The sequence below is a fragment of the Pseudomonas sp. 31 R 17 genome (assembly GCF_900004915.1).
Taxonomy (GTDB): domain Bacteria; phylum Pseudomonadota; class Gammaproteobacteria; order Pseudomonadales; family Pseudomonadaceae; genus Aquipseudomonas; species Aquipseudomonas orientalis_A.
In genome coordinates this window covers 17,732-74,856 of sequence record NZ_CVTN01000068.1, presented here as the reverse complement: position 1 = coordinate 74,856, position 57,125 = coordinate 17,732, and the positions used below count along the sequence as shown (strand labels likewise).

At 61.3% G+C, this 57,125-nt stretch carries 49 protein-coding genes and 1 riboswitch (1 of these 50 cut by a window edge); of the genes, 33 read left to right on the top strand and 16 right to left on the bottom strand.

The genetic code is table 11. The annotated features are described in order from the left end of the window. The 8 genes in view from glnE to BFP89_RS16775 are tightly spaced (at most 54 nt apart) and all read left to right on the top strand, a layout consistent with a single transcriptional unit that may run on beyond the window. On the top strand, positions 1-189 hold the end of the coding sequence (gene glnE, locus BFP89_RS16810; RefSeq protein WP_065886575.1) for a bifunctional [glutamate--ammonia ligase]-adenylyl-L-tyrosine phosphorylase/[glutamate--ammonia-ligase] adenylyltransferase. The gene continues 2,751 nt to the left of window position 1, outside the view; 189 of the gene's 2,940 nt are visible here — the last part of the coding sequence; the start codon falls outside the window, past its left edge; the stop codon is at positions 187-189. Positions 190-243: 54 nt separating this feature from the next. After that, on the top strand, positions 244-1,278 hold the full coding sequence (gene waaF, locus BFP89_RS16805) for a lipopolysaccharide heptosyltransferase II (RefSeq protein WP_065886574.1): 1,035 nt from the start codon (positions 244-246) through the stop codon (positions 1,276-1,278). A 1-nt stretch (position 1,279) separates the two neighbouring features. After that, positions 1,280-2,341, top strand: coding sequence for a lipopolysaccharide heptosyltransferase I (gene waaC / locus BFP89_RS16800; RefSeq protein WP_065886573.1), 1,062 nt, complete (start codon positions 1,280-1,282; stop codon positions 2,339-2,341). Continuing rightward, entirely contained in the window at positions 2,341-3,465 is a 1,125-nt protein-coding gene (locus BFP89_RS16795; RefSeq protein ID WP_065886572.1) for a glycosyltransferase family 4 protein, read from the top strand. Before waaC ends, BFP89_RS16795 begins: the two co-directional genes overlap by 1 nt. Further along, positions 3,462-4,268, top strand: a complete 807-nt coding sequence (gene rfaP / locus BFP89_RS16790; protein WP_065886571.1) for a lipopolysaccharide core heptose(I) kinase RfaP — start codon at positions 3,462-3,464, stop codon at positions 4,266-4,268. The genes BFP89_RS16795 and rfaP overlap by 4 nt, the downstream gene beginning before the upstream one ends. Beyond that, positions 4,268-5,002, top strand: a complete 735-nt coding sequence (locus tag BFP89_RS16785) for a lipopolysaccharide kinase InaA family protein (protein WP_065886570.1) — start codon at positions 4,268-4,270, stop codon at positions 5,000-5,002. The genes rfaP and BFP89_RS16785 overlap by 1 nt, the downstream gene beginning before the upstream one ends. Beyond that, a complete protein-coding gene (locus tag BFP89_RS16780) occupies positions 4,999-5,751 on the top strand; it encodes a lipopolysaccharide kinase InaA family protein (RefSeq protein ID WP_065886569.1) in 753 nt (250 codons plus the stop codon). Before BFP89_RS16785 ends, BFP89_RS16780 begins: the two co-directional genes overlap by 4 nt. Next, positions 5,751-7,202: a lipopolysaccharide kinase InaA family protein gene (locus BFP89_RS16775; protein WP_065886568.1), complete on the top strand. Its 1,452-nt coding sequence runs from the start codon at positions 5,751-5,753 to the stop codon at positions 7,200-7,202. Before BFP89_RS16780 ends, BFP89_RS16775 begins: the two co-directional genes overlap by 1 nt. Positions 7,203-7,372: 170 nt before the next feature. Here the strand turns inward: BFP89_RS16775 and BFP89_RS16770 are convergent, their stop codons facing one another. After that, positions 7,373-9,454, bottom strand: a complete 2,082-nt coding sequence (locus tag BFP89_RS16770; RefSeq protein ID WP_065886567.1) for a TonB-dependent receptor family protein — start codon at positions 9,452-9,454, stop codon at positions 7,373-7,375. Between the two features lie 205 nt (positions 9,455-9,659). Here BFP89_RS16770 and BFP89_RS16765 point away from each other — a divergent pair, with 205 nt between their 5' ends. The 6 genes from BFP89_RS16765 (at position 9,660) to BFP89_RS16740 (ending at position 16,261) form a co-directional block, all read left to right on the top strand. Then, on the top strand, positions 9,660-9,995 hold the full coding sequence (locus BFP89_RS16765) for a YceK/YidQ family lipoprotein (RefSeq protein ID WP_083208087.1): 336 nt from the start codon (positions 9,660-9,662) through the stop codon (positions 9,993-9,995). A gap of 133 nt (positions 9,996-10,128) precedes the next feature. After that, positions 10,129-11,886 carry a carbamoyltransferase family protein gene (locus tag BFP89_RS16760; protein ID WP_065886565.1) on the top strand — a complete coding sequence of 586 codons (1,758 nt, stop codon included), beginning with the start codon at positions 10,129-10,131 and terminating at the stop codon, positions 11,884-11,886. Beyond that, a complete protein-coding gene (locus BFP89_RS16755; protein ID WP_065886564.1) occupies positions 11,887-12,783 on the top strand; it encodes an antimicrobial resistance protein Mig-14 in 897 nt (298 codons plus the stop codon). Next, entirely contained in the window at positions 12,780-14,180 is a 1,401-nt protein-coding gene (locus tag BFP89_RS16750; protein WP_065886563.1) for a PIG-L deacetylase family protein, read from the top strand. The genes BFP89_RS16755 and BFP89_RS16750 overlap by 4 nt, the downstream gene beginning before the upstream one ends. 54 nt (positions 14,181-14,234) lie before the next feature. Beyond that, positions 14,235-15,383: a glycosyltransferase family 4 protein gene (locus tag BFP89_RS16745; RefSeq protein ID WP_065886562.1), complete on the top strand. Its 1,149-nt coding sequence runs from the start codon at positions 14,235-14,237 to the stop codon at positions 15,381-15,383. Next, on the top strand, positions 15,380-16,261 hold the full coding sequence (locus BFP89_RS16740) for a glycosyltransferase (RefSeq protein WP_065886561.1): 882 nt from the start codon (positions 15,380-15,382) through the stop codon (positions 16,259-16,261). Before BFP89_RS16745 ends, BFP89_RS16740 begins: the two co-directional genes overlap by 4 nt. A 54-nt stretch (positions 16,262-16,315) precedes the next feature. Here the strand turns inward: BFP89_RS16740 and BFP89_RS16735 are convergent, their stop codons facing one another. Continuing rightward, positions 16,316-18,172 carry a bifunctional O-antigen ligase/aminoglycoside phosphotransferase family protein gene (locus tag BFP89_RS16735; protein ID WP_065886560.1) on the bottom strand — a complete coding sequence of 619 codons (1,857 nt, stop codon included), beginning with the start codon at positions 18,170-18,172 and terminating at the stop codon, positions 16,316-16,318. A 158-nt stretch (positions 18,173-18,330) separates the two neighbouring features. Between BFP89_RS16735 and msbA the strand changes: the two genes are divergently transcribed. The 3 genes from msbA to BFP89_RS16720 all read left to right on the top strand — a co-directional run bounded on the left by msbA (position 18,331) and on the right by BFP89_RS16720 (position 23,218). Continuing rightward, complete coding sequence (gene msbA / locus BFP89_RS16730; protein ID WP_065886559.1) at positions 18,331-20,136, top strand: lipid A export permease/ATP-binding protein MsbA; 1,806 nt, start codon at positions 18,331-18,333, stop codon at positions 20,134-20,136. A gap of 729 nt (positions 20,137-20,865) precedes the next feature. Continuing rightward, the gene (hldE, locus tag BFP89_RS16725; RefSeq protein ID WP_065886558.1) at positions 20,866-22,290 is read left to right on the top strand and encodes a bifunctional D-glycero-beta-D-manno-heptose-7-phosphate kinase/D-glycero-beta-D-manno-heptose 1-phosphate adenylyltransferase HldE; all 1,425 of its coding nucleotides are present in this window, start codon (positions 20,866-20,868) and stop codon (positions 22,288-22,290) included. Next, positions 22,283-23,218, top strand: a complete 936-nt coding sequence (locus tag BFP89_RS16720) for an NAD-dependent epimerase/dehydratase family protein (RefSeq protein WP_065886557.1) — start codon at positions 22,283-22,285, stop codon at positions 23,216-23,218. The genes hldE and BFP89_RS16720 overlap by 8 nt, the downstream gene beginning before the upstream one ends. A gap of 31 nt (positions 23,219-23,249) precedes the next feature. On the opposite strand, the gene BFP89_RS16715 is transcribed toward BFP89_RS16720, so the two are convergent. Genes BFP89_RS16715 through BFP89_RS16700 form a run of 4 tightly spaced genes read right to left on the bottom strand, consistent with a single transcriptional unit; the run spans position 23,250 to position 26,635 of the window. Then, the gene (locus BFP89_RS16715; RefSeq protein ID WP_065886556.1) at positions 23,250-24,218 is read right to left on the bottom strand and encodes a metal ABC transporter ATPase; all 969 of its coding nucleotides are present in this window, start codon (positions 24,216-24,218) and stop codon (positions 23,250-23,252) included. 41 nt (positions 24,219-24,259) lie between these two features. Next, on the bottom strand, positions 24,260-25,072 hold the full coding sequence (locus tag BFP89_RS16710; RefSeq protein ID WP_065886555.1) for an aldo/keto reductase: 813 nt from the start codon (positions 25,070-25,072) through the stop codon (positions 24,260-24,262). Next, positions 25,069-26,244, bottom strand: a complete 1,176-nt coding sequence (locus BFP89_RS16705) for an NAD(P)/FAD-dependent oxidoreductase (protein WP_065886554.1) — start codon at positions 26,242-26,244, stop codon at positions 25,069-25,071. Before BFP89_RS16705 ends, BFP89_RS16710 begins: the two co-directional genes overlap by 4 nt. A gap of 55 nt (positions 26,245-26,299) precedes the next feature. Continuing rightward, a complete protein-coding gene (locus BFP89_RS16700; protein ID WP_057724331.1) occupies positions 26,300-26,635 on the bottom strand; it encodes a DMT family transporter in 336 nt (111 codons plus the stop codon). Positions 26,636-26,738: 103 nt separating this feature from the next. On the opposite strand from BFP89_RS16700, the gene BFP89_RS16695 reads away from it, so the two are divergent. Together BFP89_RS16695 and waaA are read left to right on the top strand one after the other, a co-directional pair. Next, positions 26,739-27,629, top strand: coding sequence for a LysR family transcriptional regulator (locus BFP89_RS16695; RefSeq protein ID WP_065886553.1), 891 nt, complete (start codon positions 26,739-26,741; stop codon positions 27,627-27,629). Between the two features lie 23 nt (positions 27,630-27,652). Further along, positions 27,653-28,930 (top strand): lipid IV(A) 3-deoxy-D-manno-octulosonic acid transferase, encoded by a 1,278-nt coding sequence (waaA, locus tag BFP89_RS16690; RefSeq protein WP_065886552.1) that lies wholly within the window; start codon positions 27,653-27,655, stop codon positions 28,928-28,930. 115 nt (positions 28,931-29,045) lie between these two features. Here waaA and BFP89_RS16685 read toward each other — a convergent pair whose 3' ends face one another. Continuing rightward, the gene (locus BFP89_RS16685) at positions 29,046-30,485 is read right to left on the bottom strand and encodes a TolC family outer membrane protein (protein ID WP_065886551.1); all 1,440 of its coding nucleotides are present in this window, start codon (positions 30,483-30,485) and stop codon (positions 29,046-29,048) included. A 195-nt stretch (positions 30,486-30,680) separates the two neighbouring features. After that, positions 30,681-30,786: riboswitch (TPP riboswitch) on the top strand. A gap of 147 nt (positions 30,787-30,933) precedes the next feature. Between BFP89_RS16685 and thiC the strand changes: the two genes are divergently transcribed. Beyond that, the gene (gene thiC / locus BFP89_RS16680; RefSeq protein WP_065886550.1) at positions 30,934-32,838 is read left to right on the top strand and encodes a phosphomethylpyrimidine synthase ThiC; all 1,905 of its coding nucleotides are present in this window, start codon (positions 30,934-30,936) and stop codon (positions 32,836-32,838) included. A gap of 164 nt (positions 32,839-33,002) precedes the next feature. Then, the gene (gene cytX / locus BFP89_RS16675) at positions 33,003-34,292 is read left to right on the top strand and encodes a putative hydroxymethylpyrimidine transporter CytX (RefSeq protein WP_065886549.1); all 1,290 of its coding nucleotides are present in this window, start codon (positions 33,003-33,005) and stop codon (positions 34,290-34,292) included. On the opposite strand, the gene BFP89_RS16670 is transcribed toward cytX, so the two are convergent. Then, entirely contained in the window at positions 34,261-35,007 is a 747-nt protein-coding gene (locus BFP89_RS16670) for an RsiV family protein (protein WP_065886548.1), read from the bottom strand. The two genes, cytX and BFP89_RS16670, sit on opposite strands and share 32 nt — an antisense overlap. 194 nt (positions 35,008-35,201) lie before the next feature. Between BFP89_RS16670 and BFP89_RS16665 the strand changes: the two genes are divergently transcribed. The 8 genes from BFP89_RS16665 (at position 35,202) to BFP89_RS16630 (ending at position 44,122) form a co-directional block, all read left to right on the top strand. Next, complete coding sequence (locus tag BFP89_RS16665) at positions 35,202-35,819, top strand: NUDIX domain-containing protein (protein WP_065886547.1); 618 nt, start codon at positions 35,202-35,204, stop codon at positions 35,817-35,819. Continuing rightward, positions 35,810-36,259, top strand: coding sequence for a DUF1249 domain-containing protein (locus tag BFP89_RS16660; protein WP_065886546.1), 450 nt, complete (start codon positions 35,810-35,812; stop codon positions 36,257-36,259). Before BFP89_RS16665 ends, BFP89_RS16660 begins: the two co-directional genes overlap by 10 nt. A 97-nt stretch (positions 36,260-36,356) precedes the next feature. Then, positions 36,357-37,169 carry a 3',5'-cyclic-AMP phosphodiesterase gene (gene cpdA / locus BFP89_RS16655; protein WP_065886545.1) on the top strand — a complete coding sequence of 271 codons (813 nt, stop codon included), beginning with the start codon at positions 36,357-36,359 and terminating at the stop codon, positions 37,167-37,169. Positions 37,170-37,349: 180 nt separating this feature from the next. After that, on the top strand, positions 37,350-37,958 hold the full coding sequence (locus BFP89_RS16650) for a YqiA/YcfP family alpha/beta fold hydrolase (protein WP_065886544.1): 609 nt from the start codon (positions 37,350-37,352) through the stop codon (positions 37,956-37,958). Positions 37,959-38,003: 45 nt separating this feature from the next. Then, positions 38,004-39,908 (top strand): DNA topoisomerase IV subunit B, encoded by a 1,905-nt coding sequence (gene parE / locus BFP89_RS16645; RefSeq protein WP_065886543.1) that lies wholly within the window; start codon positions 38,004-38,006, stop codon positions 39,906-39,908. Continuing rightward, on the top strand, positions 39,908-40,903 hold the full coding sequence (locus BFP89_RS16640; protein WP_065886542.1) for an esterase-like activity of phytase family protein: 996 nt from the start codon (positions 39,908-39,910) through the stop codon (positions 40,901-40,903). The genes parE and BFP89_RS16640 overlap by 1 nt, the downstream gene beginning before the upstream one ends. Before the next feature lie 70 nt (positions 40,904-40,973). Then, complete coding sequence (parC, locus tag BFP89_RS16635) at positions 40,974-43,238, top strand: DNA topoisomerase IV subunit A (protein WP_065886541.1); 2,265 nt, start codon at positions 40,974-40,976, stop codon at positions 43,236-43,238. Between the two features lie 173 nt (positions 43,239-43,411). Then, positions 43,412-44,122 (top strand): PqiC family protein, encoded by a 711-nt coding sequence (locus BFP89_RS16630; protein WP_065886540.1) that lies wholly within the window; start codon positions 43,412-43,414, stop codon positions 44,120-44,122. 58 nt (positions 44,123-44,180) lie between these two features. Here BFP89_RS16630 and BFP89_RS28620 read toward each other — a convergent pair whose 3' ends face one another. From BFP89_RS28620 to BFP89_RS16620, 3 genes are all read right to left on the bottom strand, one after another. Further along, positions 44,181-44,663, bottom strand: coding sequence for a hypothetical protein (locus BFP89_RS28620; protein ID WP_141689098.1), 483 nt, complete (start codon positions 44,661-44,663; stop codon positions 44,181-44,183). After that, positions 44,660-45,817: an AAA family ATPase gene (locus BFP89_RS16625; protein WP_065886539.1), complete on the bottom strand. Its 1,158-nt coding sequence runs from the start codon at positions 45,815-45,817 to the stop codon at positions 44,660-44,662. The genes BFP89_RS28620 and BFP89_RS16625 overlap by 4 nt, the downstream gene beginning before the upstream one ends. Positions 45,818-46,073: 256 nt before the next feature. Continuing rightward, positions 46,074-47,609 (bottom strand): AhpA/YtjB family protein, encoded by a 1,536-nt coding sequence (locus BFP89_RS16620; protein ID WP_065886538.1) that lies wholly within the window; start codon positions 47,607-47,609, stop codon positions 46,074-46,076. Positions 47,610-47,742: 133 nt separating this feature from the next. On the opposite strand from BFP89_RS16620, the gene serB reads away from it, so the two are divergent. Beyond that, on the top strand, positions 47,743-48,957 hold the full coding sequence (gene serB / locus BFP89_RS16615) for a phosphoserine phosphatase SerB (protein WP_065886537.1): 1,215 nt from the start codon (positions 47,743-47,745) through the stop codon (positions 48,955-48,957). A 122-nt stretch (positions 48,958-49,079) separates the two neighbouring features. On the opposite strand, the gene asd is transcribed toward serB, so the two are convergent. Genes asd through BFP89_RS16600 form a run of 3 tightly spaced genes read right to left on the bottom strand, consistent with a single transcriptional unit; the run spans position 49,080 to position 52,364 of the window. Next, positions 49,080-49,940, bottom strand: coding sequence for an archaetidylserine decarboxylase (asd, locus tag BFP89_RS16610; protein WP_065886536.1), 861 nt, complete (start codon positions 49,938-49,940; stop codon positions 49,080-49,082). Positions 49,941-49,955: 15 nt separating this feature from the next. Then, the gene (rhdA, locus tag BFP89_RS16605; protein ID WP_065886535.1) at positions 49,956-50,771 is read right to left on the bottom strand and encodes a thiosulfate sulfurtransferase; all 816 of its coding nucleotides are present in this window, start codon (positions 50,769-50,771) and stop codon (positions 49,956-49,958) included. A 57-nt stretch (positions 50,772-50,828) separates the two neighbouring features. Then, positions 50,829-52,364 carry an HDOD domain-containing protein gene (locus tag BFP89_RS16600; protein WP_065886534.1) on the bottom strand — a complete coding sequence of 512 codons (1,536 nt, stop codon included), beginning with the start codon at positions 52,362-52,364 and terminating at the stop codon, positions 50,829-50,831. A 167-nt stretch (positions 52,365-52,531) separates the two neighbouring features. Between BFP89_RS16600 and motA the strand changes: the two genes are divergently transcribed. Then, complete coding sequence (motA, locus tag BFP89_RS16595) at positions 52,532-53,383, top strand: flagellar motor stator protein MotA (protein ID WP_065886533.1); 852 nt, start codon at positions 52,532-52,534, stop codon at positions 53,381-53,383. Positions 53,384-53,386: 3 nt separating this feature from the next. Next, positions 53,387-54,409: a flagellar motor protein MotB gene (gene motB, locus BFP89_RS16590; RefSeq protein ID WP_065886532.1), complete on the top strand. Its 1,023-nt coding sequence runs from the start codon at positions 53,387-53,389 to the stop codon at positions 54,407-54,409. 60 nt (positions 54,410-54,469) lie between these two features. Here the strand turns inward: motB and BFP89_RS27620 are convergent, their stop codons facing one another. Next, entirely contained in the window at positions 54,470-54,865 is a 396-nt protein-coding gene (locus tag BFP89_RS27620; protein ID WP_083203225.1) for a type II toxin-antitoxin system PemK/MazF family toxin, read from the bottom strand. A gap of 286 nt (positions 54,866-55,151) precedes the next feature. Beyond that, the gene (gene rsgA, locus BFP89_RS16580; protein WP_065886530.1) at positions 55,152-56,183 is read right to left on the bottom strand and encodes a small ribosomal subunit biogenesis GTPase RsgA; all 1,032 of its coding nucleotides are present in this window, start codon (positions 56,181-56,183) and stop codon (positions 55,152-55,154) included. 108 nt (positions 56,184-56,291) lie between these two features. Between rsgA and orn the strand changes: the two genes are divergently transcribed. Continuing rightward, a complete protein-coding gene (orn, locus tag BFP89_RS16575) occupies positions 56,292-56,834 on the top strand; it encodes an oligoribonuclease (RefSeq protein ID WP_065886529.1) in 543 nt (180 codons plus the stop codon). Positions 56,835-57,125 lie beyond the last annotated feature (291 nt).

Below are 57,125 nucleotides of genomic sequence, written 5' to 3'. Positions count from 1 at the left end.
GAGGGCCTGGAGCAGGTCGGGCTGATGCCCGCCGCCGATGCTCACTTGCTGCGTGAAGTGTATAAGGCCTACCGCTCAGCCGCGCACCGCCAAGCCTTGCAGAACGAGGCCGGTACGGTGGCCGGCGACCAGTTCGCCGACGAACGGCGACAGGTGATGCGAATCTGGCAAACGCTGGGCTTGAGCTGAAACACTATTAGGGCGGGGAGGCATAAGCCTCCCCGCATCGTTTGTGGAAATGACATGAATATTCTGATCGTTGGGCCCAGCTGGGTCGGAGACATGGTGATGGCGCAGACACTGTTCCAGTGCCTGCGGCTGCGCTATCCGGACTGCCAGATCGACGTGCTCGCCCCTGAGTGGAGCCGGCCGATCCTTGAGCGCATGCCGCAAGTGCGCAAGGCCTTGAGCTTTCCGCTCGGCCATGGCGCGCTGGAATTGGCGACCCGCCGTCGCATCGGCAAAGCCATGGCCGGCCAGTACGACCAGGCCATCCTGTTGCCCAACTCGCTGAAGTCGGCGCTGGTGCCGTTTTTTGCCGGCATCCCCAAGCGTACCGGCTGGCGCGGCGAGTTTCGCTACGTGCTGCTCAATGACGTACGCACCCTGGACAAAGTCCGCTACCCGCTGATGATCGAACGTTTCATGGCCCTGGCCTACGAACCGGGCGCTGAACTGCCCAAGCCGTACCCGCGCCCCAGCTTGCAGATTGACCCGCTGACCCGCGCTGCGGCGCTGGCCAAGTTCGGCCTGACGCTGGATCGCCCGGTATTGGCGCTGTGCCCGGGCGCCGAGTTCGGCGAGTCCAAGCGCTGGCCGTCGGAGCATTACGCCAAAGTCGCCGAGACCAGGATTCGCGAAGGCTGGCAGGTGTGGCTGTTTGGCTCGAAGAACGATCATTCGGTGGGTGAGGATATTCGCCAGCGCCTGATTCCGGGCCTGCGCGAAGAGGCGGTGAACCTCAGTGGCGAAACGTCCCTGGCCGAGGCCATCGACTTGCTGTCATGCGCCGACGCGGTGGTGTCCAATGATTCGGGCCTGATGCACGTTGCCGCCGCGCTGAACCGTCCCTTGGTGGCGGTGTACGGCTCGACGTCACCCGGTTTCACGCCACCGTTGGCTGACAAGGTCGAAGTGGTGCGCCTGGGCCTGGATTGCAGCCCCTGTTTTGAGCGCACCTGCCGTTTCGGCCACTACAATTGCCTGCGCCAATTGCTGCCGCAGCCGGTGACCGACGCGTTGCAGCGGTTGCAGGGCGACGTGGTCGAGGTTCACTGAGTTGCGGGTACTGGTAATCAAGACCTCATCCCTGGGCGACGTAATCCACGCCTTGCCGGCACTGACCGACGCGGCGCGGGCGATCCCCGGCATCCGTTTCGACTGGGTAGTGGAAGAAGGCTTCGCTGAAATCCCGACCTGGCACCCGGCGGTAGACAAGGTGATCCCGGTGGCGATTCGTCGCTGGCGCAAGAACCTCTGGCAAACCCTCAAGAGCGGCGAATGGCGGCGGTTCAAACAGGCGCTGCAGTCGACCCGGTATGACCTGGTGATCGACGCCCAGGGCCTGTTGAAAAGTGCCTGGCTGACCCGCTACGTGCGGGCGCCGGTAGCCGGGTTCGATAAAAGCTCGGCACGCGAACCCCTGGCGGCGCGCTTTTATTCCCGCCGCCTGGCCGTGGCCCGAGGGCAACATGCCGTGGAGCGTCTGCGCCAACTGTTTGCCGTGGCGTTGGGTTACGACCTGCCCAAGGGCCTGGGCGACTATGGCCTGAGCGTCGAGAAACTGCTGGGCCTGCCGCCGAAGAAACCCTTCGTGCTGCTGCTGCACGGCACGACCTGGGACACCAAGCACTGGCCCGAGGCCTACTGGCGCGAACTGGCCGAACGCATGGGCCGCATGGGCGTGGACGTGAAATTGCCGTGGGGCAGCGCCGTCGAAAAGGCCCGCGCCGAGCGCCTGGCTCAAGGCCTGGCCAACGCCGAAGTGCTGCCAAAACTGAACCTGGCGGGCGTGGCCCGTGTGTTGGCCGGTGCCCGTGCCTGTGTGGCGGTGGATACCGGTCTGGGCCATCTGGCGGCTGCGCTGGATGTGCCGACCATTTCTCTGTTCGGGCCTACCAACCCGGGCCTTACCGGCGCCTACGGCAAAGGCCAGATCCACCTGGCCAGCGACTGGCCGTGTGCGCCGTGCCTGCAAAAGCAATGCACTTATCAACCCACCGCCGATGACCTGCGGCGGTTCGACATCAAGCGCGAGTCGCCCCTGTGCTTCACGCGCCTCAATCCTGAGCGTGTAGCGAGCCGGCTGAGCACGTTGTTACTGGCTGAGGAGCTGCACTGATGCAATTGGCTTTCGTACTGTACAAATATTTTCCCTTCGGTGGCCTGCAGCGCGACTTCATGCGCATCGCCCTGGAGTGTCAGCAACGCGGGCATAAAATCCGCGTGTACACCTTGATCTGGGAGGGCGATATCCCGCCGGGCTTTGAAGTGCTGGTGGCGCCGGTCAAGGCATTCTTCAACCATCGGCGCAACGAGAAGCTCAGCGCGTGGATGAAAGCCGACCTTGCCAAACGCCCGGTGGATCGCCTGATCGGCTTCAACAAGATGCCTGACCTTGACGTGTACTACGCCGCCGACGGCTGCTTTGAAGACAAGGCGCAAAACCTGCGCCATTCGCTGTACCGTTATTTTGGTCGTTACAAGCACTTTGCCGACTACGAGCGCGCCGTGTTTGCCAAGGACGCCAAGACCGAAATCCTGATGATTTCCGAGGTGCAGCAGCCGCTGTTCATCAAGCATTACGCCACACCGCTGGAACGCTTCCACCTGCTGCCGCCGGGCATTGCCCAGGATCGCCGTGCGCCGCCGGATGCGGCCATCATACGCGAAGGGTTCCGCAAGGAATTCGGCCTGGGCGAGGACGACTTGCTGCTGGTACAGATCGGTTCGGGCTTCAAGACCAAGGGCGTCGACCGCAGCCTCAAGGCGCTGGCGGCGTTACCGTCGCAATTGAAGAAACGCGCCCGTCTGTTTGTAATCGGCCAGGACGACCCCAAAGTATTCCAATTGCAGAGCGCCACATTGGGTTTGGGCGATAACGTGCAGTTCCTCAAGGGGCGCAGCGATATCCCGCGTTTCCTGCTGGGCGCCGACCTGTTGATCCACCCGGCGTATAACGAAAACACCGGCACGGTCTTGCTCGAAGCCCTGGTGGCCGGGTTGCCGGTGCTGGTCTCGGCGGTATGTGGCTATGCCCATTACATCGCCGAAGCCGACAGTGGCCTGGTCCTGGATGAGCCGTTCGAACAGACGCAGCTCAACGGGTACCTGGCGCGGATGTTGTCTGATTCTGCACAGCGCGCGGCCTGGGGCCGCAATGGGTTGGCCTTCGCCGAGACGGCCGACCTCTATAGCATGCCGCAGCACGCTGCGGATGTGATTCTGGCGGAGCCAAAACGATGAAATTGATGCTTGCCGAACCGTTCAAAACCCTCTGGGCCGGGCAGGATGCGTTCGCCGCTGTCGAGCGCCTGCAAGGCGAGGTTTACCGTGAACTGGAGGCGCGTCGCACGCTGCGTACCGAGGTGGATGGCCGCGGCTACTTTGTGAAGATCCACCGTGGGATCGGCTGGGGCGAGATCGTCAAGAACCTGGTCACCGCCAAGCTGCCGGTGCTGGGCGCCGGTCAGGAATGGCTGGCGATCCAGCGCCTGCAGGCACTGGGCGTGCCGACCATGACCGCCGTGGCCTATGGCGAGCGCGGCAGCAACCCGGCCGATCAGCACTCCTTCATCATTACCGAAGAACTGGCGCCGACTGTCAGCCTGGAAGACTTCAGCATCGACTGGCTCAAGCAGCCGCCGCAGCCGCGTCTCAAGCGCGCGCTGATCGCTGAGGTGGCGCGCATGACCGGCATGATGCATCGCGGCGGCGTCAACCACCGTGATTGCTACATCTGCCACTTCCTGCTGCACACCGATACGCCGGTGACGGCCGATAATTTCAAGCTCTCGATCATCGACCTGCACCGCGCCCAGACGCGCGACAAAATCAGCCATCGCTGGCGTGACAAGGACCTGGCGGCGCTGTACTTCTCGGCGCTGGACATCGGCCTGACCCGCCGCGACAAACTGCGCTTTCTCAAGGGCTATTTCCAGCAGCCGCTGCGCCAGATACTCGCCGAGGAAAGCGCTCTGTTGCTGTGGCTGCAAGGCAAGGCCGACAAGCTCTACGCGCGCAAGCAGCGTTACGGGGATGCACTCTGATGGCGGGGTGGAATCTGGAACCCGCCTACGCTGCACTCGCGGACGACTTTGGCAGCCTGGAAGCCGTGTTCGCCCTGCAAGGCGAGCGCCTGACCCGCGACCCGCTGTCGGAAGTGATCCGGGTGGAGCGCGGCGGGATCAATTATTACGTCAAGCGGTACGTCGGCGCCGGCAAAGGCCTGCGCCGCTACCTGGGCAAGCCGCGGGTGAAATCCGAATGGCAGAACCTCAAGCGCTTCGCCAAATGGGGTATTCCGACCGCCGATGTGGTGGCCTGGGGCCTGGATCGCAAGGGCCTGGCCTATGACCGGGGTGCAATGATCACCCGGGAATTGCCCAGGACCGAGGATTTATCGGTGTTGGCCGAACGTAATGACCCGCGTCTGAAAGACCCTCGCTGGGTCGACGGTATCAGCCGTCAGCTCGCCGAGTACACGCGGACCATGCACGACCATCGCTTCACCCATAACGACTTGAAGTGGCGCAACCTGCTGGTGGACGATCAGCGCACGCTGTACATGATCGACTGTCCCAACGGCGATTTCTGGCGCGGCTTCTGGCTCAAATACCGCATTACCAAAGACCTGGCCTGCCTGGACAAGGTCGCCAAGTATCATCTGTCGGCCACCCAGCGCCTGCGTTTCTACATGCAATACCGCCAACGCACGCACCTGACGACGTCAGACAAACAACGGATTCGCCATGTGGTGAAGTTTTTCGAGGGGCGTGAATGAGTGACTTCCTCGCGGTCGAAGACCGCGCTTTGCTTGAGCGCAACGGCCTGGCCAGCTTCGATACGTTGTGGGCCAAGCAACTGGATGCGGTGGATGAGCCCAATACCAGCGGTGACGGATGGAGCAGCGTGTATCGCCTGGAACTTGAGGGTCAGGGTTACTACCTCAAGCGCCAGAGCAACTACCTGACGCGTACCTTGTACCGGCCGTTCGGCGAGCCAAGTTTTGCCCGTGAGTTTCGTAATATCAGCCTGTACCGCAAGCTGGGCATTCCTGCCTTGCAGGCGGTGTTCTTCGGCGAGCGCAAGGTCAAGGGCGAGCGCCGTGCGATGTTGCTTACCCGCGCCCTGGACGGTTGGAACGATTTGGACTCGTTGCTGGAACACTGGCCGCAGTCGAGCGACGCCCAGCAGCGCGCCATCCTGCTGGCCTGCGGCAGGCTTGCGCGTCGTTTGCACGGCGTGGGGCAGGTGCATGGCTGTTTTTATCCCAAGCATATTTTCCTGCAGGCCACCGCTGACGGTTACGCCGCGCAGTTGATCGACCTCGAGAAAACCCGCCCTTTGTTGTTCGGCTGGCGTGACCGGGTCAAGGACCTCGAACCCCTGCTGCGCCGCGCGCCGCAATGGTCGGATGCGCAGGTGCGACAGCTTCTGGCGGCTTATCTTGAGCAGCCTGAAGACAGTGCGCTGGTCGCCACCTGGTATCAGCGTCTTACCGCGCGCCGCAGCCACAAGGAAAACCGCTGATGCGTTTATCCGAGCTGAAAAACGCCGGCCGTACTCCCAGCCTGCCGCTGACCCTCGACCTGGTCGATGCTGCAGGCCCGGGCCAACTGCAACTGCTCAGCCTGCTGCGGGTTTTGCCGGGGCAGCGCTACGTCGGCGCCGCAATATGGCGCGGTCGCCCGGTGCTGGCCAAGCTGCTGGTTGGCAACTCGGCGTCGCGGCATTTCCAGCGTGAGCGCAGCGGGGTGCGGTTGTTGGCCGAACAAGGCCTGACCACGCCGCTGTTGCTGGCCGACGGTTTACAGGAAGGCGAGGGTGGCTGGCTGCTGTTCGAGTTTCTCGAAGGCGCCCACAGCCTGGCCGACGCCTGGCTTGCTGTCGAAGGCTTGCCGCCATTGGCCGACGAACAAACCGCCGTGCTCGCCGACGCCCTGGGCGCGATTGCGCAGATGCATGCCAAGGGCTTGTGGCAGGAAGACCTGCACCTGGACAACCTGCTGCGCCAGGGCGGCAAGCTGTATCTGATTGATGGCGCGGGGATTCGTGTCGAAGAGGCGGGCAAGCCGCTGTCGCGCAATCGCGTGCTGGAAAACCTCGGGGTGTTCTTTGCCCAGTTGCCGAAAAACCTCGCGCCGTTTACCGAAGAATTGCTGGTGTATTACCTGCTGGCCAACGGCGAACATGCCTTGCCGCTGGAGGCTCTGGAAAAGCAGGTGCGCAAAGTCAGCGCCTGGCGCTTGCGCGACTACCTGAACAAGGTCGGCCGCGAATGCACCCTGTTCAGCGTGGTACGTGGCGCCTTTGGCCTGCGCGCGATTCGCCGTGAGGAAGAGGCGGCCATGCTGCCCGTGCTTGAAAAGGCCGATGCGCTGCTCGACCAGGGCCATCTGTACAAGACCGGCGGCGCCGCGAGCGTGGCCAGGGTCGAAGTGGCCGGCCGGCCTCTGGTGATCAAGCGCTACAACATCAAGGGTTTCACCCACTGGCTCAAACGCTTCTGGCGCCCGAGCCGCGCCTGGCATTCCTGGCGCGAAGGCAATCGCCTGGCGTTCCTCGGCTTTGCTACGCCCAAGCCGCTGGCGGTCCTGGAGAAGCGCTTTTTCTGGTTGCGCAGCCGTGCCTATCTGGTCACCGAATACCTGCCGGGGCCGGACATCATCGAGCGCTTTGCGCCCTATGTCGAACGCGGCGACGCGCCGGAAGATGAACTGCTGGCGCTGGACCGGCTGTTCGCCGAGTTGATCGAGGCGCGCATCAGCCATGGGGATTTCAAGGGGCATAACCTGTTCTGGAGCGAAGGGCGCTGGGCGATGATCGACCTGGACGCCATGTGCCAACACAGCTCGGTTGCCAGCTTTGCTGCGGCGTATGCCAAAGACCGTGCGCGGTTCATGCGCAACTGGCCGCAGGACAGTGCGTTGTATCGGGTGATTGATCAGCGGTTGCCCAAAGAGGTCAGCGTCGCCGGGTGAAGCGGGCCTTCGGCCCTATCGGGGGCAAGCCCCCTCCCACATTTGACTGTATTTACACATCTGAAGGTGTGAACGCGGTCAGTGTGGGAGGGGGCTTGCCCCCGATGCAGTGTGTCAGTGAATGCATGTGTAACTGACCCACCGCTATCGGGCGCAAGCCCCCTCCCACATTAGAATTGGTATTCAGCCCCGGCCCCCGCATACCACGACCGCCCCGGCGCCGCTTCGTAGTAGCGTCCATTGCCGTCCCCCACGATCACCGAGCCCACATACTGGCGATCCAGCAGGTTATCCAGGCGCAAGGTCTGGTGGAACGTCCAGTGCTCGATCTTCTGCTCAAACCGTGCGCGCCAGTTGAATACGCTGTAGCCCGGTGCGGCGTGTTGGCGGTTGGTGTCTTCGACGTAGACTTTGCTGCGGTACATGCCTTCGATGGCGGTGCTGACCCAGTCCCGTGGTTTCCAGTTCAGCTCGGTGAACAGCGTGGTTTGCGGCACGCCGGGCAGGTAGTTGCCTTTGTCGATGGTGTTCGCGCCGCTGGCAAAGTCGCTGTCGTAGGTGGCTTGCAGGCGGGTGTAGGCGAGGTTGGCGCTCCACTGCTCGCTGAGTTGGCTCTCGACCCCAAGTTCGAATCCACGGCGCAGCGTGCGCCCGGCATTTTGATAGCTGGTGCGACCGCCGATGGATTGCTGCACCACCAGTTCGTCATCAGTGGTGATCTGAAACAGCGCAGCGTTGACGCGGGTGTTGTTCAGTTGTGCCTTCAACCCTATTTCATATTGCGTGCTTTGCGACGGCTTCAAGCCAAAGTTGAAACCCTCGACGTTACCTGGCGCATAGGCCAGCTCGGACTGGGTGGGCGTTTCGAAGCCTTTGCCGGCACTGACGTAACCGTGCAGGTCGGGCGTGAAGGCGTACATCACGCTCATCGACGGCGTGTTCTTCTGGTAGGTCTTGCTGCCGCTGGCGTCGCCGTTGCCGAGGAATTGATCGTGCACCTCCAGCTCCATGGTGCTGTGGCGAATGCCGGCCTGCAGGGTCCAGCGGCCAAGGGCCCAGTTGGCCTGGAGGTAAGGGTCGAGGCTGCGCGCGGTGTCGATTTCATCGCGGCGCAGCTGGCCTTTCACGCCCAGGGTGGCGCCGCTGTAGTTCTGGTAGCCGTGGCGGCTGTCTTCGCTCTGGTCGAAGTCCAGGCCCGCGATGATCGTCAACTCCCCCGGTGCGCTCTGGATGGGCTGCATCCAGCGCGCGCTGCCACCGTAGAACGTGCGGTCAAACTGCACGACGCCACCGCCGCGCTCGTTGGCGGGGGTGCCCCTGGGGATCGACAGGTACTGAATCACACTGCGCCGCCCCGTATACGCATTCACCTGCAGCGTCGCATCGCCGATGTAGCGCTCGTAGTTCATGCCCAGTTGCTGATGGTCGATGCTTTTACGCGTGTTGTAGGTCAGCGCATTGGTGCTCACCGAGCGCGGGTCAGCCTTGTACGCCGCCCAGGTCTGCCCCAGCGGGTCCTGCGTACCGTTCTGTTCCAGGCTGCTGTAGATCAACGCCAGCTTGCTGTCGTCATCGGGCTGGAAGTTGAGCTTGGCGAACGTCTGGTCACGGCGTGCGCTGCTGTGGTCGCGGTAGCCATTGGTGTCCATGCGCGAAGCGTCCAGCACAAAGCCTGCACCCTCGGTTGCGCCTTCGGCGGTGAGGTGGTTTTTGCTCAGCCCGTCGCTGCCCACCAGGGTTTCGGCGCCGATGCGTGGCGGGCCTTCGCCGTCGCGGGAGAACATCTGGATCACCCCGCCGGCGTTGCTGCCGTACAGGGTGGCTGCCGGGCCGCGCAGGACTTCGATGCGCTCGGCGGTGTCGAGGTTGAACGTTGCCGCCTGGCCCTGGCCATCCGGGGTGCTGGCGGGGATGCCGTCGGCAATCAGCTTGATGCCGCGCACCCCGAACGCCGAGCGGGCACCGAAGCCACGGGAAGAAATCTGCAGGTCCTGCGCATAGTTCTGGCGGTTCTGCACCACCAGGCCAGGCACGCGGGACAGGGCTTCGGAGGCGTTGATGCCAAGTTGACCGTCGCTGATCTGTTCGCGGCTGATGGCGTCCACCGAGTACGGCAGGTCGAAGGTCGGGCTGGCGCTGCGCGAGCCCGTGACCACGCTGGGGTCCAGCAGCAACGGCGTTTCTTCGGCCTGGACGGTGCTGCACAGGCCCAGCAGGAGCAGGGCAAGGGGAGTGGGAGCGGGTAGGGTCATGAAGAGGCCGAGTCCGTGGCGCAACGCATGTTGAGAGGCGTAGGCGCAAATGTCGCAAGTTTAACGATTCCCCTCGGTTTTGCCGAACCTGATTGCCGTTGGACTGAACAGGAAGTTTCCCACGCAAAGCGACGGCGCCAGGCGCCTGGACCGTTGGATGGGCAATGCTAGATTTTCGACCTCATTCATAAAAAAAGAGCTGCGCATGTTCACAACAAATATGAAGTTGCTGGTGCTGGCGTGGAGTGCGTCGATGATGGTTGGCTGCGGGACCGTCACCACGGTGATGCGTGAAGATGCCGCCACCGTGAGAGCGCTCAAGGCGGATAAAACCTATTGCCAGTCCGTGCCGCGTATCTACAGTGGGGTGACGTATAACCTGTGTGTCCTGCACGGGCCGCCGAGTACGGGGAGCAGCCTGGCGCTGAACAGCGTGCCCTGGACCTTCATCGATGTGCCCCTCTCCGGCGTCATGGACACGCTCTTGCTGCCCTACACCGTCTACCGGCAAAGCACCGACGGCAGCATCGACCTGCGCTAGCCCCTTGCCGCTAACAGCTTCCTGCTGCTTTTAAGTTATAATCCCGCCCTTTAGCTGTTTCCCGCCCGGGCGGGAGGCACACTTTTTTCAGGCGCGCTGCGCCTGCATGCAGACTAAAAGAGGCTAGACCCCAGTGGCATTGACGATTCTTGGCCTGTCCGGCGCCCTTAGCCATGATCCTTCCGCGGCCCTGTATATCGACGGCAAGCTGATTGCGGCCGCCGAAGAAGAGCGCTTCGTACGCGACAAACATGCAAAGAACCGCATGCCCTACGAGTCGGCGAAGTTCTGCCTGGAACAGGCCGGCATCAAACCGTCCGACGTTGATGTGGTGGCGATCCCGTTCGCCCCGATCAGCCTGTTCGGCGAGGCGCGCTGGCACTACGCCAAACGCTACTGGTACGCCCCGGACCGCGCGCTCGACGCGATCCTGATGGGCAATCGCCGTTACAAGCGCTATCGCAACAAGATTGTCTGGTGCCTGGAGCAACTGGGCTTCGATCCGAAGAAAATCAAGATCGAACCGGTTGAACACCACCTGGCCCACGCTTCCAGCGCCTACCACTGCTCGGGCTTCCAGGAGAAAACCGCTATCCTGGGCATCGACGGCAAGGGTGAGTACGCCACCACGTTCTTCGGCTATGGCGAAAACGGCAAGATCCACAAGATCAAGGAATTCTACGATCCGGACTCCCTGGGCGGCCTGTATGGCGCAATCACCGAATTCCTCGGTTTCGAGATGCTCGACGGTGAGTTCAAGGTCATGGGCATGGCGCCGTATGGCGATGCCAGCAAGTACGATTTCTCGCGCCTGGCCTCCTTCGAGAACGGCGAGCTGGTGATCAACACCGACTACGCCAACGTCATCGGCCTGCGCCGTTATAAAGAGAAGGGCAAGGGGTTCTACTTCTCGCCAAAACTGATCGAGTGGCTGGGCCCCAAGCGCGAAGGCGATATCGCCGACGAGCCGTACATCCACTACGCGGCCAGCATGCAGGCGCTGTTCGAGAAACTGGCCTTGCAGATGATCGACCATTACCTGGGCGACATCCTCAAGGACACCGGCAAGCTGGCCTTCGCCGGCGGCTGCGCGCTGAACGTCAAGCTGAACCAGAAGATCATTGCCCGCGATGACGTCAAGGAGCTGTTCGTGCAGCCGGCGTCCGGCGATGCCGGCACTGCCGTGGGTGCGGCCGCCTATGTGTCCCACGCTCGTGGTGTGCCGGTGGAGAAGATGGAACACGTCTACCTCGGCCCGTCCTACAGCAACGAAGACGTGATCGCCGCCTGCGCCAAACATGAAAGCAAGCCGAACTGGCGCAAGATCGAAAACATGCCCAAGCGCATCGCCAAGATCATGGTCGACGGCAACCCGGTGGCCTGGTTCCAGGGCCGCATGGAGTTTGGTCCGCGTGCCCTGGGCGGTCGCTCGATCATCGGTTGCCCGAGCGCCACCGGCGTGGCCGACCGTATCAACCACCAGATCAAGTTCCGCGAGCGCTGGAGGCCTTTCTGCCCGTCGATGCTCGACACCGTGGCCCCGCACATGATCAAGGTCGACCACCCGGCGCCGTTCATGACCTTCACCTTTGAAGTGTCGGAAGAATGGAAGACCCGCGTGCCGGAAGTGGTGCATGAAGACGGCACCTCCCGCGCCCAGGTGCTCAAGCGCGAGTACAACCCGCGCTACTACGACATGATGAAAGAGCTGGAAGTATTGACCGGCAACGGCGTGTCCCTGAACACCTCGCTCAACCGTCGTGGCGAAGCGATGATCTGCTCGCCGACCGACGCGCTGAACATGTTCTTCGGCTCCGACCTGCAGTACCTGATCATGGAAGACATCCTGGTGGTCAAGGATGGTGTGGACCCTTATGACGCTGTGGTTTAAATGCTGAACCGCTTCCAGGGTTGGCGTGAACGTGGCTGGACGCCTGTCGATGCCGACGTTTACGCCCAGGCCTGGCAGCGTTACGGCGGCAGCGTGGCGACCCATCCCCAGGTGATCGAACGCCTGGCGGGGTTGGCGCAGATTCCGGTGCGTTACCTGGGCTGGGAGCAAGGGGGTGAACTCAAGGGGGCAATCGCTACCTGGGGGCGCGACCTGGCCCTGTCCAAGGACGTGCTCAAGCGCACCGGCAAGAAGGGCCTGTTTGACCTGGGCAATGCCGAGATCATCCTGCCGATAGCCGCTGATGCGCAGGTGCCGCTGCGTCACCGTGGCCGTTATCTGTCGGCGCTGAACCAGGGGCGCGTGAGTACGCTCAAGCCCCAGGCCGAGCAATTGGCCATGGCGCGCACTCCCGAAGACCTGTCGAAAAAGTTTCGCTACAACCAGCGCCGTGAATTGCGTTTGCTCGAGGAAGCGGGTGGCGTGGTGCGACCGGTCAGCGAGTTTTCCGGCGTGGAGCTGGCGGCGATTTACTGCGATCTGTTCCAGCGTCGCTGGGGCTTTCCCGCCACCGGTGCCGAGCGACTGGCCGAGGTGCTGGAATTGCTCAAGGCGTTCCTGATCGGTTCGGTGCTGTTTCTCAATGACGCGCCGATTGCCGTGCAGGTGGTGTATCGCGTTCAAGCGCCCGAATGGATAAGCGTTGAGTACGTCAACGGTGGCGTCGACCCTGAGACCCGTGCGTTCAGCCCGGGGAGCGTGCTGAGTTTCCTCAATACACAAAGTGCCTGGGAACATGCGCGCGCGCAGGATTTGCCGCTGCGCTTCTCGTTCGGGCGTGCCGACCGTGAATATAAAGAGCGCTGGTGCAATCCGGTGCCGGTGTTCAGCGTATGAGCCGCAAACAGCAATTGCTCAAGCGCCATCGGCGCAACAAGCGCGTCGCGCTATTGATCTGCCTGCTGATACTGGTTGCGACCGGTGTGCTGGTGGCCTGGTGGCTGCCGCTGATCCTTGCGCTGCTGCTGTGGGTGGCTCACGAAGCCTGGTTCGCCGATCATCTGTTTTATTCGCCCAATGACGACTATCAGTACCACTTCGCCCCGAGCGGCCAGCAGGTTGGCCTGCGCCTGGATAACGGACGATGGGTGCCGCAGACGCCGCTGGAACTGGCGGGTGACGAAACGCTGATCCTTGAAGTGCAGCTCAAGAGCGGTTGGCTCGGGCGCTTCCTTGACCCGGCGGTCGAGCTGGCGGGGGATTGTCAGGCGTTCGAGCGCGGTGTGGCGGGCAAGCGATACCTGAATCTGACCGGTTCTGCCGCAACGCTGGCGGCGGGCGAGTTGACGTTGCGCGGCCGCTTGTGCCGCGTGGTCGGCCAGCCCAGCCTGTGGATTTTCCGTCAGCCGGATCACGCCCGTCAGCGGGTCATGGTGATCGCCCCCCACGCCGACGACGCCGAACTGGCCGCCTTTGGCCTCTATGCCCAGGCGGATGAGAGCTGGATCGTGACCCTCACCGCAGGTGAAATCGAAGCCGAGCACTATCAGCAGATGGGCCTGGCGCAGGCCGATGCCGCTCGACTCAAAGGGCGCCTGCGTGCCTGGGACAGCATTTGCGTGCCGCGCTGGGCCGGTGTTCCCGAAGCACAATGCGTGCAATTGGGCTACTTCTGCCTGCAACTGCCGGCCATGCAGGCCGCGCCGGATCAGCCCCAGGCGTCCCGCGAGGCGCAATTGGCCGATACGCGGCTGTTTCGCCGGTTCAACAGCCTGGCGCTGCCCGGCGATCTGGACGGTGCACCGACGTGGGTCAATCTGATTGCCGATCTACGTGCGGTGCTGCTCAAGGCGCGGCCCGAGGTGATCGTGTTGCCGACACCGCTCCTTGACCCTCACCCGGACCATATCTGCGCCTACAACGCCGTTATCGAAGCGTTGCAAGGGCTGGAGTGGCAACCCAGCACATTGCTCGGGTACGCCAACCACCTGCATGATAACGACCGCTGGCCCATGGGCAATTCGGGTGCCGGCGTGGCGTTGCCGCCGCAGCTCGAGGCCGGCCAGGTATTCGAACCCTATTGCCGTGTGCTGAGCGTGAGCCAGCAGCAGGACAAGGCCATGGCGCTGGGCATGATGCATGACCTGCAACCCAGGCCGCCCTTCAAGCGTCGCGTGCGCCGTCTGCTGCAACAATTGCTGGCGGGTCGTTGTCCATCGCCTTACGGCGAGAATGAGTTTTTTCGCAAGGCCGTGCGCCGTCATGAACTGCTTTGGGTGCTCAAGCAGGACTGAAGTTGATTTTTACGTCGGGCTGCGCGCAGTAGCCCGGTTGCCTCATGGAGCAATATGAAGCCTCGTTTCAAGGTTTTGCAGCTACAGCCGGACTACAACGTCAAACTCCATGATTTTGCTGACCTTGGTGAGCAGATCGTCAAGTCGTTGCCGGTTGAACGGTTCGAGATCACATCGGCCTTCCTCAGTGGACGCCCCCAGCCGGGCCAGCCGCTGAGCGTGGCCGACCATTCCAAATATTTCGAATTTCCCGAGAAAGCCTTGAAGGGCATTCGTCTGCGGGCAATGTGGGAAATCTACAAGTATTGCCGTGAGCAGAAGTTCGACGTGGTCATCTGTAACCGCTTCAAGTCGGTGAACATGATGCTGGCGCTCAACCGCTGGTTGAAGATTCCCCTGTGCATCGGCATCTCCCACGGTTTCGGCGAATATGAGCGGGCCTATCGTCGACGCCAGATGCGCCGCATGGTCAGTCCGGCCTGGCGGTTTGTCGGGGTTTCGGCGGCGGTGAGGGATTACCTGGTGGGCTTGAACTGTGGCTTTACCCACCAGAACACCACCTTCGTCACCAACGCGATCGACATCCCCCAGGCCGAGGCCTTGCAGTTGCCGCGCGAGCGAGCGCGGCAGGCCCTTGGCTTGCCTCTGGAGGCACGGATGATTGGTGCCCTGGGGCGCCTGGTGCCGATCAAGGGGCACACGCACCTGTTGCAGGCGTTTGCACGGCTCAAGGACAAATATCCAGAGGCTCAGGTGGGCATCATCGGCTCCGGCCGCGCCGAAGCTGACCTGCGGGCGGACATCGAGCGTCTTGGCCTCACTGGCCGTGCGCACTTGCTGGGCTTTCGTGAGGACGGTCTGCAGTACGTACGTGCCTTCGATATCTGGACCATGCCGTCCCTGCTTGAAGGTTTGGGCCTGGCGCTGCTGGAAGGCATGAGCGGGCGCCTGCCGGTGATCGCCTCCAACGGGCCGGCCATGTTGCCGCTGGTTGAAGGGGCGGGCGGCTTGTCCCATGAGCCCGGCAACGTGGAGCAACTGACTGCGGCGCTCGACACTTACCTGGCCATGAGTGATGAACAGTTACGTGCCAAGGGTGAGCAGGTATTCCGTTATCTGGAGGCAAACCACGCCTTGGCAGAATTCCAGCGCAAGTATCTGGATTTGATCGAAACCGGTTTGAAAGAAGCAGGTAGAGCATGACAGCGCAACAACCGTTGGTCTCGGTGATTATCGCGTCCTACAACCACGCTCGGTACATCGAGCAGAGCATCCTGAGTGTGCTCGGACAGACTTACCCGAATATCGAATTGCTGGTGATCGACGACGGCTCCAAGGATGACAGTGTCGAGTGCATCCGGCGGCTGCAGGCCGAGCACGGGTTTGATTTCCAGGTGCAACAGAACCAGGGGTTGACCGCCACACTGAACAACGCGCTTGCCCGCGCCAAAGGCCGCCTGATCGCGCCATTCGGCTCAGACGACATCATGCTGCCCGACCGTATCGCGACCCAGGTGGCCTACATGGAGGGCAAGCCCGGGGTGGGGATCTGCGCCGGCAACATCGAGCTGATCGACGGTGACGGCAACCTGCATCCGGAGAAAAAACAACGCCGTGATGTGCCGTTTCGCAGTCTCGACTTCGACGACATGTTCATGGACCGTAAGCCGTTTCCACCCGCGCCGACCATGTTGATCCGCCGCGAAGCCCTGGAGGAAGTCGGTGGTTTCGATCCGCTGATTCCCCTGGAAGACCTGCTGATTCAATTGAAGATAACCGCGGCGGGCTACACCATCGATGCGCTTGACGTAGTCATGGCGCAGTACCGACAGCACGCCAGCAATACCTACAAAAACCACCGCTACATGATCCAGAACATCCTCAAGACCTACGCCAAGTTCAGCGATCACCCGGCCTACGATGCGGTGCGCTACAACTTCCTGAACTCGATGTTCCTCAAGACCGCCGACCGTGACCGGCCGTTGGCGCGGGAGATTCTCAAGCAGATCCCGCTGAAATTCTGGGGGCGCAAGACCTTGCGTGGCTTGGTGCGGCTGTATCTGACGCCGCTGAGGAGCTGAAGACGAGGGATGTAAAAAAGGCGACTATCACTGCAGTGATAGTCGCCTTTTTTATCAGCTGGCCGGGCTGGCCAGGCTATGTACCTGTTCGCGGAGTTTCGCCGTGGCCGTCGGGCTGGCAACCGTCGCATAGCCTTTTACCAGGTGTTCGAAATGCGTTTCGAACAGCCAGTTGCGGTCCTGCGGATAGCGCTGCATGTGACGCAGGTTACGCTGGCGCAAGGCGTAGCGCAGGGGCGAGGGGTAGATGCGCAGGTCAGCGACGTCAATCAGGCCGAACTCGCCATCGTCCATCAGCAGCACGTTGCCCAGGTGCAGCGAGCGGAAGTACACACCGCGTTCGTGCAATTGCGCCATGAACCGGCCGAAACGCTCGACCAGCGATTCGCGCAGGCTGCTGTCCAGGCTTTGCATGGCCTGGCGCAGGGTCAGGCCGGGCAGCGGGGTATAGGCCACGGCACCGCTGGCGTCGGGCAAGTGGTAGAGGCCAAGGATGTGCGGGGTGGGAATGCCCAGGCTGCGCAACTGTTCGCTGTTGCTGGCGAAACGCTCGGAATACGGGTTGAAGCTGCCGGAGGTGTACCAACGGCGCGGGCGGAACAGCTTGAGAAAGCTGCCGTCTTCCAGGCGCAGGACTTTTGGCCCCAGGCCATCGGCTTCAATCACCTGGGCATTGCTGCACAGCTGGTCAAATGCCGGGCGCTTGATCGATTGCACCGACATGCGCAGCAGGCTGCGGTGGCGCTGGGCGATGCTCAGGCCGGTAATGATCGCCAACGGGATCCACAGCAGGAACCAATGCTCCTTGGGTCGCGACAGGATGCCGCCGCCTTCGGTCAGGCCCGCACCGATGCCGTAGACCAGCAGGGACGATGCCAGGATGAACAGCGGTTGTGCGCGTCGTTGCATGCCCTTGTACAGGGCATAGCCGAGCATGAAGATCCAGGGGATGAAGCCGATGATGCCGACGTAATAGAGCACGCCAAGGGCGAAACTGTGGGGCTCGCGCAGCTGGTAGCCGTTGTCGAATGTCAGGTACAGCTCGGAGTCGTAGCTATGGCCGATCCAGGGGTGGTCGGCGATGAGTTTCAACGACATTTTCCACAGCTCGACACGCAACGAATTGCCACGGTCCGTGATCAGTTCCGGGTACAAAAGCAGCAGCCCGGCGCTGACCAGCACCATTGCACCGAGCAGCAGCGCCGAGCGGCGGTTGCGACTGACCAGGGCCATCCACACGATCACCATCATCAGTGCCACCAGAGGCGTGCGAGAGCCCGTCGCCAACACTGTGAGACCCATGATCGCCAGCGCCGGTACGCTGAACCACAACACGTTCAGGCGCTGGGTCGTCAGGCAGATAAACAGCCAGTACACCGTGAAAAAACCGAACAGATGGGAGCTGAGCAACGGATTATCGAGGGCGCCGAGGCCGCCGATCATGCGCATGCCAGGTTCGTACGCCTTCGCGAAGGCCACCAGGTTGCCCAGGCACACCACCAGCGCAATCACTGCGGCACCGAAGAAGATCGGCTTGAACAACTCGTTGCGGTAGTGCAACAGCAGCCCACAGCCGCCAAACAGCATAAAGGTGTTCAGGGGGCGTTTGAACAGGTCGGTGTCGGCGCTGGGCTCGGGGCTCCAGAGCAGACTGGTCAGTGCCCACGCGGAGAAAGCCAGGAACGCCAGGGCGATCGGCTCGCGCAAGAGGTCCTTGAGTTCCCTGGGGCGCATGCACAACAGGAACAGGGTGGGCACGCTGAACAGGAGGTAGACGATCCGGTGCAGTACATTGCGGTTGCCGACGAAGAACAGTGCACTCAAGAGCAACAGCAAGCCAACAGGCAAAATCCACAGGACCAGGAAGTCAAAAACGCGATTCGAGCCATAGATAAGGCGCTTGGAGTGCATACGATAGAGCCATTCCGGAAAGAGAAAGCCGACCCTCCCGAGGGGGTGGCCATGTAATGTCGCCCGCGTGATCCTGCCGGGTCGTGGCGTACGCCGGGTGCAAGTACAACAGAGAAGCTGTGCTAAAGTCAGCCTCCTTTTTCAAAACGCCGCGTGATATGACCGACTCCAGTCCGAGCGCAAGCCCTTCGAGCTTGAAAATATACTTCCGCCTGCTCAGTTACGTTAAGCCTTATATGGGCTTGTTCGCGCTGAGTATCCTTGGATTTCTGATTTTCGCGTCGACCCAACCGATGCTGGGTTACATCCTCAAATACTTTGTCGACGGCCTTTCCAATCCCGAAGCCGTGCTGTTTCCGACCGTGCCGTTCCTGCGCGACCTGCAATTGCTGCAGGCGGTGCCGCTGCTGATCATTCTGATCGCGGCCTGGCAGGGCCTGGGCTCATTCCTGGGCAACTACCTGTTGGCCAAGGTCTCCCTGGGCCTGGTCCACGATTTGCGCGTGCAGTTGTTCAACAACCTGCTGACGCTGCCTAACCGTTACTTTGACAACCACAATTCCGGGCACCTGATTTCCCGCATCACCTTCAACGTGACCATGGTCACGGGGGCGGCGACCGATGCCATCAAGGTGGTGATCCGCGAAGGCATGACGGTGATCTTCCTGTTTGCCTCGCTGCTGTTCATGAACTGGCGCCTGACGCTGGTCATGATTGCCATCCTGCCGTTGATTGCCGTGATGGTCAGCACGGCCAGCAAGAAATTCCGCAAGCAGAGCAAGAAGATCCAGGTGGCCATGGGTGACGTGACCCACGTCGCCTCGGAAACCATCCAGGGTTACCGCGTGGTGCGCAGCTTCGGTGGCGAGGTCTATGAAGAGAAGCGTTTCCTGAAGGCCAGCCAGAGCAATACCAACAAGCAACTGCGCATGACCCGCACCGGGGCGATCTACACCCCGGCGCTGCAACTGGTGATCTACTCCGCGATGGCGGTGCTGATGTTCCTGGTGCTGTATCTGCGCGGCGATGCGTCGGCCGGTGACATGGTGGCCTACATCACCCTGGCCGGTCTGTTGCCCAAGCCGATCCGCCAACTGTCGGAAGTCAGCTCGACCATTCAGAAGGGTGTGGCCGGTGCCGAAAGTATTTTCGAACAGCTGGACGAAGAGGTGGAGGTCGACCACGGCACCCTCGAACGCGACAAGGTCAGCGGTCGCCTGGAAGTGCGCAACCTGAACTTCACCTACCCCGGCACCGAACGTCATGTGCTCAAGGACATCTGCTTTACCGCCGAACCCGGGCAGATGATCGCCCTGGTGGGGCGTTCGGGCAGTGGCAAGTCGACCCTGGCCAGCCTGATCCCGCGGTTCTATCACCATGAGAGCGGTGAAATCCTGCTTGATGGCATCGAGATCGAAGACTACAAACTGCTCAACCTGCGCAAGCACATTGCCCAGGTCACCCAGCATGTGACCCTGTTCAGCGACACCGTGACCAACAATATCGCCTATGGCGACCTGGCCGGCGCGCCACGCGAAGACGTTGAAGCGGCGGCGACGGATGCCAACGCCAAGGACTTCATCGACCAGTTGCCCAAGGGCTTCGATACCCAGGTCGGCGAGAACGGCGTGCTGCTCTCCGGTGGCCAGCGTCAGCGCCTGGCGATTGCCCGTGCGCTGCTCAAGAACGCACCGGTGTTGATTCTCGACGAGGCCACCTCGGCCCTCGACACCGAGTCCGAGCGGCATATCCAGGCCGCGCTGGACAAGGTCATGCAGGGCCGCACCACGCTGGTGATCGCACACCGTTTGTCCACCATCGAGAAGGCCGACCTGATCCTGGTGATGGACGACGGGCGCATCGTCGAACGCGGTACCCACGGCGAACTGCTGGCGCAGAACGGCTATTACGCCCGCCTGCATGCCATGGGCCTGGATGCACCGGTGGCGGCCGACATCACCTGATCCAACAGGCGCCACGGCTCAAATGTGGGAGGGGGCTTGCCCCCGATGGCGGCCTCTGGGCCGACCAGGATGTTGGGGCGGACCGGGTACATATCCGTTTCTGCGGTAACGGCTGCTATTGGTTCCGCCCTGACGGCGGGTCACTTTGGAAAAGCCCCAAAGTAACCAAAGGGCTCTTGCCCCACCACTCGGCACCTCGCCCAGGCTCGGTGTGCCCTCACTCCGGCTTGAATCCGTGGGCCGCCGCCACGCGCCATCCATGGCGCGGGGCGGCTAACCCGGCGTCCTGCCGGGTTACCCACGAATTCAAGCCTGCGTTCGGCCAGCGTGGTCTAACGGGGCGCCTAAGATCAAGATCAAAAGCACGGCGGCCTTAGAGCCGACCGGTATTTTGTGTCGACCCCGGTCCAAATGTGGGAGGGGGCTTGCCCCCGATGGCGGCCTCTGGGCCGCCGCAATGGGTCATCCCTGGCCCGGTGCGGCTAACCCGGCGTTCTGCGGGTTACCCTCGGATTCAAGCTTGCGCTCGGCCGCGTGGTTTCAAGGGGCGCCTAAGATCAAGAGCGACTCGCTGCGCATGGTGGTTAGCGTTGGGCGTTACAGCGTTGTGAAGATACCTGTGGCCATCGGGGGCTTGCCCCCTCCCACATTTGCCCTGCGGTGGGCGCAAGCCATCGCAAACCCTGTGCTAATATCGCGCCCCTGTTCATTTTGTATGTGGGTTGCTCCATGAAGTTGTCCATGCCGCGATTCAATCAAGCCCCTGTCTTGGTGGTCGGCGATGTCATGCTCGACCGTTACTGGCATGGTGGTACCTCACGGATTTCCCCTGAGGCGCCGGTACCGGTGGTCAAGGTCGAGCAAATCGAAGACCGTCCAGGTGGCGCTGCCAACGTTGCCCTCAATATTGCCGCGCTCGGCGCCCCGGCCTCCCTGGTGGGTGTGACCGGTGACGACGAAGCGGCCGACAGCCTGGCCAATAGCCTGCGCGGTGCCGGCGTGCGCGCGTTGTTCCAGCGCATCGCTCATCAGCCGACCATCGTCAAGCTGCGGGTCATGAGCCGCCACCAGCAATTACTGCGTATCGATTTCGAAGAACCCTTCGCCACCGACGCCCTGGCCCTCGGTGACCAGGTCAACGCGTTGCTCGAAGGCATCAAGGTGCTGGTGTTGTCCGACTACGGCAAAGGCGCCCTGAAAAATCACCAGGTGCTGATCCAGGCCGCCAAGGCCCGCAACATTCCGGTACTGGCCGATCCCAAGGGCAAGGACTTCTCGATTTATCGAGGCGCCAGCCTGATCACGCCCAACCTCAGTGAGTTCGAAGCGGTCGTCGGTGGTTGCGCCGATGAGCACGAACTGGTCAGCAAGGGCGCGGCGCTGATGGCCGATCTTGAACTCGGTGCCCTGCTGGTGACCCGTGGCGAACATGGCATGACGCTGCTGCGTCCCGGCCATCCGGCGATGCACCTGCCGGCGCGTGCGCGGGAAGTGTTCGACGTCACCGGTGCCGGTGATACGGTGATTTCCACCCTGGCCGCGTCCATCGCCGCCGGCGAGGAACTGCCCCATGCCGTGGCCCTGGCCAATCTGGCGGCGGGCATTGTGGTCGGCAAACTGGGTACTGCCGCCATCAGCGCCCCCGAGTTGCGTCGCGCCATCCAGCGCTCCGAAGGCTCGGAGCGCGGCGTGCTGGGGCTCGAGCAATTGCTGCTGGCGATTGACGACGCACGCGCCCACAACGAAAGTATCGTGTTCACCAACGGCTGTTTCGACATCCTGCACGCCGGTCACGTGACCTACCTTGAGCAGGCGAGCGCCCAGGGCGATCGCCTGATCGTCGCGGTCAACGATGATGCTTCCGTCAGCCGCTTGAAAGGCCCGGGCCGACCGATCAACAGCGTCGACCGGCGCATGGCGGTCCTGGCTGGATTGGGTGCGGTGGACTGGGTGATCAGCTTCTCTGAAGGCACCCCGGAAAACCTGTTGGCCCAGGTCAAGCCTGATGTGCTGGTCAAGGGCGGTGACTATTCCGTCGACCAGGTGGTCGGTGCGGACATCGTCAGCGCCTACGGCGGCACCGTCAAAGTGCTGGGGTTGGTGGAAAACAGTTCGACCACGGCCATCGTCGAGAAAATACGTAACAATGAATAACGCTGATAAATGGGTGTTGATCACCGGAGGCGCAGGCTTCATCGGTTCGCATTTAGTTGACGCGTTGCTCGCCAAGGGCTATTCGGTGCGGGTGCTGGATAACCTGTCTACCGGCAAGCGCAGCAACCTGCCCCTGGATGACCCGCGCGTGCAACTGGTGGAAGGTGATGTGGCCGACGCCGAGCTTTTGGCTCAAGTGGTCGTTGGCGCGTCGGCGGTGGTTCACCTGGCGGCTGTGGCGTCGGTCCAGGCCTCTGTGGACGATCCGGTCAGCACGCACCAGAGCAATTTCATCGGCACCTTGAATATCTGCGAAGCCATGCGCAAGGCCGGCGTGAAGCGTGTGGTGTACGCTTCCAGCGCAGCGGTCTACGGCAACAACGGCGAGGGTGCCTCCATCGACGAAGAGACGACCAAGGCGCCGCTGACACCCTATGCCTCGGACAAATTGGCCAGCGAGCACTACTTCGACTTCTACCGTCGTGAGCATGGCCTGGAGCCGGTCATTTTCCGCTTCTTCAATATCTTCGGTCCGCGCCAGGACCCGTCATCGCCGTATTCCGGTGTGATCAGCATTTTCAGCGAGCGTGTGCAGCAGGGCCTGCCCATTGCCGTGTTTGGCGATGGCGAACAAACCCGTGACTTCATGTATGTGGAAGACCTGGTGGATGTGCTGGTGCAGGCCATCGAGTTGCCGACCATTCCCGCAGGGGCAATCAACGTCGGTTGGAACCACGCCACTACGCTCAAGCAGGTGCTGCAGGCACTGGAGCAAGTGGTGGGCACGTTGCCGGTCATTACCTACGGACCGGCGCGCCTGGGGGATATCCGCCATTCGCGGGCCGACAATCGGCGCCTGCTGGCAAGCTTCACCCTGCCTGAACCTACGCCGTTGAAGGTCGGCTTGGAGCGCTTGCTCAAAGGCTGAGCCGCAGGCCGATAGCGATATCGAGTGTGCGTCAGCCCCTGGCTTTTTTCTTCGGCACGATCTTGCGCAGCATCTGCTGCGCCTTGCCGGTCAAGCGCTTGAGCTTTGACTCTTTTTCCGGCTGTGCCAGGCCTTGCTGCCTGAGCCAGTCCTTCCAGCGAATCCGCTCATCACGCACCAGCCAGCCGTCCTGCCGGGCGAAGCTTTCGGCCAGGTACAAACCCCGTGTGCTCGCCGGATACAGTTGGTCCTTCTTGACGGTGTACAACTCGGCAAGGGGCTCGCCGTCCTTGAGCGGCATCAGGTACAGGTCCGGACGCTTGCGATCCAGGCGTGCGACCAGTTGGTCACCTTCCAGGCGCTCATCCACATGGAACAGGCTCAGGGACTTGGCCTCCTTTGGCACTTCCAGGCGCAAGTCGTAAATCAGCTGCAGTGACGCCGTCGGCAGGTGCACATAGGCCCGAGGACGCTCGATCAACTGGGTGGTGGCGCAGCGCACCGGACGCGCGGCGCCGGACAGCGGGCTCAGGCGAAACGGCAGGGCTTCACGGTAATGCAGCGCGGCGGAGTAGGGCGCTGGCAGCCAGGTATCGTTGAAGCGCCCGCCGAGCCAGCCTTCAGGGGTTTCCAGCAGGCACTCCTCGGCAATTTCCTGAATGGCCGTGTGCAGCGGCAGGTTCAGTTCATGGGCGGGGACGTAGCCGGAGATCAGCTTGAGCACCACGTCGCCGCGATCCTGGCGACGCTGGCGTACCAGCACCCAGTAATCCTTGTTTTGCCAGTGCAGGGTCAGGCGCACCGAGACGCCGAGATTCGCCAGTTCCAGGGCAAAGCGTTCGGCGTCCGGCACCTCGACCGGCTTGCGCCGTTGCAGGGTCTGGGCAAAGTTGAGCGGCATGCCGACGCTCTGGTAGCTCAGGCCTTCGGGGGTGGCTTCCACGTGCAGCGGCAGTGTCTTGAAGTTGCTCGGGTTCTTTCTTATGAGCGTACGCGGCATGTCGGCTCCTTTGTGCGACGGGGTCGGCCGCGTGGGCGGCATCAGAGTTGACGGATGACTCGGGCAGCGGTTGCCACGTTATGGGCCAGGTGCAGCGGATTGATGGTCCCGACAATAGCACTGGCGACGCCCGTTTGCGCAAACAACAACGTGAAACTCGCCTGAATTGGATCCATTCCAGGCGCCAGGCATACGTGGCCGCTGGCCAGGGCTTTTTTCACCAGGATGCCCTTGCCATGGGCCGCCGCGTAATCAATGACGGCTTTTTCGGCCTGTTCGTTCAGATTGTAAGTCACCATGGCGCAATCACCCTGCTCCAGCGCCTTCACACCGCCTTCAACAGTTTTGCCGGAAAAGCCGAAACCGCGGATCTTGCCCTCTTTTTTCAGCTCCGCCAGGGTCTGGTAAACCTCGCAGTCGTTGAGGATGTGCAGGTCGTTGCCATCGGAGTGCACCAGCACCAGGTCGATAAAATCCGTTTCAAGCCGTTTCAGACTGCGCTCGATCGACATCCGCGTATGGGCGGCGCTGAAATCGTGACGGGACACGCCGTCCTCGAATTCTTCACCGACCTTGCTGACGATCACCCAATCCTTGCGCTGGTCACGCAACAGTGGCCCCAGGCGCTCTTCGCTGCGCCCGTACGCGGGCGCGGTGTCGATCAGGTTGATGCCCAGCTGGCGCGCCTGGCGCAGCAACATTCGCGCCTCGTCGTCATTTGGAATCTGAAAGCCGCTGGGGTATTTGACCCCTTGGTCGCGACCCAGCTTGACGGTGCCCAGGCCCAGGGGCGACACCAGCAGGCCGGTGCTGCCCAGAGGGCGATACAGTTCGTGCAGGGTTGGCAGGCTCATGGCAACAGGTGCTCCCAGGCGGGTTGGCCGATCGCAGGCTTGGGCAGGTCGGGCAGGGGGGCGCGGGCGCCTGGGCGGATGCCGGCGCGTTCCAGGCTGTCGATGACCCGGTCGGCAAAGTCCGGCGCCAGGGCCAGCTTGGTCGGCCAGCCCACCAACAGGCGGCCCTGTTCGGCCAGGAAGGCATTGTCGGGACGGCTCAGGCCTGATTGCAGTGGCTCGGCGCGTTCGACGCGCAACGTGGCCCACTGGGTCTGGCTCATGTCGATCCATGGCAACAGCTGAGCGAGTTCTTTCTGCGCGGTGGCAATTTGCTCTTGCGGCGTGCGGGCCACGCCATCGGCCTCGGCGATATCGCCACCGATGTACCACACCCAATTGCCGTCTGCGGCCGGGTGCGTGGTCACGGTCAGGCGCGGCTTGGTGCCGCCGCCCAGGCAATGGGCATACAACGGCTTCAGGCCCGGGCCTTTGGCGAGGATCATATGCAACGGGCGGGTTTGCATCGCCGGCTGGCTCAAGCCCAGGGCCGCCAGCAGATCGGCGGTGCCTGCGCCGGCACTCAATACGATGCGCTGGGCGCGAATTTCGCGGCCATCGACCGTCAAGCCTACCAGCGTGTCGCCTTCGCGCAGCGGTTCGATGTGCTGGCCCGCGAGCAGACCGTCACCGGCCATGTGCGCCAGGCGTTCAATCAGGCTGGGCACATCCACCACCAATTCTGCCAGGCGGTAGACCTTGCCCTTGAAACGACGATCCTGCAGCGCGACCGGCAGTTCGTCGCCCTTGACCTGATCGACACGGCCGCGCACGGCCTTGCTGGCAAAAAAACTGGTGAGATTGCCGGCGAGGGTGCCGGGGGACCACAGGTAGTGGGCTTCAGAGAGCAGGCGCACGCCGGACAGGTCCAATTCGCCATTGCCGGCCAGGGCTTCACGCCAGCGACGCGGCATGTCGGCAATCGCTTCGGAGGCGCCGGTGAGGGCGCCGTGCAGGGCGTATTTCGCACCGCCGTGAATGATTCCCTGGGACTTTACGCTTTGCCCGCCACCCAGGGTCGCGCTTTCCACCAGCACCGTGGAAAACCCCTGGCGGCGCAGGCGCGCATTGAGCCAGAGGCCGGCAACCCCGGCGCCGACAATCAGAACGTCGGTGGAAATAACGGATGGCATCGGCGACCTCAATGTTCAAGACAAGGGGCGCAGTATACAGGCTGTTGAGGGGCGGTCAGTGACCGGCGGTTTTCGAGAACAGCTGAATCACCACCACGCCCAGCACGATCAGCCCCATCCCCAGCATGGCCGGGATATCCAGCTTCTGCCCGTAGATGAACAGCGCGGCAATGCTGACCATCACGATGCCCATGCCGGCCCAGACGGCATACGCCACGCCGACCGGCACGGTGCGCACGACCAGGGTCAGCATCCAGAACGCGATGCCGTAACCGACGATCACCAGCAACAGCGGAATCGGTGTGCTCCACCCCTTGATGGCTTTCATGGAAACGGTCGCGATCACCTCCGAGCAGATGGCGATGGCCAGGTAACAGTAGGCGGCGTTCATGGTGCAATCCTCAAGGTGAAGCGGGTTTGATAAGGTCGGCATTCTAGAGGTTCAACAGATGGGGTAAAGTCATTACCTATCCGAATTGAAGATAGGTTAAGCCATGAGCGTGCAGTGGGATCTGGAACAGATGCGCCTGTTTGTCAGCGTCGCCGAACAGCGCTCGTTTTCCGCCGTGGCGCGTGGGCAGCGCAAGGCGCAGTCGGCCGTCAGCACCGCGATCGCGATGTTGGAGGCGGACCTGGGCGTCAGCCTGTTCGAGCGTAGCAGTGGCCGTCAGCCGCGCCTGACCGAAGCCGGCAGTGTGTTGCTGGAGGAAGCGCGTGAAGTGCTGCGTCAGTGCGAGCGCCTGACGGGGCGGGCGCTGTCGCTGACCCGTGGCGAGGAAGCATGTCTGCGCCTGGCTCAGGACGAGGCGATGTTGTTCCAACCGGTGCTCGACAGCCTTGCGGCGCTGGCGGTGCGCTATCCATTGCTGGAAGTGCAATTGTCCAGCGCAGCGCAAGGCGATGTGGCGCGCAAGCTGGTGGAACGTCAGGCCGACCTGGGTCTGTTGTTCTATCACGACCAGATTCCCGAAGCCCTTGAGCGGCGGGTGGTGGGCAGTGTGGAGATGGTCACGGTGTGCGGTGTCAATCATCCCATGGCCAGGGAGCAGTACGTGGACTGCCAACGGTTGGCGCAGTATCGCCAGTTGCTGATGTCGACCCAGACCAGCGTCTACCCCGGCAGTGAAGCCGCCAGCCCGCAGGTATGGCGGGCCGACAGCTTCTATGTATTGGCCGAATGGGTGATGAGCGGCCTGGGTTGGGCCTGGCTGCCACGGCACATCGTGCAATACCCCACCTATCAACAGCAGATGGTTGAACTGCGCAGCGAATGGACCCCGCCGGCGCTGGTGGTGGAGTTGGTGTGGCGTCGCGATGAGCACCTCGGGCCTGCGGCTCGCTTTGTGGCTGAACGTTTTGCCGAGTGCTTGCAGGCGATCGACTGAAAAAGCCGATAAACTCCGCCGCCATGAATAGAACTCTCTACACCTGTCTGTTTTACCTGGCGCTGCCGTTGGTGGCTTTACGTCTGTGGCTGCGCGCGCGCAAGGCGCCGGCCTATGCCAGGCGCGTGGGCGAGCGATTTTCCTATGGCTTGCCTGTGATGCAGCCGGGTGGGATCTGGGTGCATGCGGTGTCGGTGGGCGAAAGCATTGCCGCCGCGCCGATGATCCGGGCCCTCCTGGCGCGTTACCCGCAGTTGCCGATGACCGTCACCTGCATGACGCCCACCGGTTCCGAGCGAATCCAGGCGCTGTTTGCCGATGAACCGCGCGTCCAGCATTGTTATCTGCCGTACGATTTGCCCTGCGCCGCCAGGCGTTTCCTTGATCGCGTCCAACCCAAGCTGGCGGTGATCATGGAAACCGAGCTGTGGCCCAACCATATTCACGCCTGCGCCCAACGCGGGATTCCGGTGGCCCTGGCCAACGCGCGATTGTCGGCGCGCTCGGCCCGGGGCTATGCGCGGTTCGCCAGACTGACCGCGCCGATGCTGGCCGAAATGAGCTGGTTCGCCGTGCAGACCGAAACCGAGGCCGAGCGTTTTCGCAGCCTCGGCGCGCGCCCTGCAACCGTGGACGTCACCGGTTCGATCAAGTTCGACCTGACCATCGACCCTCACTTGCCGGAACGTGCCGCCGCCCTGCGCGAACGATGGGGCGCCGGCGAGCGCCCGGTGTGGATCGCCGCCAGCACCCATGAAGGCGAAGACGAAGTCATGCTCGCCGCCCATCGTCAATTGCTGGCCAGCTATCCCAATGCGCTGCTGATTCTGGTGCCCCGGCATCAGGAACGCTTCGGCCCGACCTTCGATCGGTGCGTGCAGCAAGGCTTTGCCACGGTGCGGCGCTCCAGTGGCGAAGCGGTCAATGCCGATACCTCAGTGCTGCTGGGCGACACCATGGGCGAGTTGCTGTTTCTCTACGCCCTGGCCGACAGCGCCTTTGTCGGCGGCAGCCTGGTGCCGACCGGCGGGCATAATCCGCTGGAACCGGCGGCGCTGGGCAAGCCGGTGATCATGGGGCCGCACCTGTTCAACTTCCTGGAAATCAGCGCGATGATGCGCGAGGCCGGGGCGTTGCGCGAGGTGGATGACGCAGAAGGTTTGGCCGAAGCGGTGCGCCAATTGTTCGAACTGCCGCGGGATGCGCGCAGGATGGCAGAGGCGGGATTGAAAGTGATGCAGGCCAATCAGGGAGCGCTTGAGCGTCTGTTGGCGGGTTTGGAACGATTGATCGCTCACTGACCCATCAAATGTGGGAGGGGGCTTGCCCCCGATAGCGGTGTGTCAGTCACCCAACAGGTTGGCTGACCCACTGCGATCGGGGGCAAGCCCCCTCCCACATTGGTTTATGGTGTTTTCAGGAACCCGGGCGGGCCTTGAGCTGCTCGGCGGCGGCCTTGGCCAGGTCCGGTGGCAGGAAGTCTTTATCCGGGTTGTAGTCGGCTTTCAAGTAGCGCGTCAGGTCCTGCAGATCTCCCGGGTTCAGCGTGCCCGCTGCCTGCTTCAAGCGCAGGTTGTCGAGGATGTAGTCGTAGCGGCTGTTGTTGTAGTTGCGCACCGACGAGTAGAGCTGGCGCTGTGCGTCCAGCACGTCGACGATATTGCGCGTGCCCACCTGATAACCGATTTCCGTGGCTTCCACCGCGCTCTGGTTGGAGATGATCGACTGGCGGCGTGCCTGCACCTGTTCCACATCGGTGTTCACGGCGCGGTGCAGGTTGCGGGTGTTTTCCACCACCTGGCGGCGCAGGCCTTCGCGTTGCTGCTCGGACTGATCGAGACGTGAATAGGATTCACGCACTTGCGAGCTGGTGAGGCCGCCGCTGTAGATCGGGATGTTCAACCGCAAGCCGATGGTGCGTTGCGACACATCGCCACCGTACGGGATGGGCAACTGATTCGGGTTGCTGAACCCCAGGGCATCGTTGTCGCCTTTTTCGTATTGCGCAACCGCATCGAGCGTCGGCAAGTGGCCGGCCTTGCGCTGCCTGAGGGTTTCCTCGGCGGCAGTCACTGCGTAATTGCTGGCCAGCAGGTTGAGGTTCTGGCGCCCGGCGGTTTCGACCCAGGCCTTGGCGTCGTTCGGCGCCGGCGGCAGCACCGGCAGCGTATGGACGATGCCCTGGATCGAGTTGTACTGGCGGTTGGTCAGGGTGATCAGTGCCTCGAAGGCGTCGTCCACCTGGCGCTGGGCCACGATGCGGTTGGCGCGAGCGGTGTCGTAGCTGGCCTGGGATTGCAGCACATCGGTCTTGTCCGACAGGCCCACATCGAAGCGCTCATTGGACTGGTCGAGCTGGCGTTTGAAGGCATTTTCTTCGGCCTTGGTCGAGGCCAGGTTGTCTTGCGCGCGCAGGACTGCAAAGTAGCTCTCGGCACTTTGCAAAATCAGGTTCTGTTCACTGGCCGACAGTTGCAGCGAGGCTTGCTCGCTGACGGCTTCGGCGGCTTGCAGCTGGAACCAGCGATCGGCGCGAAACAGCGGCTGGCTCAGCGTGGCGCGCCAGGAGTGCGCGTCGCGGCTGGCAGTGGCGGCGGGCTGGTCGATCTGGGTGCGCACGTTATTACTGTCGGCACCGGCCGACAGGTTCGGCAGCAGGCCTGCGCGCGCCTGGGGCACCACTTCTTTCTGCGCGCCATATTGAGCGCGGGCAGCGGCCAGGTCGGCGTTGTTGCTCGCCGCTTCCTGGTAGACGCTGACCAGGTCGGTGTTGGCGGACAAGGGCGCTTCAGCTGCCCAGACCATTCCATTGGTCGCACAAGACACGGCAATTGCCAGTGAAAGTTTGCGCAGCATGAGGCGATCCCTGAGTAAATATTACGATGATAATTTATTGCCCAAGGCTACGGTGGCAAAGAGGGAGCGTCAAGCCTTGAGGCAGCTCAGGAGTGTAGTGGCCGGGCCTCGGCACAACAATCCTGTAATTACGCCATTTATCATCCTGACGACAGTGTCATTGGCAATTTGCCCACGCCATGGTCTAGACTGGCCAGGTTCTTGTCGGGGTGCCTTGTTGGAAGGCTGAGATCGGTAAATACCGGATCCCGTTGAACCTGATCAGGTTAACGCCTGCGTAGGGAACAAGATTTCTCGTCACCCGGCGAGTCCTCTTGTGCTTCGTCCGGGAAGTTGTTCGACAATCGAACAGCCCTCGTGCGCAGGCACAGCACTGGTTTCAGTGCGTCCGTCCGTCACAGGTTCGCTCCGACAACAATCCACCGCCTGGATAAGTTGGAGAGCCCTGATGAGCACCGAATTAAAAAGCCAAAAATCAAAAAACACCGTGCACTTGAGTGAATCGGCCAAGGTCGACTCCGGTTCCGTGCAGCCGTTTACCCGCTCACAGAAGATCTATGTACAGGGCTCGCGTCCCGATATTCGCGTGCCCATGCGCGAAATCAGCCTGGATGTGACGCCCACCGAGTTCGGCGGTGAAATCAATGCACCGGTGGTGGTCTACGACACATCGGGTCCGTATACCGATCCCAACGTGATCATCGACGTGCGCAAAGGCCTGGCCGACGTGCGCTCACCCTGGATCGAAGAGCGCGGCGATACCGAGCGACTGGCTTGCCTGAGCTCACGCTACGGCCAGGAACGCCTGGATAACCCGGACCTGGCCTACCTGCGCTTTGCCCACCTGCAAAATCCACGACGGGCCAAGGCCGGCGCCAACGTCAGCCAGATGCACTACGCGCGCAAAGGCATCATCACGCCCGAAATGGAATATGTAGCCATCCGCGAAAACATGAAGCTTGAGGAAGCCCGCGCCGCCGGCCTGCTCAAGCAACAGCATGCGGGACACAGCTTTGGCGCCAGCATTCCAAAGATCATCACGCCCGAATTTGTTCGTGAAGAAATCGCCCGTGGCCGCGCCATCATCCCGGCCAACATCAATCACACTGAACTGGAACCGATGATTATCGGCCGCAACTTCCTGGTGAAGATCAACGGCAATATCGGTAACAGTGCGCTGGGCTCGTCCATCGAAGAAGAAGTGGCGAAGATGACCTGGGGCATTCGCTGGGGCTCCGATAACATCATGGACCTGTCCACCGGCAAGCACATCCACGAAACCCGCGAATGGATTATCCGTAACTCGCCGGTGCCGATCGGTACGGTCCCCATCTACCAGGCACTGGAAAAAGTCGACGGTGTGGCGGAAGACCTGACCTGGGAGCTGTTTCGCGACACCCTGATCGAGCAGGCCGAACAGGGCGTCGACTACTTCACGATCCATGCCGGTGTATTGCTGCGCTATGTGCCGCTGACCGCCAACCGCGTCACCGGCATCGTCAGCCGTGGCGGCGCGATCATGGCCAAATGGTGCCTGGCGCACCACAAGGAAAATTTCGCCTACACGCATTTCGAAGAAATCTGCGAAATCATGAAAGCCTATGACGTCAGCTTTTCGCTGGGTGACGGCTTGCGTCCGGGCTCGGTGGCCGACGCCAACGACGCCGCGCAATTCGGTGAGCTGGAAACCCTTGGCGAGCTGACCAAGATCGCCTGGAAGCACGACGTGCAAACCATGATCGAAGGCCCCGGCCACGTGCCGATGCAGTTGATCAAGGAGAACATGGACAAGCAGCTCGAATGCTGCGACGAGGCGCCGTTCTACACCCTCGGCCCGCTGACTACCGACATTGCGCCGGGCTATGACCACATCACCTCCGGCATCGGCGCGGCGATGATCGGCTGGTTCGGTTGCGCCATGCTCTGCTACGTCACGCCCAAGGAACACCTGGGGTTGCCGAACAAGGATGACGTGAAGACCGGGATCATCACTTACAAGATCGCCGCCCACGCCGCCGACCTCGCCAAAGGCCATCCGGGCGCGCAGATTCGCGACAACGCGCTGAGCAAGGCGCGCTTCGAATTCCGTTGGGAAGACCAGTTCAACCTGGGCCTGGACCCGGACACCGCGCGGGCGTTTCACGACGAGACCCTGCCGAAAGAGTCCGCCAAGGTCGCGCATTTCTGTTCGATGTGCGGGCCGAAATTCTGCTCGATGAAAGTCACCCACGAAGTGCGTGAGTACGCGGCCAACCAGCGCATTGAAGCGGTGGATGTGGACGTGGCCAAGGGCTTGGCCGAGCAGGCGGAGCGGTTCAGGCAGGAAGGCAGTCAGCTCTACAAGAAAGTCTGATCCGAAGGTGGCGGTGACTGTACCGCCGCCATCGGGGGCAAGCCCCCTCCCACATTTTGACTGAGGTTGACACAGCGTTTGTGTTCACCGCAGATCCAGTGTGGGAGGGGGCTTGCCCCCGATGGCAATTTCCCTGACAACAAAGCCCCTCGGAGACTTCACCCTTGAGCATTCAACCCAGCACTTACTCACCCGACATCGCGGTGCTTCCTGACAAGCGCGTCTTCGGCGCCCGCGACCTGTTCTCCCTGTGGTTCTCCCTCGGCATCGGCCTGATGGTCCTGCAAACCGGCGCCTTGCTGGCGCCGGGCCTGGGGTTGTCGGGTTCATTGCTGGCCATCTTGCTCGGCACCCTGGTCGGCGTGCTGTTGCTGGCCGCCGTCGGCGTGATCGGCAGCGACACCGGGCTGTCCGCCATGGCGGCGCTCAAGCTCAGCCTCGGTAGCCGCGGTGCGAGCCTGCCGGCGCTGTTGAACCTGCTGCAATTGATTGGCTGGGGCTCGTTCGAAATCATCGTCATGCGCGATGCCGCCAGCTTGTTGGGTACGCGTGCGTTCAGCGAGGGCAGCCTGTTGGCGAGCCCCTTGTTGTGGACCGTGTTGTTTGGCGGCCTTGCCACCATGCTGGCGGTGAGTGGCCCGTTGACCTTCGTGCGGCAAATCCTGCGCAAATGGGGCATCTGGCTGCTGCTCGCGGCCTGTCTGTGGCTGACCTCGAACCTGTTTGCCAAGGCCGACCTCGTCGCGCTGTGGGCCCAGGCCGGTGACGGCTCGATGCCGTTTGCGGTGGGCTTTGACATTGCCATCGCCATGCCGCTGTCGTGGCTGCCGCTGATCGCCGACTACTCACGCTTTGGCAAACGCGCGAAAAGCGTGTTCGGCGGCACCGCGCTGGGGTTCTTTATCGGTAACTTCTGGCTGATGAGCCTGGGGGTGGCCTACACCCTGGCCTTTGCGCCCAGCGGTGAAGTCAATGCGCTGCTGCTGGCCCTGGCCGGCGCCGGCCTGGGGATTCCGCTGTTGCTGATCCTGCTGGACGAGTCGGAAAATGCCTTTGCCGACATTCATTCGGCGGCGGTGTCGAGCGGGGTGCTGCTGCGTTTGAAAGTCGAGCACCTGGCGTTGGCCATCGGTGTGATTTGCACCGTGATTGCCTGCCTGGCGCCCCTGGCGCAATACCAGAACTTCCTGTTGCTGATCGGCTCAGTGTTTGCGCCACTGTTCGGCGTGGTATTGGTGGATCACTTCATCCTGCGCCGTCGGCGCCAGGGCGCGGTGACCCAGCTGCATTGGCCGGCGCTGCTGGCGTGGCTGGGCGGCATCGGCACCTACCACCTGCTGGCGCACCTGTATCCGGATATCGGCGCAACCCTGCCGGCATTGCTGCTGGCAGGGTTGCTGCAGTTCATCCTGGGGCGGGCGGTCAGTGGCGCGCAGGCATCAGCTCAGGCTTGATCACACCGGTCAGGCGCGCATAGGGGATGGTGATTTCGATCAGCCCCTGGGCGTAGGGGGCGATGGTGGTGACGTTGTACTTGAGCACCACGCCGCCGCTGGTCAAGGCCACGTTCGGGGTTTTCTGGAACGGCCAGTTCTTCACGAACTCCGGGTCGCGGTGCATCTTGGTGTTGATCAACCAGCTGTTGTGGGCAACTTTTGCGGTATTCCAGAAGGCCTGCTCCTGGCCGGGCAACAGCATGTCGGCCAGGCCCAATTCCTTGTGCAGCACCCGTGAATAGTTGATGAAGCCGCGGCCAGGTTCACCGTGGGCCACGCCGGTGTCCAGGTAGCTGGACACTTCAACGATCACCAGTCCGTCATGCTGCTCACGTACCTTGGCCTGCAAATACATGCTGTGGCGGTCGGGGGATTCGCGCAGGAATGTGTCCCGGTAGGCATTCAGGGTCGCAGGGACGCTGGCGCCGGGCGTGGTGCGGGTCATCTGCAGCAGGCGCTGCTCGACCAGTTTGTCCAGTTGCGGGTCGGCGGGGAAATGCACGGTGTCGATGTTCACCAGCGGACAATCAGGGCTGCCGCAGCCGGGCTTGATCTGCTCCGACTTGTCGGTGGTGACGTCCAGCGGTTTGAGCTGACCGGGCTGGAACAGGCTCTGGCAGGCACCCAGGGTCAAGGCAATACAAGCCATGGAGGCGATTTTTAAAAGCGACATGTGTGTCCTTCGTAAATCGATGGAAAGCGAAAAGAGTAGCGCTTGGACTGCCAACAGGGCCGCCAGTTCGCCACTAGACTGATTAGTGTGAGTTTGACGCCCGCCGTCTATCCCGGCAACCGGAAAGGGGCTGCGCCGAGCCACTTGGGCGCGTTAGGATGGCGCCCACTGCACGGCTTATGACGAGGAAGAATATGACGGACTTTACGAAGTCGACGCCGAAGAATATCGAGATTGTTCAGCGCGACTCTGCCTACAAGGGCTTCTATCAGCTCGATCGGGTGCAACTGCGCCACGAGAAGTTCGACGGCGGCATGAGCCGTGTGATCAATCGTGAGGTGTTTGTGCGCCATGATGCGGTGTGCGTACTGCCCTACGATCCGCAGCGCGATGAAGTGGTGCTGATCGAGCAGTTCCGCGTCGGCGCCATGGGGCGTGCCGACAACCCGTGGCTGGTGGAAATGGTCGCCGGCCTGATCGACAAGGACGAGCAACCCGAGGAGGTTGCACACCGCGAAGCCGAGGAGGAAGCTGGGCTGACGTTCTCCGCGCTGTGGCCGATCACCAAGTATTTCCCGTCGCCTGGCGGCAGTACCGAGTTCGTCCACCTGTACCTGGGCCGTTGCGACAGCTCACAGGCCGGTGGTATCCATGGATTGGAAGAAGAGGCCGAAGATATCCGCGTGACCACCTGGGCATTCGAAGATGCCTTCCAGGCTGTGCGCGACGGCAGGATTTCCAATGCAGCCAGCATTATCGCCCTGCAATGGCTTGCGCTTAATCGCGCGGAAGTGAGGGGGCTATGGCAGTAAAGGCACGGGAACGTTACCGGGTTGACCTGATCGGGCTGCAAGCCGCGTGCGAGGCCAACTATGCGCGGCTGATGCGCCTGCTCCCCGACATGCGCCACACGCCCCAGGCGCGGCGCATTGCCGTAACCCACGGCGACCAGATGCTGGGCGTGCTGACCCTGGAAGTCATCGTCAATTGCCCGTACACCACCACCCTGCGCGTGCGCCAGGAACACAGCCTGCCCTGGCTGCCGGTGCCGCAGCTGGAAGTGCAGGTGTACCACGATGCACGCATGGCCGAAGTGATCAGCGCCGAACATGCGCGACGCTTTCGCAGCATCTATCCTTACCCGAATGTGTTCATGCACCAGCCCGATGAGAAAGCCCAGCTCAATGTGTTCCTCGGCGAATGGCTGAGCCACTGCCTGGCCCTGGGCCATGAGTTCGAAGTCGTGCGGTAGATGTGAACTGCGTTTGTTTCCCTGGGTTTCCTCTTTGTGTCCTGCCCCAGCATAATTGCCCCACCTGTCTATTCCTGTGACCGCTAGGGAGAGCGCCTTGCCGAGCGTATCCGCCATGAACCCTGACGCTGTGCTGTTGGTGCAACTGTCCGACAGCCATTTGTTTGCCGATGCAGACGTCAAGCTGCTGGGCATGAATACCCGCGACAGCCTGCGGCGGGTGATCGACCTGGTGCGCGAACAGCAGTCGCACATCGATCTGGTGCTGGCCACGGGGGATCTGTCCCAGGACGGCACATTGGCGTCATACCAGCAATTTCGCGACATGACCGCGCCGATGGGCGCTCCCGCGCGCTGGCTGCCCGGCAACCACGATGAGCCGCAGATCATGGCCGACGCTGCCGTGCACAGCGACCTGCTGGAGCCGGTGGTTGACGTCGGCAACTGGCGCGTGACCCTGCTGGACTCCGCCGTACCCGGTTCCGTGCCCGGCTACCTGCAGGACCAGCAGCTGCAACTGCTCGTCCAGGCCTTGAGCGAAGCGCCGAACCGGCATCACCTGGTGTGCCTGCATCATCATCCGGTGTCGATCGGCTGCGCCTGGATGGAGCCTATCGGCCTGCGCAATCCGGATGCGCTGTTTGCCGTGCTTGACCGCTTCCCCCAAGTGAAAGCGGTTTTGTGGGGCCATGTGCACCAGGAAATCGACGGCGAGCGCAACGGCGTGCGCCTGCTGGCGTCGCCGTCCACCTGCATCCAGTTCGCGCCGGGCAGTGAGGACTTCCAGGTCAGCGACCAGGCCCCAGGCTATCGCTGGCTGCGTTTGCATGCCGACGGGCGGTTGGAGACCGGGGTGGAGCGGGTCAAGGATTTCGCTTTTACCGTCGACTACGGCAGCAACGGCTATTAATAGCTGTAAACGCTGATCAAAATGTGGAAGGGGGCTTGCCCCCGATTGCGGTGTGTCAGCTGCCACATGTGCTGACTGACACTCAGCCATCGGGGACAAGCCCCCTCCCACATGGGTTCTCACACAGGCCCCTTATCCCTGTAAACTGCGCCTCTTTGGCTGAGTCACGGAGAGCCCGGCATGTCCGCTTCGATCCTCTATATTCACGGTTTCAACAGTGCGCCGGCCTCCAACAAGGCCAGCCAGTTGATCACCGTAATGGGCAAGCTTGGCCTGTCCGAGCAGCTGCGTGTTCCGGCGCTGCATCACCATCCGCGTCAGGCGATTCCTCAATTGGAGGAGGCCATCGCAGAACTGGGCAGGCCGCTGCTGGTCGGCAGTTCATTGGGCGGCTACTATGCAACCCATCTTGCCGAACGCCATGGCCTCAAGGCGCTGCTGGTCAACCCGGCGGTCAGCCCCCATCGGATGTTTGACGGCTACCTGGGAACCCAGAAGAACCTCTACACCGACGAAAGCTGGGAGTTGACCCTCGACCACGTCACGGCGTTGGCCGAGCTGGAAGTACCGGCTCCTCAGGACGCCGCGCGTTATCAGGTGTGGTTGCAGACCGGGGACGAAACCCTGGATTATCGCCTGGCCCAGCAGTATTACCGGGCCTGTGCCTTGCGCATCCAGGCCGGTGGCGACCACGGTTACCAAGGGTTCGCCCAGCAATTGCCGGCATTGTTGAGCTTTGCCGGCATTGGCGCTGCTCAGTATCAATCCTTCGATTTTTCGTCACTGTAAAAATCGCAGGTCATTTTTTAATCGAACGACTCACGACGAGACCCCATGGCCACTCCCAGCGCTAGCTCTTATAACGCCGACGCCATCGAAGTCCTCTCGGGCCTCGACCCGGTGCGCAAACGCCCCGGCATGTACACCGACACCAGTCGGCCGAACCACCTTGCCCAGGAAGTCATCGACAACAGTGTCGACGAAGCCTTGGCCGGGCACGCCAAGTCGGTGCAGGTCATTCTCCACGCCGACCACTCCCTGGAAGTGTCCGACGACGGTCGCGGCATGCCGGTGGACATTCACCCGGAAGAGGGTGTGTCGGGCGTCGAACTGATCCTCACCAAGCTGCACGCCGGCGGCAAGTTCTCCAACAAGAACTACCAGTTCTCCGGCGGCTTGCACGGTGTGGGGATTTCCGTGGTCAACGCCTTGTCCACGCAGGTCAGGGTCAAGGTCAAGCGTGACGGCAACGAATACCAGATGACCTTCGCCGATGGCTACAAAGCCACCGAGCTGGAGGTGGTCGGCACTGTCGGCAAGCGCAACACCGGGACCAGCGTGTACTTCGCGCCGGACCCGAAATACTTCGATTCGCCGAAATTCTCCATCAGCCGTCTCAAGCATGTGCTCAAGGCCAAGGCCGTGCTGTGCCCGGGCCTGTTGGTGAGCTTTGAAGACAAAGGCACCGGCGAAAAGGTCGAGTGGCACTACGAAGACGGCCTGCGCTCCTACCTGGAAGATTCGGTCAGCGACTTCGAACGCCTGCCCAACGCGCCCTTCTGCGGCAGCCTGGCCGGTAACAAGGAGGCCGTCGACTGGGCGCTGTTGTGGTTGCCCGAAGGTGGCGACAGCGTGCAGGAAAGCTACGTCAACCTGATCCCCACCGCCCAGGGCGGCACCCACGTCAACGGCTTGCGCCAGGGCTTGCTGGACGCCATGCGCGAATTCTGCGAATACCGCAGCCTGCTGCCGCGCGGCGTGAAGCTGGCGCCGGAAGACGTGTGGGAGCGCATTGCGTTCGTGCTGTCGATGAAAATGCAGGAGCCGCAGTTCTCCGGCCAGACCAAGGAGCGCCTGTCCTCCCGCGAGGCGGCGGCGTTTGTCTCCGGTGTGGTCAAGGATGCCTTCAGCCTGTGGCTCAACGAGCACCCGGAACTGGGCCTGGCCCTGGCGGAGCTGGCGATCAACAACGCCGGTCGTCGCCTCAAGGCCAGCAAGAAAGTCGAGCGCAAGCGCATCACCCAGGGGCCGGCATTGCCCGGCAAGCTGGCCGATTGCGCCGGGCAGGACCCGATGCGCTCCGAGCTGTTCCTGGTGGAAGGGGATTCCGCCGGCGGTTCCGCCAAGCAAGCGCGGGACAAGGAATTCCAGGCGATCCTGCCGTTGCGCGGCAAGATCCTCAACACCTGGGAAGTCGATGGCAGCGAAGTACTGGCCAGCCAGGAAGTGCACAACATCGCCGTGGCCATCGGCGTCGACCCTGGCGCAGCGGACATGAGCCAGCTGCGCTACGGCAAGATCTGCATCCTCGCCGATGCCGACTCCGACGGCCTGCACATTGCCACCTTGCTGTGCGCGTTGTTCGTGCAGCACTTCCGCCCGTTGGTGGATGCCGGTCACGTCTACGTCGCCATGCCGCCGCTGTACCGCATCGACCTGGGCAAGGAGATTTTCTACGCCCTGGACGAAGCCGAACGCGATGGCATCCTCGATCGCCTGGTGGCCGAGAAGAAGCGCGGCAAGCCACAGGTCACGCGATTCAAGGGCCTGGGTGAAATGAACCCGCCGCAACTGCGCGAAACCACCATGGACCCGAACACCCGGCGTCTGGTGCAGTTGACCCTGGAAGACTTCGCCGGCACTTCGGAAATGATGGACATGCTGCTGGCGAAAAAGCGTGCGCCGGATCGCAAGGCCTGGCTCGAATCCAAAGGCAACCTGGCCGAGGTATTGGGCTGATGCGCACAGGCGTCGCCCTGGCGATCCTGATGGTGTGCGGGTTGGCAGCCACCGATGGGGTGGCCGCGCCCGTGGCTGAGCTCAAGTTGGTGTCGGAACATCCGGTAGACGGCATGCGCGGCGGCAACCTGTCGGGCCTGGCGCTGTGCGGCAAGGACCTGTGGACGGTATCGGACCGCGATGATGACCGGATTTATCGTCTGGACACCCGCGAGCCGACCTGGAACGCCGAGGCATTGACGATCGACGTACCCCCGGTGCCCGAATCCGGCCTGCCGTGGGGGTTGCGCTCGCGCACCAAGGCGGCTTCGTTCATTCGCGGTGGAGACCTGGATTTCGAAGGCATCAGCTGTGATGCCGCAGGCAACCGCTACATCGTCAGCGAAGCCCATGCGGCGGTGTTGCAGGTACCGGCAGCCGGCGCCCCCGAATGGTTGAAGATCGCCCCGGGCATGGTGCGCGAGGCGCGGGCCAGCGGCATGTTGCTGCACTTCAATGCGTTGTTCGAAGGCCTGACGGTGAACCCGCAAGGCAATCAGATCTGGTTGGCCGCCGAGCGTGAGCGCCGTGGCCTGATCTCGATCAAGCGCGGGCAGAGCGTGTGGGATTGCGAGGGGGCTTGCGTATTGTTGAGCGAGGCCGGGCTGGAAGTGCAGCCGGCGCAGTTCACCAACGCCAAGGCCGTGTCCAAGGATTTTGCCGACCTGGCGCTGTTCAACGACAAGCTGTTCACCCTGGAGCGCAATGCATTCCAGATTTGCCGACGCGATACGGTGACGGCCAAGGTTGAGCTGTGCTGGTCGTTTGCCGACGAAACCCTGACGCCCGAACGGCGTTACCCCCAACCCTATGGCCTGGCCGAAGCCCTGGTGGTGGACGCCGATGGCGCCTGGATTGGTATCGACAATAATTTTGGCGCGCGTGCCGACGGTGAAAAGCGTCCGGTGGTCTATCGGTTTGCCGCCCCGGCCGGTGGCTGGAGTGCCCAGCCATGAGCCGCGACTTTTTTGAATTGAATCAGCGCAGCGGCAGTTCCGCTGCGCCTTACCCAATGATGAGGCCCGCATGAGTGACATCCTCGCAGACAGCTTAGATGGCGTAGAACGCCGATCGCTGGCTGACTTCACCGAAAATGCCTACCTCAACTACTCCATGTACGTGATCATGGACCGTGCCCTGCCGCATATCGGCGACGGCTTGAAGCCGGTACAACGGCGCATTATCTACGCCATGAGTGAGTTGGGCCTGGACGCCGATTCCAAGCACAAGAAGTCGGCGCGTACCGTCGGTGACGTGCTCGGCAAGTTCCACCCTCACGGCGATTCGGCCTGCTACGAAGCCATGGTGCTGATGGCCCAGCCGTTCAGCTACCGCTACACCCTGGTCGACGGCCAGGGTAACTGGGGTGCGCCGGATGATCCCAAGTCCTTCGCCGCCATGCGTTACACCGAGGCGCGTCTGTCGCGTTATTCGGAAGTATTGCTCAGCGAGCTGGGCCAGGGCACCGCGAACTGGGGGCCCAACTTTGACGGCACCCTCGACGAACCCCTGGTGTTGCCGGCACGTTTGCCGAATATCCTGCTCAATGGCACCACTGGCATCGCGGTCGGCATGGCCACCGATGTGCCGCCGCACAACCTGCGCGAAGTCGCCGCCGCCTGCGTTCGCCTGCTGGATGAGCCAAAAGCCACGGTCGAGCAGCTCTGCGAGCATATCCAGGGCCCGGACTACCCGACCGAAGCGGAAATCATCACGCCGCGCGCCGACCTGCTGAAAATGTACGAAACCGGCAAGGGATCGGTGCGCATGCGCGCGGTGTATCACGTCGAAGACGGCGACATTATCGTGACCGCGTTGCCGCATCAGGTGTCCGGCGCCAAGGTGCTGGAGCAGATCGCCGCGCTGATGCAGGCCAAGCCGTCGAAACTGCCGCAGGTCGCCGACTTGCGCGATGAGTCCGACCACGAGAACCCTTGCCGCATCGTGATCATCCCGACCAACAGCCGGGTGGATCATGCAGTGCTGATGCAGCATCTGTTTGCCAGCACCGACCTGGAGTCCAGCTATCGGGTCAACGTCAACATCATCGGCCTGGACGGCAAGCCGCAGCTCAAGAACCTGCGCAACCTGCTGGTGGAATGGCTGGAGTTTCGCGTACAGACCGTGCGCCGGCGCCTGCAATTTCGCCTGGATAAGGTCGAGCGCCGCCTGCACCTGTTGGACGGCTTGTTGATCGCCTACCTCAACCTGGATGAAGTGATCCATATCATCCGTACCGCCGAGCACCCGAAAGCGGAGCTGATCGCGCGTTTCGAATTGAGCGAGATCCAGGCGGACTACATCCTCGACACCCGCTTGCGCCAGTTGGCGCGACTGGAAGAAATGAAGCTGCGCGACGAGCAGGACGCATTGCTCAAGGAACAAGCCAAGCTGCAAGCGCTGCTGGGCAGTGAAGCCAAGCTCAAGAAGCTGGTGCGCAGCGAGCTGATCAAGGACGCCGAAACCTACGGCGATGACCGCCGGTCGCCGATTGTCGAGCGTGCGGAAGCGAAAGCTCTGACAGAAACCGAGCTGCTGCCTAATGAGAAAATTACCGTCGTTCTGTCGGAAAAGGGTTGGGTTCGCTCCGCCAAAGGGCATGATATTGACGCCACCGGGCTTTCGTACAAGGCCGGTGATGGCTTCAAGACCGCTGCCGCCGGGCGTTCCAACCAGTTTGCGGTGTTTATCGACTCGACTGGGCGCAGTTATTCGGTGCCGGCCCACACGCTGCCTTCCGCACGAGGGCAGGGCGAGCCGCTGACCGGGCGTCTTACACCGCCACCGGGGGCGAATTTCGAGTGCGTGCTGCTGCCGGATGATGATTCGTTGTATGTCATCGCCTCCGACGCCGGTTACGGATTCGTGGTCAAGGGTGAAGACCTGCAGGCCAAGAACAAGGCGGGCAAGGCGCTGCTGAGCCTGCCGAACAATGCCAAGGTGATCCTGCCGCGACCGGTGGAGGATCGTGAGCACAACTGGCTGGCCTCGGTGACCACCGAAGGGCGTCTGCTGGTCTTCAAGATCAGCGACCTGCCGCAGCTGGGCAAGGGCAAGGGCAACAAGATCATTGGTATCCCGGGAGAGCGTGTGGCCAGTCGCGAAGAGTACGTGACCGACATCGCCGTGATCCCCGAAGGCGCTACGCTGGTGCTTCAGGCCGGCAAGCGCACGCTGTCGCTGCGCCCTGACGACCTTGAGCACTACAAGGGCGAGCGCGGTCGACGCGGCAACAAACTGCCTCGAGGCTTCCAGCGAGTGGATGCTTTGTTGGTAGAAACGCCTGCTTAAGGCGTACTAGAGGCCTCGATCTACGATTTAACGCGTAGATCGACGCTTTGGCGCTGGAGTCATGGCGCATATTCACGGATGATATGGCCTTTCCAGCGCCGGCGTGGCCGAGCGTGTTTAGGTTATTTTTAGTATTACATTGTGGTTCGCCTTGTGGCAGCCACCTGGATGGGATGATGACTGCTCCACGCCTTCCTCTATTTTTGATGCTCGCTGGCCTGTTAGGGCTGGCGGGTTGCAGCACCCACCAGCCGGTGTCGCTGTACCAGCTGGACAGCGGAAGTCCGGCTCAGCCAGCACAAACCGCCGGCATGGCGGTCCTGCTGGGTCCGGTCATCGTTGCTGATTACCTGCAACGCGAGACCCTGCTCCAACGTCAGAACGACGGAAGCCTGCAAGGTTCCACGGATGGTCGTTGGGCGGGTAGCCTTTCTTCCGATATCAATCAATTGATGTTGCGTCAGGTGGCCGGTCAGTTGGACAGCCAGCGCGTGGTCCTGGCGCCTGGCCCATCCGGGTTTTCCCCGGATGTGCAGGTGTTGCTGACTATCACGCGGCTTGACTCCGGCAAGTCGCAACCGGCGATCCTCGATGCACAGTGGCGCTTGATCGACCGTCGCGGGCAAGTACGGGACAACCGTATCGTGCACCTGCAGGAAGAACATGCCGGCACCACCGCGTCCCAGGTCCAGGCCCAGGGCGTATTGTTGCAGCAGCTGGCGCAGCAGTTGTCGGTGGCGCTCAAGCCGCTGGCCAACCAGCCGCCGATTGCCGAGGCACCGCGCAAGCAGGCACCGGCACAGGCCAAGCCCGCGACGCCGGAAAAACCGAAGATGCCGATGGCAACACCGATTCGTACGGATCTGGAAGTGTTCAGGTTTTGATCACATACATCAACAAAAAAACCCGCGTTTTGGCGGGTTTTTTGTTGATGTATGTCGGCTAATTGGGTTCGGTTTTGTAGAATTTATGCTCTTTATCTACAAATACTAAATAAAATGTATTCTTGTCATATATAAAATCCCCTGGATCTTTTCGCTTTCCGTGCAAATCGTCGCTTATAACGAAACCAATAAGTCTGAATTTGTTTCCTAGGCGGAATCGGCACCATTGCACATCGTGGGGGACATGCTTTGGATGTGTAAAGTCCGAGTTCTTGGGGAAATCTCCGTATCGAGAATACACCGTCAATCCTCCTCCTCCTGCATTCTCCCGGCTCCAATCCACCAGGGATTTATCAGAAAAACTAATAAGCTTGTTGAAGATTTTCAGTAGTTCTTCATGAGTCAAGTCTTCTAAGGCGTTTGAGTATGCTTGGGATGACTCAAAATACTTTAGGTTGATTTTAGTTAGCTTGAATAGCTCGGAAGTTTCTATGGAGTCGCACGGAATGCTAGCAAGAAAGCGTTCTTTTCTTTTGCTCATATCCGGGGTACTCCGCCAATTTTCCCTTTTATATAAATGGGTGAGATAGGGCGGTCATTGCGAATTATAGAGCCTGGGATTTCATCTAGTCGGTAGCAATAGCTTTCATTTTCTTCTTTGTTAACCAGAACAGTGCGGTATTTGCCGAGGGTGTCAATTATCTCAGTGTTGTGTGATGTGAAAATAAACTGAGCTCCAAGCTTGTTAATATTCTCATCTTCGAACATGTTTAAGATGCCCGGTAGCAGCAAAGAGTGCAAATGTACATCGAATTCATCAAGAGCAAGTACTCCGCCCTGTTCAAGTACTAACCAGTATAGCGCGAGAAATATATATAATTGCTTTGTGCCACTGGACTCGTCGGCATACTTAAGTGAAAAATTTTTTCCTTCATGTGTATGGTGAAAGACAGGATAAAAATAGGGCTGACCTTTTTCGTTTGTGTCCTCCGAAATAGATATGTCTAAAACGCCGACATCACTCTTTTTTATTAGCTCTTTCGCAAAGCCGAATATTTTGCTGTCTTGTCCGTAGAGTTGAGATATTTCTCTATAGTCAACATTTTTGCTGAGTAAGCCAGATGCAGGGCTTACGTTTGATAGAACAGTATCAAAGAAGCCATATATTGTGCTGAGGTCTTCAAGTTCGGAAAAGGTTTTGAATTTACTGAAAGTGCTCACGAATGAGGCGTTACTATTCAGCTTGATTTCTTTTAGATGGGCGAGATCTTTTCTTGAGTAAGTTATTTCGTCATAGTTACGCTCGATAAAAGGAAGCATTTTTTTTACTTTCTTTGACAACTTTTCTGATACGACTTTCCCTGAGCTAATGCTGAGTTCGTATTTATAATATGTCTCTTTGATTTTAAAATCGATATAAAACTCGGAAGGTGAGCTTTTGTCGTCAAAAAAACTTTTAATAGGCAGGGTGTCTTCAGGCTTCATATTCGAAGACGAATTAATAAAGTAACTTAGAAAGGTCAGTGCTTTGATGATGTTTGTCTTGCCGGAAGCGTTACCTCCCTTAATGCCTATCAGGCTGCTCGCTTCCTTGTCTTTGGATATGAATGAAGGCACGTTGCTGTCAAATCGGAAAGAGATAGTCGACATTTCCTTGAATGAAAAAAAATTTTTGAAACCATACTCTAATATCATGAAAAATCTCGTGTCTTAGACAATTTTGGCAGTATATCACTCTCGATCGTGGTTTTGGGGGTGCCATATTTGCCTGTTAAGTCGTTTTTGACATAAAACTCTGTTTTGAAAGATTTCTGCGTTTCATAGGCTTTCTCTCCGACAAAGGGCTGAACCTTCATTTCTAGAGATCAGAGTTCCTAAATGCACTTCATTGAGACAGTAAAAAGCCCGCAGATGGATAACCAGCGCGGGCTTTTTTATCAGGCCTCTTACTCTATTTTTTCGCACGGGTCTCATGCATCCGCGCCAACTGCCGCTCCAGCATCGACGGGTACGGCTCCATCAACCGCTCCACACAGCTGGCCCCTTCAGGGCTGGCAATCGGGCGGATGCGTGCGCGCTGGCGGATCAGCGGGTCTTCACTGATCTTGCGCTCCACCAGCAGCAGATTACGGCTGTGCTGGGACAAGGCCAGGGCATCCTGGGCAATCTCGGTCAGCAAGAGGTCGATCTGGCTGATGCCGAACAGGTCATCGCCCACCGTCAGGCCCAACTGCAATTGCAACGTAATGCCGCTGTCCGCCACTTCGATCTGCAAGGCATGGCCCAGGGCGCGCAGCAACTCGCCGCAGCAGATGGCGTTGGTCAGGTAATCCTCGCCGCTGTCTTCGCTGTGGAACAGCATCAACGTGCTGCCGTCGTTCAGGGTGTGCAGTTCGCTCTGGTAGAGCGAGGCCGCCTGGTCGAGACAGTCGCGGTAGCGTTCCAGCAATTCCGTCAAGCGGGCGCGGGGCAGGCGGCGCAGTTGGTCCTGGGCACCCAGTTGCACGGCGAGTACGGCGCTGTACTGGGGCTCGGTGCTCTTGGGCGCAAGCGCTTTCGGCGCTACGGCAGGCGCGGTGTCTGCGGTATCGCGCAGGTCGGCGAACGGGTCTTCGTCGTCCAGTTCGTCTTCTTCGGCCTTGATCACATGCCGTGGCGCAGGCTTCAAACCCGCCACCGGAGCGCTTTCGTCGAAGCCTGGGTCACGCAGGTCGCGCACTTCAAATTCAGGCTCGCCGTCGTTGTAGTCGGCCTCGTCGTACTCCGGCTCGGGTTCAACCTCAGGTACCGTCGGCTCCGGGGCGAAGCTGGCATGAAGTTGGCGCGCGAGGTCGCCGATTTCGTCCTGGCGGTCGGTGGCCGGGGTATGTTCGTTGATATCGCGCAGCCAGATGCGCAGTTGCATCAACGGCGTGGAGATATGCCGCCCCAGGCGCAGGCTCAAGGCCAGGGCCAGGGCCAACAGGATTGCGCTCAGGATGCCCATGCTTTGCAGGCTGATGGTCATCGGTTGCTGGAACTGTTGCATGTCCAGGCTGATGCGCAATTGGCCGGCTTTCACATCCTGAAACGTGATATTGCTCTGGTACAGACCCTCGGCTTCGCCCAGCAGGCCGTTTTTCGGACGCTGCCCGGCTTCGGCCATGATCCGGTTGTCCACGCTATAGATAGCAGCGTGGGCCACCAGCGGGTTCTTGGTCAGGTTGTTGAGCAGCACATTGAGGCTGAGAATGTCGTTGGACACCAGCAACTCAGTCGCCGAGGTGGCGGTCTGGGTGGTCAGGCTCTCGCCCAGGGCGTCGGCTTGCTCATGCATGGCCTGCTTGAACTGCAAACCCATCACGCAGGCGTAGATCACCAGGGCCAGAGCGACCAGGATCACGTTATGGCTGGCGATGCGTAATGCGATCGGTACACGGCGGTGGCGCAGTGCCCGGAAGATCAGCAGGAAGAAGTTATCGGTTTTTACTGGCGTGGGCCGGTTCACTTGCGCTCGGCTCTTGGTCCGTGAAGTTGACGCGCAGTATAGCGACAGGCCCATGACCGGCAAAGCGCTGGCTGTGCCCGATGGTCACTGAAAGTGGGTAGAATGCGGTTTTTTTCCAGCCTGGGGGTGCGCTTTGCGCGAAATTGTCCTGATCAACATCACAGGTCTTGACCGACCGGGTCTCACCGCTGCCATTACCGGTGTTCTGGCCCAGGGTGGTGTGAACATTCTCGACATCGGCCAGGCGGTGATCCACGACACCCTGTCGTTCGGCATCCTGGTGGAAATTCCCAGCACCGAGCAGGCATCGTCGGTCCTCAAGGACATCCTGTTTACGGCCTACAAGCTGGATCAGCAGGTGCGCTTCACCCCAGTGTCCGAAGCCGATTACCAGCATTGGGTCGAAGGCCAGGGCAAAAAACGCCATATCGTGACGTTGCTCACCCGCAAGGTAACGGCCGAACAACTGCAGCGCGTCAGCTCGATCACGGCGCATTACGGGTTGAACATCGACCATATCGACCGCCTGTCGGGACGCATGCCGCTGGACACGCCGGCGGACAAAGGCAAGGGCTGCATCGAGTTCTCGGTACGCGGCGAGCCGGCCGATGCGCAAGCGCTGCGCGCTGAGTTCCTGAGCGTGGCCCAGGAGCTGAATGTCGACATCGCCTTCCAGGAAGATTCGCTGTTCCGGCGCAATCGTCGTCTGGCGGTGTTCGACATGGACTCGACCCTGATCGAAGCCGAAGTCATCGACGAGCTGGCCAAGGCGGCGGGTGTGGGCGAACAGGTCAGCGAGATTACCGAGCGGGCGATGGCCGGCGAGCTGGATTTTCGCGCCAGCTTCAAGGAGCGCCTGGCGCTGCTCAAGGGCCTGGACGTGAGCGTGCTCGACTCCATCGGCGCTTCCCTGCGCCTGACCGAAGGCGCCGAAACCCTGTTCGCCGAACTCAAGCGCCTGGGCTACAAAACGGCCATCCTGTCCGGCGGCTTCACTTATTTTGCCAAGCAGTTGCAGGCCAAGCTGGGCATTGACTACGTGTTTGCCAACGAGCTGGAAGTGGTGGATGGCAAAGTGACCGGCGTGGCGGTGGAGCCGATTGTCGACGCACAACGCAAGGCGGACCTGCTCAGGGAGCTGGCGCACAAGGAAGGCTTGCGCCTGGAGCAGACCATTGCGGTCGGCGACGGCGCGAACGACTTGCCAATGCTGGCGATTGCCGGGCTGGGCGTGGCGTTCCGCGCCAAGCCGTTGGTCAAGCAGTCGGCCAAGCAGGCGATTTCGACCTTGGGGTTGGATGGGGTGCTGTATCTGCTGGGCTTGCGCGACCGTGATGGTCAGCTCTAACTGACGAAATGCGCTCAAAAATGTGGGAGGGGGCTTGCCCCCGATTGCGGTAGTCCAGTCAGAGATGTATTGACAGGTCCACCGCCATCGGGGGCAAGCCCCCTCCCACACTTGGTTCTGCGTCAGGCCTTGGGTGTTGCGATACCCTGGCCCATCTGCACGGGCGAGCCCGCCAACAATGCTTCGGTCCATTTCACCTGATCCGGCCCGAACAGCACGATAGCGGTCGAACCCAGCTTGAAGCGCCCCAGCTCCGCGCCTTTTTCCAGGTGAATCGGCGCACGGGCAGCTTCGTCGTAGCGGAAGGTTTTCAGTTCGCGCTTGGGCGGCGTTACCAGCCCGGCCCATACGGTCTCAATCGAAGCCACGATCATCGCGCCCACCAATACCACGGCCATCGGGCCGCGTTCGGTGTCGAACAGGCAGACCACCCGCTCGTTACGCGCAAACAGTTCCGGTACGTTCTCGGCGGTGGTCTGGTTCACCGAGAAAATTCGCCCTGGCACATAGACCATCTCGCGCAAGGTACCGGCCAGTGGCATATGCACCCGGTGGTAGTCCTTTGGCGACAGGTAGATGGTGGCGAAGTCGCCGCCCATGAACGGCGCAGCCAGCGCAGCGTCGCCGCCCAGCAGTTCCAGCACGCTGAAGCTGTGGCCTTTGGCCTGGAACACACGGCCATGTTCGATCGGGCCGAGCTGGCTGACGGCACCGTCGGCCGGGCTCAGTACGGCGCCCGGCGTTTGATCCAGTGGGCGCGCGTCGTCTTTCAGTGCACGGGTGAAGAAGGCATTGAAGTGCTCGTAGGCGGTCAGGTCTTCAACCAGCGCCTGGGACATGTCCACCTGGTAACGCTTGGCGAACCAGCGGGTGAAGGCATTCTTGAACCAGCGCACACGGCACTCGGCAATGCAGCCGGCCAGGCGCGAGAGCAAGTGGTGCGGCAGCAAATACTGGCTGAGGATAAACAACTGCTTTTTCATAACTGTCCTTAAACCTTAAATCTCAACGGGGGTGTCGGGGTGGTTGCCCCATTCGCCCCAGGAACCGGCATAACCTTTGACTCGTGGATAACCGAGCGCCTTGGCCACCAGGTAGGTGAAGCCAGAGCGGTGGTGGGTCTGGCAGTGGGTGATGATTTCTTTATCGCGGGTCAGCCCGAGGTCTTCGAGAATTTGCGGCATGTCGCGGCGGATGCGCAGGCTGCGCGCCGTATCCATGCCGGCGGTCCACTCGAAGTTCACGGCGCCGGGGATGTGCCCGGCTTTGGCCGCGAGGACTTTTTCACCGGAGTATTCCAGCGGGCCGCGTGCGTCCCAGATAGCCAGGTCGGCCGCGCCGAGCCGGCTTTGCAGGTATTCGCGGGTGGCGGTGGGGCCGTCATGCAAGGTGAGGCTGACCGGGCCGCCGACGGGGGTGGGCACCTCGGTGGATAGCGGGTGCTTCTCGTCCAGCCACGCCAACAGGCCGCCGTCGAGGTAGTGGTATTTCTGATGGCCGATCACGTCGAGCATCCAGATAAAACGCCCGGCCCAGCCGCCGCCTTCGTCGTCATACACCACATAAGTGGCATCGGGTGTGTGGCCCAGCTCGCCGAACAGCTTTTCCAGATCGGCCTTGTTTGGCAGCAGGCCCGGCGCGGGCGGTTGGCCAAACTGGGTGCGCCTGGGGTCAACGAAATGCGCGCCGGGGATATGCCCTTCGGCGTAGCGGGCGGCACTGGTGAGGTCCACCAGAATCAGGTGTTCGGCATCAAGGCGACCTTGCAGGTCGCTGCATTCGATCACCAGCGGCAAGCCAGAGAAGTCAGGCATGTGAGGTCTCCTGGGCACAAATGTTGGCGATAAAGGAGGGCGATTGTAGCGCAAGCATCAGGCGCTGCGGTTGGTAAAGCTGTGCAAGGCTTTTTCGACGCATTGCGCGGTTTTGCCGAAGGCTTGCACGGTGGTTTCCGAGAACGGCCCGCCACCCTGGTCCGCCACCATCAGCATGACCACGCGGCCATTACAGCTCAGCGAGCGCAACAGCAGGTGCTCGCCGGTAAACAGGCGGCGCAGGATCGGTGGCAGCAGCGCGGCGAACTGCGCATGGTTGTCAGGACCGAGACGCACCTGGGCGGACTTTTCCAGCAAGCGTTGCAGCAATGTACTGTTGACCACATCCAGGCTCAGGTTGGCAGCGTCCTTCGGCAAGCCATCGGCCTGATGCACACGCAAGGTGCTCAAGGCGCGATCGGCCATGAACAGCAATACGCGCTGCATGCCGCTGGCGACCAGGGCTTCCTTGGCGCACGTGGTCAGGTGCATCGCATTGGCAAAGCGGCTCGGCTCGACCAGCAACTCCGTGCAACGGTTGCGCCACAGCGCCAGTGCTTCAGCCGTGGGCGGTGGCGCGGGCAGCAAGCCACGATGGACTTTTTGCACGTGCCACGGCCAGATCAGCGACAGCGCCGGGTGCCAGAGATCAGGCATCAGGGTGCTGCGGGCGCTGGTGACCGCTTGCTGGTGAACCTGCTGCTGCACATCGCCCAGTGACTCTTGCAGATACAGCGCAGTGAGGTATTGCCAGCGCTCGGTGTGCGGGCAGGTCCAGGACTCCTGCGCCGACAGCGCCAGGCCGTTGGCCAACAGCACCGTGTTGGCCGGCTGATTCAGCCAGCGACGCAGGTTGGGTTCGGCGTCGAGTAACTGCTGGTGGCGCAGCGGGTCGTCTTCGCGGGCGATACGCAATGCCTTGACCAGCAGACGCCGCTCGCCCAGCAGCAGGTTATAGCCCTGGGATACCCAGATCGGCAGGTGCCAGGCCGCAGTCAGGCCAAGGCACAGGTCCAGCAGGCGCACGCCGAAGACTTGCTGCTCGACCTTGCGCGCCGACTCGCCCTTGTGGATCACCCGCAGCTCCCATTCCTCAAGCAGCTTGGGGTAGGCCACGGCCATCGGCCACAACGGTGACAGAAACAGCAGGCTGCCCCAATGGATGTCCTGCCACAAGCGCGCCAGGCGGCTGCCGAACAGGCCGTTGGCTTGCTGGGACGCGTGCTGGCTGACCAGCAGCAGTTGGCGCAGCGCGACGGGAATCTCGCGGGCCGGCACCGAAGGCAGGCGCACCAGCAGTTCTTCGGCGCGTTTAAGGCCGAGGCGATTGAGCGCCACTTCGAGGTTTTCCGCCGGTTCCGCCAGGCTGCCGTGGGTGTGGCTGTTGGCCTCGCGCATCACGCTGAGCACCAGGGCCGGGCTGTCTTGCATCAGCTCGGCGATGTCCCTCAATGAGCTGCGGCTGTCGCGGATGGCTTTGCACACGCGCTCGTGGCTGGCCTGGGGAACGGGCAGCAGCACCTCGTCCAGGCGCTGGATCCAGGCGGCGAGGGTGGTGGGTCTTGCAGTTGGGACTGTCGTTTCATTAGCCATGATTGGGGCGCGATCATCATATGTGTTCAACACACCCGTAACGGGCTGAATTGGCTTTTCGCCTTAACGGGCTATAGTCTGGCGCAGTTTCGCCGATAAGTAGAACAAGAGTTTTTCAGCTGCACCCACTATGTCCATGAACCCGACGGCGCAAGTACAGATCCCCTATGGCTAAAATTATCGGCATCATTGTCGTCATCGCAAGTGTGCTCGGCGGGTACGTCCTGTCCCACGGTAAAATTGCCGCGCTGATTCAGCCTTTCGAAGTGTTGATCATCGGCGGCGCCGCCTTTGGCGCCTTCTTGCAGGCCAACCCGGGCTACATGACCATGCACGTGATCAAGAAGTCGCTGGGCATGTTCAGCTCGCGCTTCTCCCACACGTTCTATCTGGAAGTGCTGGGGCTGGTCTACGAGATCCTCAACAAGAGCCGCCGCGAAGGCATGATGGCCATCGAAGGGGATATCGAAGACGCCGCCGCCAGCCCGATCTTCGCCAAGTACCCGGCCGTGCTCAAGGACGAGCGCATGACCGCGTATATCTGCGATTACCTGCGCATCATGTCCTCCGGCAACATGGCGCCCCATGAGCTCGAAGGCCTGTTCGACATGGAGCTGTTCAGCCTCAAGGAAGAGCTGGAGCATCCTTCCCACGCCGTGACCGGGATTGCCGACGGCATGCCGGGTTTCGGTATTGTCGCGGCGGTACTGGGTATCGTGGTGACCATGGCCTCCCTGGGCGAGGGCGATCAGGCGGCCATCGGCATGCACGTCGGTGCCGCGCTGGTGGGCACCTTCTTCGGTATCCTGGCGGCCTACGGTTTCTTCGGCCCGCTCGCCACCTCCCTGGCGCATGACGCCAAGGAAGAAATCAACCTCTACGAAGCGATCAAGGCGTCCCTGGTCGCCTCGGCGTCAGGCATGCCGCCGTCGCTGGCAGTGGAGTTCGGGCGCAAGGTCTTGTACCCGAAACATCGCCCAAGTTTCTCCGAGCTGGAACAAGCGGTTCGCGGTCGCTAAGCCATGGAAAACAACCAGCCGATCATCATCAAGCGCGTCAAGCGCTTCGCCGCGGGGCATCACGGCGGCGCCTGGAAAATCGCTTTCGCCGACTTCGCGACGGCGATGATGGCGTTCTTCCTGGTGCTGTGGCTGATGTCCACCGCCACCCCTGAACAGAAGATCGCCATTGCGGGTTACTTCAAGGACCCGATTGGTTTTTCGGAAAGTGGTACACCCTTCGTGATCGACCTGGGCGGTTCGCCGCAGCTGGCGCCGGAGCGCACCATCAATCCGGAAGTTGAGACCGAATCGCCTCAGGATAAAATCCCGATCGAGCGCGATCAGGTCGAAACCATGGCCGAACAGGTCGAGAAAGAGCGCCTGGAGCTGTTGCTGCAGGAACTGCAGAACAAGGTTGAGGAAAACCCGCAACTGCTGAAATTCAAGGATCAGATTTCCTTCGAGATCACTCCGGAAGGCTTGCGTATCCAGATCACCGACGCCGCCAACCGGCCGATGTTCGATTCCGGCAGCGCGCGCTTGAAGCCGTACTTCGAAGATATCCTGTTGGCCATGGCCGACACCATCAAGGCGGTGCCGAACAAGATCAGCGTCAGCGGCCACACCGATGCCAAGCCCTATGCGGGGCAGGGCGACTTCGGCAACTGGGAACTCTCGGCCAACCGCGCCAACGCCGCCCGCCGTGCGCTGGTGGCCGGCAGCTATCCGGACCCGCAAGTGGCGCGGGTGGTGGGATTTGCGTCATCGCAGTTGTTTGATCCGAAAGATCCGTTCAACCCGATCAACCGGCGTATCGATATCGTTGTGCTGACCAAAAAGGCCCAGCGTGCGATTGAGGGCGATCAGCCGCCACCGCCGCCAGCTCAGGGCGAAGGCGCCCCCGGTGAAGTGCCGGCGGACCCGAACGCGCTCCCGCCAGGTCAGGAGCCGCTGCCGGCCCATGAGCTGCGCCAAAAGCTGAACCTGTTTGATGACGGTGGGGTGAAGGACCCGACGGTGCCTGCGCCGGCGCCGGGGTCGTAAGCGGCCTCTATAAGCCACACATGAAAAAGCCCCGATCATTCGGGGCTTTTTCATGTGTGGTCAGAGTGGCAGGTACGCTTTGATACCACCGATTACGCCGCGCATATCATCAGCGCACAGGCGTGGTACGAAGTACTCTCGACCCTTGGCGCGAGTCTTTCTATGCAATTTGTCGAGGCGTTCGAAGCTGACGGTGTAAATCATGTCGCATTTCACCCACAGCTCTTTATAACCGTCGGATTGAAGTGGGTTGGCGCGTAGTAGAGGGTGCCAGTCGTACTGGATTTCTGGTGCAGTCGAGGAAATCGGCACCACGGTGCAAAGCTTGCGATTATGTGTAGAGGTTGGGGATATCACTACGACCTTACGGATCTTCAACATCTCTGGCGCTACAAAACCTCGTGTGAAGTCACACAGCAGTACATCGCCTTGTTTGGGGTGATAGTAGAGAGCCAACTGTTAATTCCCCACAAAAAGCAAAGCCGCCCGAAGGCGGCTTCATTCGACACGCAGCGGAGCTTGCTTCGCCCCTTCTGCGCCGCTGGATCAACTCCGAAAAGGATCCAGACTCCTGCCAGCTTTCGCTGGTGACGGAGCAATTATGGGCATCAGGAAATCCGAATACAAGCTGGCTTGTGTGTATCAGCCACCCAGTTGACCCGGATTCTTGATGCCTGCTCCTGTTAAATCAATGGGCTAGGGCGTTCAGCACCCTGGTTTATGTGTATCAAGAAATTGACCGTCAATAACTGCTCTCAGGCAAGCTCGCAATAATCGACCGATAGCTGTTCATCCGCTGCTGCTGCACACGCCCATCCTCCAGCGCCTTGAGCAGTGCACAGCCCGGCTCGCGGTCGTGTTTGCAGTCGCGGAAGCGGCAGGTGCCGATCAGGTCGTTGAACTCGATGAAGCCTGCTTCCACGTCGCTGCGGCTGACATGGCCGAGGCCGAATTCACGAATGCCGGGGGAGTCGATCAGTTCACCGCCACCGGGGAAGTGGAACAGCCGTGCGGTCGTGGTGGTGTGCGTACCCTGGCCGGACAGTTCCGACAGCGGGCCGACGCGGGTGTCGACTTCCGGCAGCAGGCTGTTGACCAGCGACGACTTGCCCACGCCCGACTGGCCGACAAACACGCTGATGCGCCCGTCCAACTGCTGTTGCAGCTGTTCCATGCCGTTGCCGTGATGGGCCGACACTTCCAGCACCGGGTAGCCCAGGGTGCGGTAGACCGCCAGCAAAGCGTTGAGCGCCGGAGCGTTCTGCTCGTCGATCAAGTCGAATTTGTTCAGCAGCAGCAGCGGGCGGATACCGGCATGCTCGGCGGCGACGAGGTAGCGGTCGATCAGGTTGGCGTGGGGCTCGGGCAGCGGCGCGAACACGATCACAATCATGTCAACGTTGGCCGCCACCGGCTTGAGCTGACCGCGGCTGTCGGGGCGGCGCAGTTCGGTACTGCGTGGCAACTGGGCGACGATCACGCCGATGCCCTGGTTGCCGGCGCGCCACACGACTTTGTCGCCCGTTACCAGCGCGGGCAGGTTGGCGCGCAGGTGGCAGCGGGACACAGTGCCTGCGAGTTCGCCTTCCAGCGCCTCGACTTCAACCTGCACGCCGAAGTGCGCGATCACCAGGCCGGTTTGTTCAGGCCCCAGGTCGCCGCCCTCGAGCGCTTCCACGGCGGAGGATTCACGTTTGGCTGCGCGCGCTGCGCGTTCACCTTGAATCTTTTCGATGCGCCAGTTTTGGCGACGATTGAGCTGGCGTTTGGCCATTGGTGTTCCGTGTCGATAATGCAAAAGTTGGGTAAAACGGTCGCGAGTCTAGCACGGCGCCGCCTGCTAAACTGCGCAGCTACGCCAAGGTGCCAAGAGAATCAAGCCATGCAAAACCCACAGAACCTGATTTGGATCGATCTGGAAATGACCGGTCTGAACCCCGACACCGACGTCATCATCGAGATGGCGACCATTGTCACCGACAGCAACCTCAACACCTTGGCCGAAGGTCCGGTGATCGCCATTCACCACAGCGATGCCGTTCTCGCCACCATGGATGAGTGGAATACCCGCACCCATGGCAACTCGGGCCTGACCCAGCGGGTACGCGACAGCCGCATCAGCATGGCCGAGGCCGAAGCCGAAACCATCGCCTTCCTGGAAAAATGGGTACCCAGGGGCAAGTCGCCGATCTGCGGCAACAGCATCTGCCAGGACCGGCGCTTCCTTTATACGCATATGAAGGGGCTGGAAAGCTACTTCCATTATCGCAACCTGGACGTGTCGACCTTGAAGGAGCTGGCTGCGCGCTGGGCGCCGGAGGTCAAGGACAGCTTTCATAAGGGCAGCACGCACCTGGCGCTGGACGATATCCGCGAGTCGATCGCCGAGTTGCAGCATTACCGCAAGCATTTCATCAAGGCTTGAAATCGACGCGACCGCTGGACATGTGGGAGGGGGCTTGCCCCCGATGGCGGTGTGTCAGGCCCGGATGCATTGACTGACACTCCCTTATCGGGGCATAGGTATCTACACAACTTTGGTATGACGCCGACATGTGACGAGGGGGCTAGCTCCCGTGGCGGCCCGTCAACGACAGTTACCCATCTGATACACCTCGGTCCAAATGTGGGAGGGGGCTTGCCCCCGATGGCGGCCTCAGGGCCGACCAGGATGCTGGATCAGATCGAGTACATATCCGTTTCTGCGGTAACGGCT

Excerpts from the sequence above, each read along its gene's own strand:
- waaF (WP_065886574.1), top strand. The coding sequence starts at position 244 with ATGAATATTCTGATCGTTGGGCCCAGCTGGGTCGGAGACATGGTGATG.
- BFP89_RS16795 (WP_065886572.1), top strand. The coding sequence starts at position 2,341 with ATGCAATTGGCTTTCGTACTGTACAAATATTTTCCCTTCGGTGGCCTG.
- rfaP (WP_065886571.1), top strand. The coding sequence starts at position 3,462 with ATGAAATTGATGCTTGCCGAACCGTTCAAAACCCTCTGGGCCGGGCAG.
- BFP89_RS16785 (WP_065886570.1), top strand. The coding sequence starts at position 4,268 with ATGGCGGGGTGGAATCTGGAACCCGCCTACGCTGCACTCGCGGACGAC.
- BFP89_RS16780 (WP_065886569.1), top strand. The coding sequence starts at position 4,999 with ATGAGTGACTTCCTCGCGGTCGAAGACCGCGCTTTGCTTGAGCGCAAC.
- BFP89_RS16775 (WP_065886568.1), top strand. The coding sequence starts at position 5,751 with ATGCGTTTATCCGAGCTGAAAAACGCCGGCCGTACTCCCAGCCTGCCG.
- BFP89_RS16770 (WP_065886567.1), bottom strand. The coding sequence starts at position 9,454 with ATGACCCTACCCGCTCCCACTCCCCTTGCCCTGCTCCTGCTGGGCCTG.
- BFP89_RS16765 (WP_083208087.1), top strand. The coding sequence starts at position 9,660 with ATGTTCACAACAAATATGAAGTTGCTGGTGCTGGCGTGGAGTGCGTCG.
- BFP89_RS16755 (WP_065886564.1), top strand. The coding sequence starts at position 11,887 with ATGCTGAACCGCTTCCAGGGTTGGCGTGAACGTGGCTGGACGCCTGTC.
- BFP89_RS16750 (WP_065886563.1), top strand. The coding sequence starts at position 12,780 with ATGAGCCGCAAACAGCAATTGCTCAAGCGCCATCGGCGCAACAAGCGC.
- BFP89_RS16745 (WP_065886562.1), top strand. The coding sequence starts at position 14,235 with ATGAAGCCTCGTTTCAAGGTTTTGCAGCTACAGCCGGACTACAACGTC.
- BFP89_RS16740 (WP_065886561.1), top strand. The coding sequence starts at position 15,380 with ATGACAGCGCAACAACCGTTGGTCTCGGTGATTATCGCGTCCTACAAC.
- BFP89_RS16735 (WP_065886560.1), bottom strand. The coding sequence starts at position 18,172 with ATGCACTCCAAGCGCCTTATCTATGGCTCGAATCGCGTTTTTGACTTC.
- msbA (WP_065886559.1), top strand. The coding sequence starts at position 18,331 with ATGACCGACTCCAGTCCGAGCGCAAGCCCTTCGAGCTTGAAAATATAC.
- hldE (WP_065886558.1), top strand. The coding sequence starts at position 20,866 with ATGAAGTTGTCCATGCCGCGATTCAATCAAGCCCCTGTCTTGGTGGTC.
- BFP89_RS16720 (WP_065886557.1), top strand. The coding sequence starts at position 22,283 with ATGAATAACGCTGATAAATGGGTGTTGATCACCGGAGGCGCAGGCTTC.
- BFP89_RS16715 (WP_065886556.1), bottom strand. The coding sequence starts at position 24,218 with ATGCCGCGTACGCTCATAAGAAAGAACCCGAGCAACTTCAAGACACTG.
- BFP89_RS16710 (WP_065886555.1), bottom strand. The coding sequence starts at position 25,072 with ATGAGCCTGCCAACCCTGCACGAACTGTATCGCCCTCTGGGCAGCACC.
- BFP89_RS16705 (WP_065886554.1), bottom strand. The coding sequence starts at position 26,244 with ATGCCATCCGTTATTTCCACCGACGTTCTGATTGTCGGCGCCGGGGTT.
- BFP89_RS16700 (WP_057724331.1), bottom strand. The coding sequence starts at position 26,635 with ATGAACGCCGCCTACTGTTACCTGGCCATCGCCATCTGCTCGGAGGTG.
- BFP89_RS16695 (WP_065886553.1), top strand. The coding sequence starts at position 26,739 with ATGAGCGTGCAGTGGGATCTGGAACAGATGCGCCTGTTTGTCAGCGTC.
- waaA (WP_065886552.1), top strand. The coding sequence starts at position 27,653 with ATGAATAGAACTCTCTACACCTGTCTGTTTTACCTGGCGCTGCCGTTG.
- BFP89_RS16685 (WP_065886551.1), bottom strand. The coding sequence starts at position 30,485 with ATGCTGCGCAAACTTTCACTGGCAATTGCCGTGTCTTGTGCGACCAAT.
- thiC (WP_065886550.1), top strand. The coding sequence starts at position 30,934 with ATGAGCACCGAATTAAAAAGCCAAAAATCAAAAAACACCGTGCACTTG.
- BFP89_RS16670 (WP_065886548.1), bottom strand. The coding sequence starts at position 35,007 with ATGTCGCTTTTAAAAATCGCCTCCATGGCTTGTATTGCCTTGACCCTG.
- BFP89_RS16665 (WP_065886547.1), top strand. The coding sequence starts at position 35,202 with ATGACGGACTTTACGAAGTCGACGCCGAAGAATATCGAGATTGTTCAG.
- BFP89_RS16660 (WP_065886546.1), top strand. The coding sequence starts at position 35,810 with ATGGCAGTAAAGGCACGGGAACGTTACCGGGTTGACCTGATCGGGCTG.
- BFP89_RS16650 (WP_065886544.1), top strand. The coding sequence starts at position 37,350 with ATGTCCGCTTCGATCCTCTATATTCACGGTTTCAACAGTGCGCCGGCC.
- parE (WP_065886543.1), top strand. The coding sequence starts at position 38,004 with ATGGCCACTCCCAGCGCTAGCTCTTATAACGCCGACGCCATCGAAGTC.
- BFP89_RS16640 (WP_065886542.1), top strand. The coding sequence starts at position 39,908 with ATGCGCACAGGCGTCGCCCTGGCGATCCTGATGGTGTGCGGGTTGGCA.
- parC (WP_065886541.1), top strand. The coding sequence starts at position 40,974 with ATGAGTGACATCCTCGCAGACAGCTTAGATGGCGTAGAACGCCGATCG.
- BFP89_RS16630 (WP_065886540.1), top strand. The coding sequence starts at position 43,412 with ATGATGACTGCTCCACGCCTTCCTCTATTTTTGATGCTCGCTGGCCTG.
- BFP89_RS28620 (WP_141689098.1), bottom strand. The coding sequence starts at position 44,663 with ATGAGCAAAAGAAAAGAACGCTTTCTTGCTAGCATTCCGTGCGACTCC.
- BFP89_RS16625 (WP_065886539.1), bottom strand. The coding sequence starts at position 45,817 with ATGATATTAGAGTATGGTTTCAAAAATTTTTTTTCATTCAAGGAAATG.
- asd (WP_065886536.1), bottom strand. The coding sequence starts at position 49,940 with ATGAAAAAGCAGTTGTTTATCCTCAGCCAGTATTTGCTGCCGCACCAC.
- rhdA (WP_065886535.1), bottom strand. The coding sequence starts at position 50,771 with ATGCCTGACTTCTCTGGCTTGCCGCTGGTGATCGAATGCAGCGACCTG.
- BFP89_RS16600 (WP_065886534.1), bottom strand. The coding sequence starts at position 52,364 with ATGGCTAATGAAACGACAGTCCCAACTGCAAGACCCACCACCCTCGCC.
- motA (WP_065886533.1), top strand. The coding sequence starts at position 52,532 with ATGGCTAAAATTATCGGCATCATTGTCGTCATCGCAAGTGTGCTCGGC.
- motB (WP_065886532.1), top strand. The coding sequence starts at position 53,387 with ATGGAAAACAACCAGCCGATCATCATCAAGCGCGTCAAGCGCTTCGCC.
- rsgA (WP_065886530.1), bottom strand. The coding sequence starts at position 56,183 with ATGGCCAAACGCCAGCTCAATCGTCGCCAAAACTGGCGCATCGAAAAG.
- orn (WP_065886529.1), top strand. The coding sequence starts at position 56,292 with ATGCAAAACCCACAGAACCTGATTTGGATCGATCTGGAAATGACCGGT.